At 72.0% G+C, this 55653-nt stretch carries 55 protein-coding genes (2 of these 55 running past the window's edge); 20 read left to right on the top strand and 35 right to left on the bottom strand.

The genetic code is table 11. The features are described from left to right. Positions 1–654 carry the 5' end (the start) of a bifunctional 3'-5' exonuclease/DNA polymerase gene (locus LRP67_RS17315; protein ID WP_231271413.1) on the bottom strand. Its footprint begins 996 nt before the window's first position, so only the first 654 of its 1650 coding nucleotides appear in the window; the start codon lies at positions 652–654; its stop codon lies beyond the left edge, outside the window. A gap of 52 nt (positions 655–706) precedes the next feature. Beyond that, positions 707–2389 (bottom strand): CHAP domain-containing protein, encoded by a 1683-nt coding sequence (locus LRP67_RS17310; RefSeq protein ID WP_231271412.1) that lies wholly within the window; start codon positions 2387–2389, stop codon positions 707–709. A 182-nt stretch (positions 2390–2571) separates the two neighbouring features. Between LRP67_RS17310 and pepN the strand changes: the two genes are divergently transcribed. Next, on the top strand, positions 2572–5124 hold the full coding sequence (pepN, locus tag LRP67_RS17305; RefSeq protein ID WP_231271411.1) for an aminopeptidase N: 2553 nt from the start codon (positions 2572–2574) through the stop codon (positions 5122–5124). Positions 5125–5127: 3 nt separating this feature from the next. Here pepN and LRP67_RS17300 read toward each other — a convergent pair whose 3' ends face one another. The 4 genes from LRP67_RS17300 to LRP67_RS17285 all read right to left on the bottom strand — a co-directional run bounded on the left by LRP67_RS17300 (position 5128) and on the right by LRP67_RS17285 (position 9151). Next, complete coding sequence (locus tag LRP67_RS17300; RefSeq protein WP_231271410.1) at positions 5128–7683, bottom strand: signal peptidase I; 2556 nt, start codon at positions 7681–7683, stop codon at positions 5128–5130. A gap of 63 nt (positions 7684–7746) precedes the next feature. Beyond that, complete coding sequence (locus tag LRP67_RS17295) at positions 7747–8196, bottom strand: hypothetical protein (RefSeq protein ID WP_231271409.1); 450 nt, start codon at positions 8194–8196, stop codon at positions 7747–7749. Positions 8197–8415: 219 nt separating this feature from the next. Continuing rightward, positions 8416–8799 carry a DUF5130 family protein gene (locus tag LRP67_RS17290; protein ID WP_231271408.1) on the bottom strand — a complete coding sequence of 128 codons (384 nt, stop codon included), beginning with the start codon at positions 8797–8799 and terminating at the stop codon, positions 8416–8418. Beyond that, positions 8786–9151 (bottom strand): hypothetical protein, encoded by a 366-nt coding sequence (locus LRP67_RS17285; protein WP_231271407.1) that lies wholly within the window; start codon positions 9149–9151, stop codon positions 8786–8788. The genes LRP67_RS17290 and LRP67_RS17285 overlap by 14 nt, the downstream gene beginning before the upstream one ends. Positions 9152–9210: 59 nt before the next feature. On the opposite strand from LRP67_RS17285, the gene LRP67_RS17280 reads away from it, so the two are divergent. After that, on the top strand, positions 9211–10230 hold the full coding sequence (locus LRP67_RS17280) for a mechanosensitive ion channel family protein (RefSeq protein ID WP_231271406.1): 1020 nt from the start codon (positions 9211–9213) through the stop codon (positions 10228–10230). Positions 10231–10235: 5 nt separating this feature from the next. Here the strand turns inward: LRP67_RS17280 and LRP67_RS17275 are convergent, their stop codons facing one another. Next, positions 10236–10661: an OsmC family protein gene (locus LRP67_RS17275; protein WP_231271405.1), complete on the bottom strand. Its 426-nt coding sequence runs from the start codon at positions 10659–10661 to the stop codon at positions 10236–10238. A gap of 128 nt (positions 10662–10789) precedes the next feature. Between LRP67_RS17275 and LRP67_RS17270 the strand changes: the two genes are divergently transcribed. After that, positions 10790–11173 carry a globin gene (locus LRP67_RS17270; RefSeq protein ID WP_231271404.1) on the top strand — a complete coding sequence of 128 codons (384 nt, stop codon included), beginning with the start codon at positions 10790–10792 and terminating at the stop codon, positions 11171–11173. A gap of 338 nt (positions 11174–11511) precedes the next feature. Here LRP67_RS17270 and LRP67_RS17265 read toward each other — a convergent pair whose 3' ends face one another. After that, positions 11512–11841, bottom strand: a complete 330-nt coding sequence (locus tag LRP67_RS17265) for a hypothetical protein (RefSeq protein WP_231271403.1) — start codon at positions 11839–11841, stop codon at positions 11512–11514. A gap of 305 nt (positions 11842–12146) precedes the next feature. Between LRP67_RS17265 and LRP67_RS17260 the strand changes: the two genes are divergently transcribed. Continuing rightward, complete coding sequence (locus LRP67_RS17260) at positions 12147–12707, top strand: RNA polymerase sigma factor (protein ID WP_231271402.1); 561 nt, start codon at positions 12147–12149, stop codon at positions 12705–12707. A gap of 10 nt (positions 12708–12717) precedes the next feature. Here the strand turns inward: LRP67_RS17260 and LRP67_RS17255 are convergent, their stop codons facing one another. Continuing rightward, positions 12718–13584 (bottom strand): thioesterase family protein, encoded by an 867-nt coding sequence (locus tag LRP67_RS17255; RefSeq protein WP_231271401.1) that lies wholly within the window; start codon positions 13582–13584, stop codon positions 12718–12720. A 138-nt stretch (positions 13585–13722) separates the two neighbouring features. Here LRP67_RS17255 and LRP67_RS17250 point away from each other — a divergent pair, with 138 nt between their 5' ends. Both LRP67_RS17250 and LRP67_RS17245 read left to right on the top strand, forming a co-directional pair. Continuing rightward, positions 13723–14937, top strand: coding sequence for an acetyl-CoA C-acetyltransferase (locus LRP67_RS17250; protein ID WP_231271400.1), 1215 nt, complete (start codon positions 13723–13725; stop codon positions 14935–14937). 55 nt (positions 14938–14992) lie between these two features. After that, the gene (locus LRP67_RS17245; protein WP_231271399.1) at positions 14993–15505 is read left to right on the top strand and encodes a MarR family winged helix-turn-helix transcriptional regulator; all 513 of its coding nucleotides are present in this window, start codon (positions 14993–14995) and stop codon (positions 15503–15505) included. A 5-nt stretch (positions 15506–15510) separates the two neighbouring features. Here the strand turns inward: LRP67_RS17245 and LRP67_RS17240 are convergent, their stop codons facing one another. From LRP67_RS17240 to ligD (LRP67_RS17220), 5 genes are all read right to left on the bottom strand, one after another. Further along, positions 15511–16701: a histidine kinase dimerization/phospho-acceptor domain-containing protein gene (locus tag LRP67_RS17240; RefSeq protein WP_231271398.1), complete on the bottom strand. Its 1191-nt coding sequence runs from the start codon at positions 16699–16701 to the stop codon at positions 15511–15513. After that, positions 16694–17383 (bottom strand): response regulator transcription factor, encoded by a 690-nt coding sequence (locus tag LRP67_RS21955; protein ID WP_231271397.1) that lies wholly within the window; start codon positions 17381–17383, stop codon positions 16694–16696. The genes LRP67_RS17240 and LRP67_RS21955 overlap by 8 nt, the downstream gene beginning before the upstream one ends. A gap of 9 nt (positions 17384–17392) precedes the next feature. Further along, complete coding sequence (locus LRP67_RS17230) at positions 17393–17971, bottom strand: signal peptidase I (RefSeq protein WP_231271396.1); 579 nt, start codon at positions 17969–17971, stop codon at positions 17393–17395. Between the two features lie 103 nt (positions 17972–18074). Beyond that, positions 18075–18995: a non-homologous end-joining DNA ligase gene (gene ligD / locus LRP67_RS17225; protein WP_231271395.1), complete on the bottom strand. Its 921-nt coding sequence runs from the start codon at positions 18993–18995 to the stop codon at positions 18075–18077. Between the two features lie 19 nt (positions 18996–19014). Next, the gene (ligD, locus tag LRP67_RS17220) at positions 19015–19947 is read right to left on the bottom strand and encodes a non-homologous end-joining DNA ligase (RefSeq protein WP_231271394.1); all 933 of its coding nucleotides are present in this window, start codon (positions 19945–19947) and stop codon (positions 19015–19017) included. Between the two features lie 18 nt (positions 19948–19965). Here ligD (LRP67_RS17220) and LRP67_RS17215 point away from each other — a divergent pair, with 18 nt between their 5' ends. From LRP67_RS17215 to LRP67_RS17200, 4 genes are read left to right on the top strand one after another with little or no spacing between them, the layout of a single operon-like run. Next, entirely contained in the window at positions 19966–21282 is a 1317-nt protein-coding gene (locus tag LRP67_RS17215; protein WP_231271393.1) for an NAD(P)/FAD-dependent oxidoreductase, read from the top strand. Next, complete coding sequence (locus tag LRP67_RS17210) at positions 21279–22220, top strand: bile acid:sodium symporter family protein (protein WP_231271392.1); 942 nt, start codon at positions 21279–21281, stop codon at positions 22218–22220. The genes LRP67_RS17215 and LRP67_RS17210 overlap by 4 nt, the downstream gene beginning before the upstream one ends. Continuing rightward, complete coding sequence (locus LRP67_RS17205; RefSeq protein ID WP_231271391.1) at positions 22217–23170, top strand: SDR family oxidoreductase; 954 nt, start codon at positions 22217–22219, stop codon at positions 23168–23170. The genes LRP67_RS17210 and LRP67_RS17205 overlap by 4 nt, the downstream gene beginning before the upstream one ends. 43 nt (positions 23171–23213) lie before the next feature. Beyond that, a complete protein-coding gene (locus LRP67_RS17200) occupies positions 23214–24146 on the top strand; it encodes a Ku protein (RefSeq protein WP_231271390.1) in 933 nt (310 codons plus the stop codon). 19 nt (positions 24147–24165) lie between these two features. Here the strand turns inward: LRP67_RS17200 and LRP67_RS17195 are convergent, their stop codons facing one another. From LRP67_RS17195 to LRP67_RS17185, 3 genes are read right to left on the bottom strand one after another with little or no spacing between them, the layout of a single operon-like run. After that, on the bottom strand, positions 24166–25617 hold the full coding sequence (locus tag LRP67_RS17195; protein WP_231271389.1) for an acetyl-CoA carboxylase carboxyltransferase subunit alpha/beta: 1452 nt from the start codon (positions 25615–25617) through the stop codon (positions 24166–24168). Continuing rightward, positions 25614–26786 carry a CaiB/BaiF CoA-transferase family protein gene (locus LRP67_RS17190; protein WP_231271388.1) on the bottom strand — a complete coding sequence of 391 codons (1173 nt, stop codon included), beginning with the start codon at positions 26784–26786 and terminating at the stop codon, positions 25614–25616. Before LRP67_RS17190 ends, LRP67_RS17195 begins: the two co-directional genes overlap by 4 nt. Before the next feature lie 32 nt (positions 26787–26818). Further along, on the bottom strand, positions 26819–28138 hold the full coding sequence (locus LRP67_RS17185) for an SLC13 family permease (RefSeq protein WP_231271387.1): 1320 nt from the start codon (positions 28136–28138) through the stop codon (positions 26819–26821). 108 nt (positions 28139–28246) lie between these two features. On the opposite strand from LRP67_RS17185, the gene LRP67_RS17180 reads away from it, so the two are divergent. Then, positions 28247–28948 (top strand): FadR/GntR family transcriptional regulator, encoded by a 702-nt coding sequence (locus LRP67_RS17180; RefSeq protein WP_231271386.1) that lies wholly within the window; start codon positions 28247–28249, stop codon positions 28946–28948. Then, on the top strand, positions 28945–29712 hold the full coding sequence (locus tag LRP67_RS17175) for a sulfite exporter TauE/SafE family protein (RefSeq protein WP_231271385.1): 768 nt from the start codon (positions 28945–28947) through the stop codon (positions 29710–29712). The genes LRP67_RS17180 and LRP67_RS17175 overlap by 4 nt, the downstream gene beginning before the upstream one ends. Positions 29713–29726: 14 nt before the next feature. On the opposite strand, the gene LRP67_RS17170 is transcribed toward LRP67_RS17175, so the two are convergent. Together LRP67_RS17170 and LRP67_RS17165 are read right to left on the bottom strand one after the other, a co-directional pair. Next, entirely contained in the window at positions 29727–31289 is a 1563-nt protein-coding gene (locus LRP67_RS17170; protein WP_231271384.1) for an FHA domain-containing protein, read from the bottom strand. 1 nt (position 31290) lies between these two features. Further along, on the bottom strand, positions 31291–32499 hold the full coding sequence (locus tag LRP67_RS17165) for a hypothetical protein (protein ID WP_231271383.1): 1209 nt from the start codon (positions 32497–32499) through the stop codon (positions 31291–31293). 154 nt (positions 32500–32653) lie between these two features. Between LRP67_RS17165 and LRP67_RS17160 the strand changes: the two genes are divergently transcribed. Beyond that, complete coding sequence (locus LRP67_RS17160; RefSeq protein ID WP_231271382.1) at positions 32654–33355, top strand: VWA domain-containing protein; 702 nt, start codon at positions 32654–32656, stop codon at positions 33353–33355. Then, positions 33352–34215, top strand: coding sequence for a PP2C family serine/threonine-protein phosphatase (locus LRP67_RS17155; protein WP_231271381.1), 864 nt, complete (start codon positions 33352–33354; stop codon positions 34213–34215). The genes LRP67_RS17160 and LRP67_RS17155 overlap by 4 nt, the downstream gene beginning before the upstream one ends. Here the strand turns inward: LRP67_RS17155 and LRP67_RS17150 are convergent. Further along, the gene (locus tag LRP67_RS17150; protein ID WP_231271380.1) at positions 34172–35248 is read right to left on the bottom strand and encodes an ABC transporter permease; all 1077 of its coding nucleotides are present in this window, start codon (positions 35246–35248) and stop codon (positions 34172–34174) included. The genes LRP67_RS17155 and LRP67_RS17150 overlap by 44 nt on opposite strands. Continuing rightward, on the bottom strand, positions 35245–36144 hold the full coding sequence (locus LRP67_RS17145) for an ABC transporter ATP-binding protein (protein WP_231271379.1): 900 nt from the start codon (positions 36142–36144) through the stop codon (positions 35245–35247). Before LRP67_RS17145 ends, LRP67_RS17150 begins: the two co-directional genes overlap by 4 nt. Positions 36145–36202: 58 nt before the next feature. Between LRP67_RS17145 and LRP67_RS17140 the strand changes: the two genes are divergently transcribed. Both LRP67_RS17140 and LRP67_RS17135 read left to right on the top strand, forming a co-directional pair. Further along, on the top strand, positions 36203–36814 hold the full coding sequence (locus tag LRP67_RS17140) for an ATP-binding protein (protein ID WP_231271378.1): 612 nt from the start codon (positions 36203–36205) through the stop codon (positions 36812–36814). Beyond that, positions 36811–37377, top strand: a complete 567-nt coding sequence (locus LRP67_RS17135; protein ID WP_231271377.1) for a hypothetical protein — start codon at positions 36811–36813, stop codon at positions 37375–37377. The genes LRP67_RS17140 and LRP67_RS17135 overlap by 4 nt, the downstream gene beginning before the upstream one ends. 9 nt (positions 37378–37386) lie before the next feature. Here LRP67_RS17135 and LRP67_RS17130 read toward each other — a convergent pair whose 3' ends face one another. Together LRP67_RS17130 and LRP67_RS17125 are read right to left on the bottom strand one after the other, a co-directional pair. Then, on the bottom strand, positions 37387–37962 hold the full coding sequence (locus LRP67_RS17130; protein ID WP_231271376.1) for a hypothetical protein: 576 nt from the start codon (positions 37960–37962) through the stop codon (positions 37387–37389). 59 nt (positions 37963–38021) lie between these two features. Beyond that, positions 38022–39134: an adenosine deaminase gene (locus LRP67_RS17125; RefSeq protein WP_231271375.1), complete on the bottom strand. Its 1113-nt coding sequence runs from the start codon at positions 39132–39134 to the stop codon at positions 38022–38024. 52 nt (positions 39135–39186) lie between these two features. On the opposite strand from LRP67_RS17125, the gene LRP67_RS17120 reads away from it, so the two are divergent. After that, positions 39187–39639, top strand: a complete 453-nt coding sequence (locus LRP67_RS17120; RefSeq protein ID WP_231271374.1) for a MaoC family dehydratase — start codon at positions 39187–39189, stop codon at positions 39637–39639. On the opposite strand, the gene LRP67_RS17115 is transcribed toward LRP67_RS17120, so the two are convergent. The 7 genes from LRP67_RS17115 to LRP67_RS17085 form a co-directional block, all read right to left on the bottom strand. Continuing rightward, on the bottom strand, positions 39632–40915 hold the full coding sequence (locus LRP67_RS17115) for a thymidine phosphorylase (RefSeq protein WP_231271373.1): 1284 nt from the start codon (positions 40913–40915) through the stop codon (positions 39632–39634). The two genes, LRP67_RS17120 and LRP67_RS17115, sit on opposite strands and share 8 nt — an antisense overlap. Positions 40916–40952: 37 nt before the next feature. Further along, positions 40953–41339, bottom strand: coding sequence for a cytidine deaminase (locus tag LRP67_RS17110; protein WP_231271372.1), 387 nt, complete (start codon positions 41337–41339; stop codon positions 40953–40955). A 1-nt stretch (position 41340) separates the two neighbouring features. Then, positions 41341–42663, bottom strand: a complete 1323-nt coding sequence (locus tag LRP67_RS17105) for an ABC transporter permease (protein WP_231271371.1) — start codon at positions 42661–42663, stop codon at positions 41341–41343. Then, complete coding sequence (locus LRP67_RS17100; RefSeq protein WP_231271370.1) at positions 42660–43880, bottom strand: ABC transporter permease; 1221 nt, start codon at positions 43878–43880, stop codon at positions 42660–42662. The genes LRP67_RS17105 and LRP67_RS17100 overlap by 4 nt, the downstream gene beginning before the upstream one ends. Beyond that, entirely contained in the window at positions 43877–45394 is a 1518-nt protein-coding gene (locus LRP67_RS17095) for an ABC transporter ATP-binding protein (RefSeq protein ID WP_231271369.1), read from the bottom strand. Before LRP67_RS17095 ends, LRP67_RS17100 begins: the two co-directional genes overlap by 4 nt. A gap of 109 nt (positions 45395–45503) precedes the next feature. Beyond that, a complete protein-coding gene (locus LRP67_RS17090) occupies positions 45504–46559 on the bottom strand; it encodes a BMP family protein (RefSeq protein WP_374107430.1) in 1056 nt (351 codons plus the stop codon). Positions 46560–46667: 108 nt separating this feature from the next. Next, positions 46668–47852: an amidohydrolase gene (locus LRP67_RS17085; RefSeq protein ID WP_231271367.1), complete on the bottom strand. Its 1185-nt coding sequence runs from the start codon at positions 47850–47852 to the stop codon at positions 46668–46670. Positions 47853–47960: 108 nt separating this feature from the next. Between LRP67_RS17085 and LRP67_RS17080 the strand changes: the two genes are divergently transcribed. Beyond that, on the top strand, positions 47961–48398 hold the full coding sequence (locus tag LRP67_RS17080; protein ID WP_231271366.1) for a helix-turn-helix domain-containing protein: 438 nt from the start codon (positions 47961–47963) through the stop codon (positions 48396–48398). Positions 48399–48438: 40 nt separating this feature from the next. Beyond that, positions 48439–48846 (top strand): VOC family protein, encoded by a 408-nt coding sequence (locus LRP67_RS17075; RefSeq protein ID WP_231271365.1) that lies wholly within the window; start codon positions 48439–48441, stop codon positions 48844–48846. Between the two features lie 29 nt (positions 48847–48875). On the opposite strand, the gene meaB is transcribed toward LRP67_RS17075, so the two are convergent. The 3 genes from meaB to LRP67_RS17060 are packed head-to-tail and all read right to left on the bottom strand — an operon-like array spanning position 48876 to position 53870. Further along, the gene (meaB, locus tag LRP67_RS17070; protein WP_231271364.1) at positions 48876–49871 is read right to left on the bottom strand and encodes a methylmalonyl Co-A mutase-associated GTPase MeaB; all 996 of its coding nucleotides are present in this window, start codon (positions 49869–49871) and stop codon (positions 48876–48878) included. Beyond that, positions 49871–52069 carry a methylmalonyl-CoA mutase gene (gene scpA / locus LRP67_RS17065; protein WP_231271363.1) on the bottom strand — a complete coding sequence of 733 codons (2199 nt, stop codon included), beginning with the start codon at positions 52067–52069 and terminating at the stop codon, positions 49871–49873. Before scpA ends, meaB begins: the two co-directional genes overlap by 1 nt. 55 nt (positions 52070–52124) lie before the next feature. Then, positions 52125–53870, bottom strand: coding sequence for a methylmalonyl-CoA mutase family protein (locus LRP67_RS17060; protein WP_231271362.1), 1746 nt, complete (start codon positions 53868–53870; stop codon positions 52125–52127). A 100-nt stretch (positions 53871–53970) separates the two neighbouring features. Between LRP67_RS17060 and LRP67_RS17055 the strand changes: the two genes are divergently transcribed. Then, positions 53971–54381: a hypothetical protein gene (locus LRP67_RS17055; RefSeq protein WP_231271361.1), complete on the top strand. Its 411-nt coding sequence runs from the start codon at positions 53971–53973 to the stop codon at positions 54379–54381. Positions 54382–54426: 45 nt separating this feature from the next. Here LRP67_RS17055 and LRP67_RS17050 read toward each other — a convergent pair whose 3' ends face one another. Both LRP67_RS17050 and LRP67_RS17045 read right to left on the bottom strand, forming a co-directional pair. Beyond that, the gene (locus LRP67_RS17050) at positions 54427–55377 is read right to left on the bottom strand and encodes a hypothetical protein (protein WP_231271360.1); all 951 of its coding nucleotides are present in this window, start codon (positions 55375–55377) and stop codon (positions 54427–54429) included. Beyond that, positions 55370–55653, bottom strand: the 3' portion of a protein-coding gene (locus LRP67_RS17045) for a hypothetical protein (RefSeq protein ID WP_231271359.1). The gene runs 220 nt beyond the window's last position; the window shows 284 of its 504 coding nt (coding positions 221–504); its start codon lies beyond the right edge, outside the window — the gene reads right to left on this strand; its stop codon occupies positions 55370–55372. The genes LRP67_RS17050 and LRP67_RS17045 overlap by 8 nt, the downstream gene beginning before the upstream one ends.

The raw sequence follows: 55653 nt of genomic DNA, 5'->3' as shown, positions 1-55653 counted from the left end.
CAGCGCCGCGAGGAGCTCGGGGCGCGAGTCCGGGTTGAGGCCAGGCGCGTCGAACGCCGCACGCACCTCCCCGGCCAGCGCCTCGAGCAGCTGCGGGCGGGCGCCGCGAGGCGGGCGCGGCCCCAGCAGATCGGTGAGCAGCCGCTCGTGCACGTCGGTGCGCCACGGCACCCCGGCGTACGTCATCTCCGCGGCGGCCAGCGCGCCCGAGGACTCGGCCGCCAGCAGCAGCCCGAGCCGGACGGACTCCGCGGAGGCCTCGACGGCGGCCCGCTGGCGGGCGTCCTCGAGGTCGGCACGCAGGTGCTCGGCGGTGTCGTCGACCGAGAACAGCGCCGGGTGCGAGGGCGCGCTGGGCCCCAGCCCGTCCCAGTGCTCCGACTCCTCCCCCTCCAGCAGGCGCCCGTCGACCGCGGGCGCCCGGCGCAGCAGGTGATGTCCGAGGCGCAGGTCGTGGCAGCGCCCGATGCGCACGCCCGCCGCGAGCATGGGCGGGTACCACCGCGCCGTGTCGTCCCAGACCCATCTCGGCGACTCCGCCTCGCGCTCGCGCACGTAGGCCGGCAGCTCGTTCAGCGCCAGGTCGAGCCCGCCGTCGGGGTCGACCACGCGCACGCGCTCCCCCGGCAGGCGCGACAGCGAGACCCGGGTCATGGCTCCACCCTGGCATCGGCCGGGGACGCCGGCACGGAGCGGGTGGTGCCCGCTACCAGGCGCGGTTGACGTAGACCCGGTCGGCGCCCGTGGCGGGCAGCGCGAAGCGCTGACCGCCGTACCGCACCCGGACCTTCTTCCAGCCGGGCACCAGCCCCCGGACGACCACGCGCACGCGACCGTCGACGAGCTTGCCGACCACCTTCTTCGCGCCGATCCGGACCGTGGCCCAGCCCCCGAGGTCGTCGACGCCCGGTGCGGTCACCCGGACGACCACGACGGCCTTGCCCACCGCTCCGGTCGGCCGGACGCCCACGGACGACGGGGCGAACACCCGGGTCGGCGTCTGGATCTCGTGAGCGGCGCTGCGGTAGCTCGCGCGGTCGAGCCGCACGACGGCCGACATCCGGGCCCCGACGTCCGCGTGCTGCAGGACGTACGTCGAGCCGACGGCGCCGGGGATCGTCACCCCGTCACGGCGCCAGGAGTAGCTGACGGTGGCGTCCGCAGGAGTGAAGGTGCCGGGCGTCACGGAGAGGGTCCGGCCGGCACGGGTCGCCCCGCTCACGCCGAACGGTCGAGTGAACTCCATGGTGCCCGCGAGGATCGCGGGCGTGGGCCGCGCCTGCACGCGCTTCTGGACGTAGCCCGGCGCCGTGGCGGTGACGACGGCGGTGACCGGCTGGTCGATCTGCGCCTGACCCAGCCGGAGCCGCCATCCGGTGGCTCCCGCGATGGGTGTCGGGCCGGCGTACCACTGGACGGTGGTCGCGCTCGGGTTGGGCGCCCACGAGCCGCGGGTCGCGGTGAGGACCTGGTCGACCTCCGGGACACCGTTGATCACCGGCGGCTGGGGGTTCTGCAGGTCGCCGGGCACCACCTTGGCCGCGATCACGTTCGATCCGACCGTGGTCGCCGGGTAGCCGGCCCTCGTGGCCGTGACCTTGACCGAGATCTTGCGGTCCAGCTGCCGGGCGGTCGGTACGAACCTCGTGGCCGTGGCGCCCGGGATCGCGACCCCATGGGCGTACCACTGGAAGTGGTAGCTGCCTGCGGGCTTCCACGTCCCCGCGGAAGCCGCGAGAGGGACCCCGACCTTCGGGGTGCCGGTGACCGACGGACGCGCGAGGTTGGTGAGCACCTTGTCGTTGAAGTGGATGAACCCCGAAGGCCAGCGGCCGTCCGCCTTCTTCACCCTTCGCCAGTGGAAGTCGCCTCCCCAGCTGTCCTCGCTGATGATGATCTCGGTGCTGGAGACCACCTGCTCGACGTAGGCCACGTGGCCGCTCGAGCCGGTGCCGGGTGCGTTGGCGCGCCACCAGGCCACCGAGCCGACGACGGGCGTGGTGTCGGTGATCTTGGACATCTGCAGGCCCCACTCGCTGGCGTTGCCGCCGCCGGACCAAGGGCGCGTGTTGGGCAGGCCGCTCTTCACCATCCGGTAGGCCGCATAGTTGGTGCAGTTGTGCCCGCTGTACATCCGCCAGAACATCTGGCCGGCGACCGCGCGGTAGCCGGCGTGCGGGTAGCCGGCCTCGGCGCACGCCGCGTAGCCGGTGCAGAGGTAGGCGCTCGCCCGCTGCTCGACGGCCCCGTAGCGGGTCAACGACGGGGCGGGCAGCTGGTCCTTGTCGCCGTCGTTGTCGGCGGTCGCCGGAGCCGCGCCGAGGGGCGCCAGCAACGCCAGCAGGGCCCCCAGCGCCCAGGCACGGCGCAGCCGACGGGTCCGAGTCACGCAGCGGAGATTACGCACGTGTCAAGCACCTTGTCAGCGTGTCGGCGAGAATTTCACATCTGTAACTCGCATCCCACCGCTCACGCCAGCCCCAACTGTCCCACTCTGTGGACGAGCCGGACCCGCGTCGCGCACCAGGGCCCAGCACCCCTGTGCGCCACCCCGGTGACATGATGAACGACATGCCTGGAACCAACCTCACTCGGGACGAGGCCGCGACCCGCGCCTCCCTCCTGGCCGTCGAGTCCTACACCGTCGACCTCGACCTCACCGTGTCCGACAAGGTCTTCGAGAGCACCACCGTCCTGCGGTTCAGCTGCTCCGAGCCCGGCGCCTCCACCTTCGCCGACCTCGTCGACGCGACCGTCCACGAGGTGACCCTCAACGGACGGACCCTGGACCCCGCCGAGGTCTACCACGACTCGCGCCTGGCGCTCGAGGGCCTCGAAGCCGACAACGAGCTGCGGGTCCTCTGCGAGCTCCCCTACAGCCACACCGGCGAGGGCCTGCACCGCTTCGTCGACCCCGTCGACGACCGGGTCTACCTCTACTCCCAGTTCGAGGTGCCGGACGCCCGCCGGGTCTACACCACCTTCGAGCAGCCCGACCTCAAGTCGACGTTCACGTTCAACGTCACCGCCCCCGACCACTGGAAGGTCGTCTCCAACTCCCCCTCCCCCACACCCGAGCCGCTGGCGGGAGCCGAGGGCAAGGCCGTATGGCGCTTCGCGCCGACCAAGCCGATGTCGACCTACATCACGGCCCTCGTCGCCGGCGAGTACCACGAGGTCCAGCACACCTACGCAGGCAAGCACGGCGACATCCCGCTGGGCCACTACTGCCGCCAGTCGCTGGTGGAGTTCCTCGACGTCGACGAGCTGGTCGACATCACCGAGCGCGGCTTCGCGTTCTTCGAGGAGGCCTTCGACTTCCCCTACCCGTTCGGCAAGTACGACCAGCTCTACGTGCCGGAGTACAACATGGGCGCGATGGAGAACGCCGGCTGCGTGACCCTGCGCGACGAGTACCTGCCGCGCAGCCGCCAGCCGCGGTCGTTCTACGAGTTCCGCTGCAGCGTGATCCTGCACGAGATGGCGCACATGTGGTTCGGCGACCTGGTGACCATGAAGTGGTGGGACGACCTGTGGCTCAACGAGTCCTTTGCCGAGTGGGCCTGCTACCACGCCGAGGTCGAGGCCACCGAGTACACCGACGCCTGGACCGGGTTCGCCAACGCCCGCAAGCAGACCGGCTACCGCCAGGACCAGCTGCCCAGCACCCACCCGATCGCCGCGGACAACCACGACCTGCAGGCGGTCGAGGTCAACTTCGACATGATCACCTACGCCAAGGGCGCCTCGGTGCTCAAGCAGCTGGTCGCGTGGGTCGGGCTGGAGGACTTCCAGGCCGGGCTGCGCCAGTACTTCAAGGACTTCGCCTACGGCAACTCCGAGTTCAAGGACCTGCTGGCGGCCCTCGAGCGGGCGTCCGGGCGCGAGTTGGGCGGGTGGGCCCAGGAGTGGCTCCAGACCGCGGGCGTCAACACGCTGACGCCGGAGTTCGAGGTCGACGACGAGGGTCGCTACCGCGCCCTGGCCGTCCGCCAGACCGCGCACCCGGACTGGCCGACCCTGCGCCGTCACCGCATCGGCATCGGCCTCTACGACGAGGTCGAGGGGCGCCTGGTGAGGCGCGAGTACCTCGAGACCGACGTCGAGGGCGAGCTCACCGAGGTCCCCGAGCTCGTCGGTCAGGCGCAGCCCGACCTGCTCCTGCTCAACGACAGCGACCTCACTTACGCCAAGATCCGCCTGGACGAGCGCTCCCTCGCCACGGTGGTCGACGGGCTGTCCAAGCTCGACGACTCCCTCGCGCGCGCCCTGGCCTGGGGCGCGGCCTGGGACATGACCCGCGACGCCGAGATGCGCGCGTCCGACTTCGTCGCGCTCGTGCTGCGCAACATCGGCGCCGAGACCGACTCGTGGGGGGTCAGCCGGATCCCGACGTACGCCGCCCAGGCGGTCAACCACTTCTCGGCCAAGGAGCACCGCCCGCAGCTGCGCGCGGAGTGGGAGCGCGGTCTGCGCGAGCTGCTCGGTGCGGCCGCGCCCGGCAGCGACCACCAGCTCACCTTCGCCCGCTCCTACGCCGCCATCGCCCACAGCGACGCGGCGATCGCCGACCTGGAGGCCCTGCTCGACGGGTCGCTGACCTTCGAGGGCCTGGCGGTCGACCAGGACCTGCGCTGGGTGCTGCTGACCTCGCTCGCGGCGGCCGGCGCCGCCGGCGACGAGCGCATCGACGAGGAGCTGTCGCGCGACGGCACCATCGCCGGCCAGGAGCACGCGGCCGCGGCGCGCGCCGCGCGCCCGGACCCCGACGCGAAGGCGGCGGCGTGGGAGGCGGCCATCACCAAGACCGACACTCCCAACGAGACCCAGCGCTCGATCATCCTGTCGTTCCAGCGCACCGGCCAGGACGAGGTGCTGGCGCCGTACGTCGACGCCTACCTCGCGGCCGCCGACGACATCTGGGAGCGGCTCGGCACGCAGCGGGCCTCCACCGCGCTGGAGTTCATCTTCCCGCGCCAGCTCGCCAGCCCGGAGCTGCTGCAGCAGGTCGACGCCTGGCTGGAGTCCTCCCCGGCCAACCCCGCCGCCAAGCGCTACGTGCGCGAGGGCCGCGCCGACGTGGCCCGCGCGCTGGCGGCCCAGGAGAGGGACGCGCAGGCCTGAGCGTCAGTAGGGCGTGCAGAAGCCGAAGGTGGTGGGCGAGCTCGCCGAGACGGTGGCGTTGTGGCTCGCCCCCACCAGGACCCACACCCCCGTGGGTGCGTGGAACGACTGGGACTGGGCGTTCCAGAAGTTCGTGGGCTGGGCGGTGAGCCAGCGGTTCGTGGCCGTCAGCCCGGGCGTGCTGTGGTCGATCTTCGCTCGCCAGGGCACGGGTGTCGGCGAGGTGGTCGTGACGGTCACGGTGGCGCAGTAGCTGCTGGTGTTCCACGCGTTGTCCACGACGGCGCTCACCGTGGCGTCGACCAGCGCGCTGCCGCCGGTCTGGAGCGGGGCGCAGTAGGTCCAGGTCACCGGGGAGCCGGCCTTGATGTAGGCGTTGTGCGTGACCCCCTTGGCCACCCACGTCCCGGTGGGCGCCGCGAAGTCGTGCGACGCGACGTTGGTCAGCGTCGTCGGGACCGCGGTCAGCCAGTAGCCGGCAGCGCTCACGCCCGGGGTGGTGCGGCTGATCGTGCTCTTCCACGCGATCCAGTCGGAGGAGGCCGTCGAGACCGTGACGTTGGCGCAGAACTGCCCGTTACCGGTGCTCGTGACCGTCACCGCGGACGTCGCCTCGGTCAGGACCCCCTGGGAGGGTGGCGCGCAGAAGCTCCAGGTCTGGGGACTGCCGGCCTTGATGTAGGCGTTGTGGCTCACGCCCCGCAGGACCCAGGTCCCGGTGCCGGCGTCGAAGGAGACGGTGGTGGCGTTGCTCGGCGAGCCGGCCGCCGCGAGCCAGTACGGCGTGGCCGTCAGGCCGGGGGTGGCGTGGTCGATGGTCGCCTGCCACCGGACCCAGTCGGTCGCCGTGGTCGCCACCGTCACGCTGGCGCAGTAGGTCGTGCCGCTGAAGCTGGTCACCGTGGCCGTCGCGGTCGCGGTGGCCACGTCGGGCGCCGCCGTCGGCGCGCAGTAGCTCCACGTCGCGGGGCTGCCGGCCTTGACCACGGCGTTGTTGCCGGTGATCCCCTCGACCACCCACGTCCCGGTGCCCGCGTCGAACGACGCGGTCTGTGCGTTGCTGGGCGAGGGTGCGGCCGCGAGCCAGTAGGCCTGGGAGGTCAGGCCGGGGGTCGTGTGCGAGATCGTCGTCTGCCACCGGACCCAGTCCGTGGCCGTCGTCGTGACGGTGACCTGGACGCAGTACTGCTCCTGGCCGAAGCTGACCGCCACCGACGACGTGGTCTGCCCCGGCGTCGCCGAGCCGTTGTAGGGCGCGCACCAGCCGAACGTCCGGCTGCTGCCCGCCCGGACGAAGCCGTTGTCACCCTCCGGGCCGCGGACGAGCCAGGCTCCCGTGCTCGCGTTGAAGTCGACCGTGGTCGCCCCCCAGCTGCTCGTCGGAGGGGCGGCGAGCCAGTAGGCCTGAGCTGAGAGCCCGGGAGTCGCCCGGGTGATCGTCGCGCTCCACCGGACCCACTCCGCCGACGTGCTCGAGACGGTCGCGGTGACGCAGTACTGACTCGTCTGGGCGTCGACCACGAGCGAGACGGTCCCCGGCGTCAGGCCGGGGACCCCCCGCGCGGCGCAGTACTCGAACTCGGTCGACGCACCGGGCGACAGCACCGCGTTGCCCGGCTCCCCCCTCACCTTCCACGCCGTCGGCGTGAAGGAGACCGTGACGACGCCCGACGACGACGTGATCGAGGTGCCGCCCTGCGCCGCCACGTCGAGGGTGGTGCCCCAGGTCACCGACTCCGTGGACGTGTTGGCGACGGTGACCGTGGCGCAGTACTCCACCGGGTCGTCGGAGTCGATGACCTGGACGACCTGGACGGGGTTGCCCGACAGGGCCGCGGCCTGCGCCGTGGAGTAGAGGTCGTCGGCCAGCAGCCCGCCCAGGGTGGCAGCCGTCCCGACCGGGGCCACCACGAGCACGACGACGCCGGCGATGGCGACCGCACCGGTGCGGGAGGTGAGCACGCGCTGGCGCACCGGCCGGTTCGGCACCGCCCGGCGCCGGCCCGGCAGACCCCCGGACCCACCGGGCGGTCCGCGTCGTCGGCCTCCGCCGCGCCCGGAGGCCAGGACCGCGAACATCGTGAACATGCCGCAGGCCGCCGCCATCGACAGCGGCGAGGTCACCCACCTCAGCAGGAACGCGCCGTACGGCACCCGGGCGAGGACCGCGCCCTGCACGTTGCGGTCGGTGGGCCGCCACTCGTCGTCGCCGTCGTTGTTGTCCCCGCGGGTGACGTAGGCGTCGCCGTCGCGCTCCACGACGCGGTGCACGACGAAGACGCCGGCGCCCACCTCGCCGTCCGGGACCGCGTAGACGATCGGCTCCCCGACCTCGTAGTCGCCGGTGCGCCAGGTGACGACGGCGTCCCCGGTCTCGTAGGTCGGCAGCATCGAGTTGCCCGACACCACCGTCACCCCGAGCTTCGCCCCGAACGGGGCGGGCAGCGCGAAGTAGAGGAACCCGAGGGTGAGGAGCCAGGCGAGCACGCCGACCAGGCGGCGGGCCCGGCGCCACCAGCGCCGGCCCCGCCGCCGAACGATGAGGACCTCGGGGCTCATGTCGTGGCGTGCCTCTCAGCCCGCCCTCAGGGGCGGGCTGAGCAGGACATCGTCAGTTCTGGCTCAGGCGCCGCTGATCACGACGGCGATGTTCTCCACGGCCTCGGCGTCGACGCCGTCGACGGGTCCGGTCGTGCTGCTCGTGTCGATGGGCAGGGTCAGCTCGTCGTTCCACGTCGCCGGTGCCACCGGGCCAGCCGGGAGCGTGCCCGGCTTCTCCAGGAGCGATGTGGTGCTGGAGGCGCCTCCCGCGAGCGTGACCTTGTAGGACTGGCCCGCACAGCCTTGGTCGATCCCCGTGAGGGTGACCTCGTCGACCTCGTAGACGCCGGTCATCTCGACGTAGGTGGTCGAGTATTCGACGGCGATGCCGTCGGTGTCGCAGCTGGCGACGACGGAGGTGTCCGCGCCGAGGTCGTCGGAGGTGATGCCTCCGAGGGTCGCTGCCGACCCTACGACGGCGGCGAATGCGGTGGTGCCGGCTGCGAGTGCCAGCACGAGCTGCTTGCTCATGATCTTGTTTCCCCCTGTGATTCACGCTTGTCCCTAGTTGGACGTGGGAGGAAACATCCCCGCACGCGGCGCGCGCGGTCCGAGACGACGTCTCCCACAGTCGACGGCGGGCCCCATCCCACGTCGACTGAGCAGAGTGGACCACGCGCCCAGGGCACGCGCCAGGGATGTAGCGGGATCGTGGAGGTCCTGTTGACGAACCGTTCCCAAATGGAAGGGCTACGCGCGGTGCAGGGTCTCCGGGGAGCGCGCGTGGTCGGCCAGCAGGTGGATGCCCCGGCGCAGACCGCCGACCAGGTCGCCGGCCGCGAAGTCGGTCTGCATCGCCAGCACGGCGAGCTCGACCTCGGCGTCGGTGAGGGTGCGTCGGACATAGCCGCCGGTCACGACCTCGAGCGCGTGCGCCTCCGGGTCCACCATGATCAGGATGCTGCGAGCGGGCGCGACCAACGAGTTGTGCAAGCTGGTCGCGAAGCGGCGCGGCTCGGGGCCAGCCGACCCGACGAACACCGAGATCTCCGCACGGCAGAGCTGCTCGGCCTTGCGGATGGCCTCGTCGAGAGCGGCGCGGTCGGCGCTGCTGAAGAGGTCACCAGCGGCCACTTGCGCCACCAGCCTCCGAGGTCTCGCCGTCCGGCGCCGCGAGCTCGCCGGCGCTGCGCCGCGGCCCGCCGAGCCACTGGTTCTCGACCACCGGCCGGCCCGGCGTGAGCCGCTCTCCGCGGACCATCGCCGGGAGCAGGACGGCGAGCGTGACGACGAGGAACAGCAGCACCGGGAGCCCGACGAAGACCAGCAGCGCGTGCGTCGCACTGGCCGGCTCGCTGTCGGGCCAGCCCTCGGACGGCTCGGCCATGGCAGGGGCGGCGAGCACGACGGACAGCCCGAGCGAGGTGAGGCCGGTCACGAGGACCACGACGCTGCGGCGGAGGACGAGCGGGAGCTGGGAGATCACGCGCCACAGCCTATCGGCTCGGTTCGATCGGCCCGCGCCGAGATGCTATGCATGGGCGCATGTTGGCTCTCGAGACCACGGATCCCTGCGCGGCCGGTGAGCAGGTCTGCGACGCCGCCTTCGAGTGGACGGGCAGCTCGACCGCCGCCGACGTCGCCGATGTCCTGATCGGCAAGCCCCTCGCGCTCACCGGCCTGCTGCTCCTGGGCCTGGTGCTGAGGTGGGCGCTGCACCGCGTCGTCGACCGCGTCGTACGGCGCGCGGAGGCGGGCGTACTGCCCGACAAGGTGGGCCGCTTCTCCATGGTCCGCAAGGGCGCCAGCCACGCGGCCTCCTCGGACGTCGTGACCGCGACCCGCCGGGTGCAGCGGGCCAAGACCATCGGCAGCCTGCTGAAGAGCATCATCACCGGGGTCCTGGTGGCGATGTTCGGCACCATGATGCTCAGCGAGCTCGGCGTCAACATCGCCCCGATCATCGCCAGCGCCGGCATCATCGGCCTCGCCCTCGGCTTCGGCGCCCAGTCGCTGGTGAAGGACTTCCTGTCGGGGGTCTTCATGATCCTGGAGGACCAGTACGGCGTCGGCGACGTCGTCGACGTCGGCGAGGCCAGCGGCACCGTCGAGGCGGTCAGCCTGCGGATCACGCGGCTGCGCGACGTCAACGGCACCGTCTGGTACGTGCCCAACGGCGAGATCATGCGCGTGGGCAACATGAGCCAGAACTGGGCGCGCTCGGTGTTGGACATCAACGTCGCCTACGACGAGGACCTCGCGCGCGTGCGCCGGGTGCTGCAGGAGGTCGCCCACGACCTGTGGGAGGACGACGACTACAAGTCCGTGGTGATCGAGGAGCCCGAGGTCTGGGGCGTCGAGCAGCTCGGCATCGACGGCGTGACGGTGCGGGTGACGCTCAAGACCGCTCCCCTGGAGCAGTGGGCGGTGGCCCGCGAGATGCGGCAGCGGATCAAGGCCCGCTTCGACCACGAGGGGATCGAGATGCCGTTCCCCCAGCGCGTCGTCTGGAACCGCACCGAGCCGGCCGCCCCCGCCGCCGAGGCCGGGGACGACCAGCCCTAGCGGCCTCAGGCCAGCGCGGCGTCGAGCGTGATGGTGGTGCCGGCCAGCGCCTGGCTGACGGGGCAGCCGGTCTTGGCGGCCTCCGCGGCAGCGACGAAGTCGTCGTTGCTCATGCCCTCGACGACGCCACGGACGGTGATCTTGATGCCGGTGATGCCGGTGCCCGGGGTGAGCTCCACGTCGGCGGTGGTGTCGAGCGAGGTCGGCGGGGTGCCGGCCTTGGCCAGGCCGTTGGACAGCGCCATCGAGAAGCAGGACGAGTGGGCGGCGGCGATGAGCTCCTCCGGGCTGGTCTTGCCCTGGGGCTCCTCGGCGCGCGCGGGCCACGAGACGTCGTATGTGCCGAGCCCGGAGGACTCGAGCATCACCTTGCCGGCGCCCTCGAAGAGGCTGCCTTCCCAGTGCGTCGTTGCGGTGCGGGTGGTTGCCATGTGCGGATCACTCCCAGTTGTTCGGATGGGCCATTGGTCGGGCGGGCCCTGCTCAGGCTGGGCCGTCCCGAGTCTGGCACGCCCCACGGCGATGCCGGGTGCGTGCCCACCGGAGAGCGACAAGCACAATGGGGCGCGTGACCACGTTCTACGACGAGATCGGCGGCTTCGAGACGCTGCGACGCATCGTCGCCACGTTCTACGAGGGCGTGGCCGGCGACGAGGTGCTGCGCCCGCTCTACCCCGAGGAGGACCTCGGCCCCGCGGAGGAGCGCTTCCTGCTCTTCCTCGTGCAGTACTGGGGCGGTCCGACCACCTACTCCGACCAGCGCGGACACCCCCGGCTGCGGATGCGGCACGCACCCTTCGTGGTCAACCCGGAGGCCAAGGACCGCTGGCTGCTGCACTTCCGCGAGGGGCTGGACGCGGTCGACCTCACCCCCGAGCAGGACGCCCGGTTCTGGGACTACGTCACCCACGCCGCTCAGTTCATGGTCAACACGCTCGACTGAGCAAGATCGGCGGAGCCGAGGTAACGCCACGGGCGGCCCGCGACAGGTACCAGGTGTCCGACCACCCGTCGGCCCGCGCACCGGGCCCGGACCGAGGAGCGAGATGACCACCGCGACACCGCGCCGCCCTCGTCGTCGCGGCTCTCCTCCGCCATGGTGGCGGATGCTCCTCGGGCCTCGTCTGCGCACGGCCGGCCTCCGCCGCCGCGCGGACCGGGCGCCGGCGGCCCGGGAGTCCCCGTGACCGCCACCCGCCACCCCGAGCTCGGGCTGAGCGCCCCGACACTCGAGCCGCAGGACGACCTCGTCCACCGGCTCGCGGCGCTCGCGGCCGCCTCTCAGGCGACCCCGCGCGCCCGACGCTTCCTGCGGTGGCGGGTGGCACTGGCCACCGCCGGACTGGTCGGCATGGGCATCGGTGGCGCGTGGGCGGCCGGGACGATCTCCGTCCCCGGCCTCCCCGATCGGGACCGTCCCCCCGCGGTCCGGCCGTCCACGCCGCCCCCGAGCCCGTCGGACAGCTCCTCTGGCAGTCCCTCGAGCGGCACGTCGGGCAGCCCCTCGAGCACCCAGTCGGGCAGCCCTTCGAGCACCCTGTCGAGCAGCCCTTCGAGCACCCTGTCGAGCAGCCCGACGCGCGGCGCCTCCACGCCGGCGCCGTCGGGCACGCTCGACGTTCCCCCCGAGTCGCCCGGTCCGGCGAGTGGTACCGCGCCTCTTCCCGAGGACGGTACGCAACCTGGAGCCGCCGGACCGGGCTCGGGGAACGGCCACGGCCACGGCTCGAGCAACGGCCCGAAGACCGGCCAGAGCCAGGGCCACCAGGGGCAGCACCACCCGGGTCCTCACCAGGGACATCAGGGACATCAGGGACACCAGGGACACGACGGTCGACCGGGCCATCAGGGCCAGCCGGGCGACCGGGGCGGTCGCGGCGACCGTCCGACCGAGGATGGGAGCGGCTGACCCCAGGGTGCATCGCGACGACGACCAGATCTCCCGGGCGAAGACTGGTGACCCGGACGCCTGGCGGGAGCTCTACCGAGCTCACGCCGGGCGACTCGTCGTGTGGTTGGGCACCCGGCCCAGCGGCGACTCGGCGGTCTCGCCGGAGGACCTGGCCGGCGAGGCCTGGCTGGTCGCGGCGCGCCGGGTGTCCGACTTCACCGGCACGTCCGAGCAGTTCGCGGGCTGGCTGTTCGGCATCGCCCGCAATCTGGCCGCCACCACCGACCGCCGCAGTCGGCGCCGGCGGACCGACCCCGGCCTCTCGGAGACGCTGGAGCTGCCGGCCGACGACGTGATCGGCGAGGCCGAGGGCCGCGACTGGGTGCGGTCCGCCCTGGCGACCCTGCCACCGCGCGAGCGCGACGTCGTCGCCTGCATCGACGGGGTCGGCCTGGACGTGGCCGCGACCGCGGAGGCCCTGGGAATCAGCGCCGTGGCCGTCCGGGTGGCGCACCACCGTGGCTTGAAGCGGCTCCGCGCGGCCGTGACCCCGAAGCAGCCGGTGACCCCGGCCGGACTCGGCTGAGCTCAGCCCCTCAGCCGGACGCCGCCTCCAGCACGGCGCGCAGGTCCGCCGGCGGGTCGGTCGACCGGCCGGTCTCCGGGTCGTAGAAGACCGTCGTCACCTGGGCGCGGGCCATCAGCAGCTCGCCGTCGCGGATCTCGGAGTCGATCGTCATCGAGCGCCGGCCCACGCGGACGATGCGCGACCAGCAGTCGTACGGCTCGGGCCGGAACACCAGCGGCATCCGATAGTCGACGTCGGTCTGCGCCACCACCACGGGTGCCCTGGGCGAAGCCAGGTCGCTGCTCAGGCCGGCGACCATCCGGATGCGCGCCTCCTGCAGGTACTCGAAGTACTTCACGTTGTTGACGTGGCCGTAGACGTCCACGTCGGAGAAGCGCACGTGCACCGGGTAGTGCGTCGTGCGTGAGAGGGGCTCCCGCCTCGGTGGCCGTGCGCGCGGCGCCGGCTCCAGGTAGGCGCCCAGTGCCTGCTGCTCGGTCGGGCTGAGGCGCCGTGGCCGCTCGGTCTCGAAGACGTACGGCGTCAGCACCGTGGCCGCGCGCAGGTAGACGCGCCGGCCGCCCTCCGTCTCGGGGTCCTCGTGGAAGATCTCGTAGGCCATGGTGAACGTGGCCGCGCGGATCTCGGTCACCCAGCACTCGATGCGCACCGGTCGGAACCGGAACTCCAGCGCGCCGACGTAGGTCACCTCGTGGCGCACGACGACCAGGCCCTCGCCCACGGTGCCGGCGAGCTGGCCCGTCGCCGAGGGGCCGTGCGTCCGCAGGAGGTCGACGCGCGCCTCCTGGAGGTAGTCGACGTAGACCACGTTGTTGACGTGCCCCAGCAGATCCAGGTCGGCCCAGCGCATGGGGCAGTCGTAGACGTGTCGCACCCCCTGATGCTCTCAGAGACGCGGGCGCCGCCTCGGGAGTCACCGCCCGCGTGGCACTGTGTGCTGTGCGACACAGTCGGGCGCGCGCGAACTGTCCTACTCTGGCGACGCATCACTCACGAGATCGGAGATCCGCCCATGCCCGAGGCAGTCATCGTTTCCGCCACCCGCTCGCCGATCGGCCGCGCCAACAAGGGGTCGCTGGTGGACCTGCGACCGGACGACCTGACGGCGACCATCGTGAAGGCGGCGCTGGACAAGATCCCCGCGCTGGACCGCACCACCGTCGACGACCTGTACCTCGGCTGTGGGCTGCCCGGCGGCGAGTCCGGCAACAACATGGCTCGCGTGGTCAACGTGCTCAACGACATGGACGGCGTCCCCGGCGCCACGACCACCCGCTACTGCGCCTCGTCCGTGCAGACCACGCGCATGGCCTTCCACGCGATCAAGGCCGGCGAGGGCGACGTCTTCATCTCCGCCGGCGTCGAGACCGTGTCGCGCTTCGCCAAGGGCACCTCGGACCACTGGCCCGACACCCACAACCACGCCTTCGACGACGCCAAGGCCCGCACCGAGAAGACCGCCGAGGGCGGGGTCGGCTGGCACGACCCGCGCGAGGACGGCCAGCTGCCGGACATCTACATCGCCATGGGGCAGACGGCCGAGAACGTCGCCAAGCTGCGCGGCCTTTCGCGCCAGGAGCTCGACGAGTTCGGCGTGCGCTCGCAGAACCTCGCCGAGAAGGCGATCAACGACGGCTTCTGGGCCCGCGAGATCACCCCCGTCACCCTGCCCGACGGCACCGTCGTCAGCACCGACGACGGCCCCCGCGCAGGCGTGACCTACGACGGCATCAAGGACCTCAAGCCGGTCTTCCGCCCCGACGGCGTGGTCACCGCGGCCAACTGCTGCGCGCTCAACGACGGCGCGGCCGCCGTGGTGATCATGTCCGACACCAGGGCCGCCGAGCTCGGCCTCACCCCGCTGGCGCGCATCGTCTCCACCGGCGTCAGCGGCCTCTCCCCCGAGATCATGGGCCTGGGCCCGGTCGAGGCCACCAAGAACGCCCTGCGGTACGCCGGCATGAGCATCGGCGACATCGACCTGGTCGAGATCAACGAGGCCTTCGCGGCGCAGGTCGTGCCGTCCTACCAGGACCTCGGCATCGACATCGACCGGCTCAACGTCAACGGCGGCGCCATCGCGGTGGGCCACCCCTTCGGGATGACCGGCGCCCGTCTGCAGAACACCATGCTCAACTCGCTCGACTGGCACGACAAGACCACCGGCCTCATCACCATGTGCGTCGGCGGCGGGCAGGGCATGGCGCTGATCCTCGAGCGCCTCTGACTGCACGGGTCTCACGGCCGCCTCACGGCCCGGTCCGCCGTCCTAGACTGCTCGGGTGAGCGACATCGGCGGACCGGCCCGCGAGACCCACTGGCTAGACGAGTCGCAGCAGCGCTCGTGGCGCGCGCTGGTGCTGGGCTCCACGCTGCTGATGGACCGGCTCGACGACGACCTGCGTCGTCGCCACGACCTGTCGCTCGCCGAGTACGAGATCCTGGTGCGCCTGTCCGAGAACGGCGGCCAGCTGCGCATGGCCCAGCTGGCCGCGGCCCTCGCGCACAGCCGGAGTCGGGTGACCCACACCATCAAGCGGATGGAGCGGGCCGACCTCGTCGAGCGGTACAGCTCGCCGGAGGACGGGCGAGGCGTCGTCGCCCGCCTGACCGACCGCGGCATGCTGCTCCTGGAGAACAGCGCCCCCACGCACGTCAACGGGGTCCGCGACCACCTCGTCGACCTGGTCGACGCCGACGACTTCGCCGCCCTCGGCCGGGTCATGAACGCCGTGACCGACCACCTGATCGCGGGTCACCCCGAGATGGAGATACGTCAGCCCGCCCAGGACTGACCGGGTCAGCGTCGCGGCAGGAGCACGACCTGGTCGGAGTGGCCCTCTCCGCGGACCGCCTCCAGGCGCCCACCCAGAGCCTCGATCACCGCGCGCGCCTCGTCGAGCAGCTCGTCGTCGGCGTCGGGCCGCCGGGCACCGCGGACCAGGAGGCGCAGGTGACCCCGAGGGTCGCCCTCGAGGACCAGCCGGGTGTCGCCCAGCCCGTGGGCGACGCGATCGCGCAGGAGCAGGTCGAGGACCTGCTCCACGGGCCCGGGGGTGAACGTGAGGTCGAGGTCGCCCTCGACCGCCGCCGTGAGGCGCCGGTCGTACTCGTCCAGCTCGTCCGACCAGTGCTGCGCACAGGACGTGGCGAGCTCGCGCAGGGGGACCTGGGCACCCCCGATGAGGCCGCGGCGGGACAGGTCGACCAGGTCCGAGGCGACGAGCGTGACGTCGTCGACGGCCGTCATGCAGCGCTGCGCGGCGGCCCGCGCCTTGGCAGGCAGGTCCTCGTCGAGGGTCATCTCCTCGAGCTCCAGGCGCAGGGTCGTGAGCGGGGTGCGCAGCACGTGGGAGGCGTGCAGCGCGAACTGCTGCTCACGCTTCAGCCGCTCGCGCAGCGCGGTCGCGCTGGAGCGCAGGGCCTCGGTGATCGCCCGGGCCTCGGGCACCCGGCTGGGCGGCAGGTCGAGGTCGAAGCGGCCACGGCCGAGGGCGCTGGCGGCGACCGCCAGCTTCTGGAACGGCGCGGCGAGTGAGCCGGAGATGACGAACCCGATCAGCGCCGAGCCCAGCCCGGTGACCGCGAACAGCGCGACGACCGACCACGAGTCGCGCCCCCAGAGGTTCTGGATGGCCCCGGCCGACTGGCGCACGGTGACCTTGCCGCCGTCGAGGCTGATCGTGGACGTGATGCCGTCGTCACCGTCGCGGAAGTCCGGCCCGGTGACCACGGCCCTCGGTCCGTTGGCCGGGGCATAGACGATCTCGGTATCCGGGCCGACGAAGTCCTCGAGGAACGCTCGGTCGACCGGGCGCGCGAGCTCGTCGTTGGCCTCGATGACCGACGCGAGGGTGGTGGCCTCGCGGAAGAGGTGCTCGCCCTCGCGCTCGCGCAGCATGCCGTCCAGCGTGACCGCGCGCACGATCCCCGCGAGCAGGATCATCGACAGGGTGACGAGCAGGAACGCGAGGGTCAGTCGCCTACGCATCGGGGGTGCTGCCCTCGAGGCGGAAACCCACGCCCCGAACAGCGACCACCCGCTCCGAGACCCCGACGCCCTCGAGCTTCTGGCGCAGTCGGCCGATCGTCACGTCGAGCGTCTTGGTCGAGCCGTACCAGTTCTCGTCCCACACGTCGGCCATGAGCCGCCCGCGCGAGACCACCTTGTCGCGGTGGGCGGCCAGGATGTTGAGGACGTCGAACTCCTTGCCGGTCAGCGGCACCTCGTCGTCGCCCGCGTAGACCCGCCGAGCCGCGACGTCGATGCGCAGCCCGCCCTCGTCGGCGGGGTCACCAGTGACGCCCGCCGTGCGACGGATCAGTGCCCGGACCCGGGCCTGCAGCTCGGCCAGGCCGAAAGGCTTGGCGAGGTAGTCGTCGGCGCCGTAGTCGAGCCCCACGACCCGGTCCAGCTCGCCGGCTCGCGCGGTCACGATCATGATCGCCCCCGCGTAGCCGCCGTCGCGGGCGGCGCGGCAGACCTCGAGGCCGTCCATGTCGGGCAGCCCGAGGTCCAAGATGACCACGTCAGCCGGGCGCGAGCGCAGCTCATCGAGCGCCTTCTGCCCGCTGTCGACCCACAGGACGTCGTACCCCTCGCGCTCCAGCGTGCGGACCAGGGGGATGGCGATGTCCTCCTCGTCCTCGACGACAAGCACTCGGTGGGCCACAGTCGTGCATCATAGGGGCTGAGAGGCTGTTGGTCCCCTGGACGGAAGAATGCCGTGGGACGCAGGCGGGTGGGGGCGGCGGTGGCGCCACGCGCCGCGGAGGGCGAGCAGGGCGAGGACGCCCGTCGGCGCGAGCAGCACCGCCAGCCACGTCTCCCTCGCGACGGTGCCGACGAACGGGTAGCCGACGAACGGGATCGCGAGCACGACGTGCGGCAGCGACGCGTCCTCGATCGGCACCAGCCAGGGGTCGGGCGCCTCGCGGGCGTCGCCCTTGGTCCGCAGGTGGGAGCCGTCGATGTGGACGATCCGGTGGGTCACGAGACCCTTCTCACCCGCGGTGGCGGGCGGTCGGTAGGTGATGACGTCGCCGACCTCCAGGTCGCTGACCGGAACCACGCGCTCGAGCACCACGGATCCGCGCGAGATGCCGCCGGACATGGAGTCCTGCACCACCACGTAGCGCTGCAGGCCCAGCATCGTGGGGATCAGCGCCAGCAAGGTCACGGGCGCGAGGACCGCCAGCAGGAGCCACGCCCGGGCGCGCGACTTGCGCCGGCGTCGCGCGGGCGTCGGAGCGATCTCCATCGGGTCCTCCCGTCCCCGCGTGGCTGACCACGAGGACCCTCGGACGCTACGGCGTCGCCCACCACGTGCGGGGAACGCGGTGTCCACCGTTCGGTAACAGCACTCAGGAGGAGAACAGGTCGCCGCGCTCCGCGACTCGCGCCAGCACCTCGTCGAACCGGAACTGGCCCAGGCTCTCCGGGTCCTCGGCGCCGGCCTCGACCTCGTCCCACGACACGGGGGTGGCGACGTAGGGCCGCTCCTTCCCCCGCAGCGAGTACGGCGAGATCGTGGTCTTGGAGCCGGCGTTCTGGGACCAGTCGAGGAACACCTTGCCGCTGCGCTTGGACTTGGTCATCGTCGCGGTCACCAGCTGGGGGTGCTCGCGCTGGAGCTCCTCGGCGACCTCCTTGGCGAGCGCCGTCGAGTCATCGCTCGGCAGCCGCTTGGGCAGGTCGGCGTACAGGTGCAGGCCCTTGCTGCCGCTGGTGACGGGCCTGCCGTGCAGGCCGCGCTCGGCCAGGATCTCGCGCACCATCAGCGCGACCTGGCAGCACTCGTGCAGCCCCGCCGGCTCCCCCGGGTCCAGGTCGATCACGAGGCGGTCGGCGTTGCGGGGCCGGCCGTTGCGACCGACGGTCCACTGGTGGACGTGCAGCTCGAGCGCGGCCAGGTTGACCAGCCAGGTGAGCGTGGCCAGGTCCTCCACGATGGGAAAGGTGATGACCCCGTCTCCCTTGCCCGAGCGGCTCCCGGTCGTCGGCACCGTGACCGTGCGCACCCACGACGGGGTGCCGGGAGGGGTGTTCTTCTCGAAGAAGCTCATGTCCTCGACGCCGTGCGGCCACCGGATCCGGGTCACCGCCCGGTCGGCCAGGTGCGGCAGGAGCACCGGCGCGACCTGGGCGTAGTAGTTGAGCACCTCGCCCTTGGTCGTACCGGTGCGGGGGTAGAGGACCTTGTCCAGGCTGCTGATCTTGAGGGTGCGGCCCTCGACGTCCACCAGCACCTGCTGCTTGTCGTAGGTCTCCTTCTTGGGACTCATCGGCCCACCTCGATCCGTCTCACGGGTTCGCTCCCAGGGTCTCGGCGTCGAGGTCGTGGCGCACGCCCTGGTAGGACGGCTGCCGGAGGCGGTCGTAGCCGGTGCCGTGGGTGTCGACGTCCACGACGATGCGCGGCTCGACCCAGTGGGTGCCGCGCGCGTCGACCCGCGGGACCTCGTCGGCGAACGGGCTGTCGGGGCGCTCCATCGGCTTCAGCAGCTCGCCCAGCATCGAGCCCACCTTGCCGCCGATGCCGCTGCCCACGCGGCCGCGGTAGAGCAGGCCTTCGGGCGTCGGCTCGCCCACCAGCAGCGCGGCGAGCCGGTCGGTCGTGCCCTCCTGGGGCCGCCACCCGCCCACGACGTACGACAGCCGGTGCCGGTGGGCGAACTTGAGCCAGTGCGGGGAGCGGGCGCCGAAGGTGTAGCGCGAGGACCGGCGCTTGCTGACGATGCCCTCGAGGCCCTGCTGCAGGGTGGCGTCGAAGAGCATCGCGCCGTCGTCGTACGCCGCCGGCACCTGCCACGTCGAGTCGGCCAGGTCTAGACCGGCGAGGAGCTCGCGCCGGCGGTCCAGCGGTTGGTCGGTGAGGTCGTTGCCGTCGAGGCGCAGCAGGTCGAAGACCATGAACGTCGCGGGCACCTCGTGGCTCAGGCGCCGGGCGGTCGTGGCGTTGCGGTTGTGCATGCGGTCCTGCAGGACCCGGAAGTCGGGGAGCCCACGCGCGTTCAGGGCGATCACCTCGCCGTCGACGAGCAGGTCGCGTCCGCCCAGCGGCGAGTCGCTCAGCTCCGGCCAGGCCACGGTGACGTCGTTCTCGTTGCGGCTCCACATGCGGGTGCGCCCGTCGGCGGTGTCGGCGAGGATGCGCACGCCGTCCCACTTCACCTCGTGGGACCACTCGTCTCCGGACGGCACGTGGACACCCTTGGTGGCGAGCATGGGACGCATAGCGACATCATGCCTCCCGTGGATCCCACAATCTCGACTGACCAACGTACCTATGCCGTGATCGGCGCCGGCCCGTCCGGACTCGCCGCGGCCCGCAACCTGCAGCGCGCCGGCATCCCCTGGAGCGGCTACGAGCTGGCGCAGGGCGTCGGCGGACTGTGGGACATCGACGGTCCACGCAGCACCGTGTACGAGTCGGCCCACCTCATCTCCTCGAAGCGGACCACGGAGTTCGCCGAGTTCCCGATGAGCGAGGACGTCGCCGACTACCCCTCCCACCGTGAGCTGCTGGCCTACTTCCGCGCCTTCGCCGACACCTACGACCTGACGTCCGGCTTCCGCTTCGGCGCGGAGGTCGTGGCCGCCGCCCCGCACCCCGACGGCGGCTGGACGGTCACCGTCGAGCAGGACGGTCGGCGCACCGAGCACCGGCACGCCGGCGTCCTGGTCGCCAACGGCACGCTCAGCGAGCCGTCGGTGCCCGACCTCGCGGGCAAGTTCGACGGCGAGGTGCTGCACACCAGCGCCTACAAGAGCCCCACGATCTTCGCCGGCAAGCGGGTGCTGATCATCGGCGCCGGCAACTCCGGCTGCGATATCGCAGTCGACGCCGTCCACCACGCCGCGTCGGTCGACCTGTCGGTGCGGCGCGGCTACTACTTCGTGCCGAAGTACCTCTTCGGCAAGCCGGCCGACACCCTCAACCAGGGCCGGCCGCTACCGCCTCGGATCAAGCAGGCCGTGGACACCCGGGTGCTGCGGATGTTCACCGGCGACCCGACCCGGTTCGGCTTCCCGAAGCCGGACTACCGGATCTATGAGTCCCATCCCATCGTGAACACGCTGGTCCTGCACCACCTCGGTCACGGGGACCTGCGCGTACGGCCCGACGTCGAGCGGCTCGACGGCGACGGCGTCGCATTCCGCGACGGCACCCGCTCCCCGTACGACCTGGTCGTGCTGGCCACGGGCTACCACTTGCACTACCCGTTCCTCGACCCCGCACTGCTGCGCTGGCGCGGCCGCGGCAGCGCTCCGGACCTGTACCTGAACATCTTCACCCAGGCCGACCCCGACCTGTTCGTGCTGGGCATGATCGAGGCGTCCGGCATCGGCTGGCAGGGCCGCTACGAGCAGGCCGAGCTCGTGGCGTCGTACCTGCGCGCACGCCGCGACGCCCCCGACGCCGCTCGCGCGCTCGAGGAACGCGTGGCCGGGCCCCGACCGGACCTGTCGGGCGGCTACCGCTACCTCGGGTTGGAACGCATGTCCTACTACGTCAACAAGGACGCCTACCGCTCCGCGGTGCGCGCCGAGATCGAGGGGCTGTCATGACCGACGTCGACAACGTACGGATCGTCTTCGAGGAGAGCTCGCTGACGACGCTGAAGATCGTGATCGGACTGATCCTCTTCGGCATCGCGCTCGACACCAAGGCGCAGGACTTCGCCGCGGCGCTGCGGCGTCCGGGCGTGATCGCCATCGGCGTCCTCGCGCAGTTCCTGCTGCTGCCCGCGATCACGTTCGTGCTGACGCTGGTGCTGGACCTGCGCGGCTCGGTGGCGCTCGGGCTGATCCTCGTGGCCTGCTGCCCGCCCGGCAACGTCTCCAACATCCTGACCCACCGCGCCGGCGGCGACGTCGCGCTCTCGGTGTCGATGACCGCGGTCAGCAACCTGCTCGCGATCTTCCTGATGCCCCTCAACATGGCGTTCTGGGGCGGCCTGCACCCCACCGGCGAGAAGCTGCTCGCGGAGATCGACCTCAGCGCCGTGGACATGCTGCTCGAGATCGGCCTGGTCATCGGCGTGCCGTTCATCGCCGGCATCGCGATCGCGCGACTGTGGCCGCGGGTCGCCGCCGCCGGTCACCGGGTCATCGGCCCGATCTCCTACGTCGGTCTCGCCGCGATCATCGTCATCGGGGTCGCGCGCAACTGGGACATCTTCGTGGACTACATCGGCATCGTCCTGCTGGCGGTGTTCCTCCACGACGCACTGTCGCTGCTCCTCGGCTACGGCATCGGCCGCGCCACCCGGCTGCCCGACGCCAGCGTCCGCGCCATGACGTTCGAGGTCGGCATCCGCAACGCGGGGCTCGGCCTGCTGCTCGTCTTCACCTACTTCGACGGCCTCGGCGGCATGGCGCTGGTCGCGGCGTGGTGGGGCATCTGGGACATCATCGCCGGGCTCGCGGTCGCCGTCACCTGGCGCCGGGTGCGTGGCGTGGCGCCGACACCCTCCGGCTCGTCCGGCAAGCCGGTGGCCGCATGACAGCGGTGCTGGTCACCGGCGGCAGCGGCTTCCTCGGCTCCTCGGTCGTGCGCGGGCTGAGCGCCGCCGGCCACGCGGTCACGAGCGCCGACCTCCGGCTCCCGGCCACCGCCGTGCCAGGGGTGAAGCACATCGTGATGGACGTGACCGACCGCGACGCGGTCGACGCGGGCATCGCCGCGGCGGCCCCCGAGGTCGTGGTCCACCTGGCCTCCATCGTCACGCCGGGCAAGGGCTCCACCCGCGCGCTGGAGTACGCCGTGGACGTCGACGGCTCGCGGCACGTGATCGACGCGTGCGTGGCCCACGGGGTGAGCCGGCTCGTGGTCTCCTCCAGCGGCGCCGCCTACGGCTACCACGCCGACAACGGCGCGGCCCACGGCGGCTGGCTCACGGAGGACGACCCCGTGCGGGGCAACGAGCAGTTCGCCTACAGCCACCACAAGCGGCTGGTCGAGGAGCTGCTGGCCAACGCCCGGGCGGAGCACCCCGCGCTCGAGCAGGTGGTGCTCCGGATCGGGACGATCCTGGGCGTCTCGGTGGACAACCAGATCACGGCGCTCTTCGAGCGGCCGCGGCTGCTCAAGATCCGCGGCGCGGACTCCCCGTTCGTCTTCATCTGGGACACCGACGTGGTCGCGGTCATCGAGCGCGCCGTCACCGGCGAGGCGACCGGGATCTTCAACGTCGCCGGCGACGGGGCGCTCACCATCGACGAGATCGCCGCACTGCTGGGCAAGCCCACGCTGGTCATGCCCGAGCCCGTGCTGCGGGCCGCCCTCGCCGTGGGCAGCCGGCTGGGCCTCACGCCGTACGGACCGGAGCAGACGCTCTTCCTGCAGTACCGCCCGGTGCTGGACAACAGTCGCCTGAAGGAGCGGTTCGGGTACCGGCCGACGCGGACGAGTCGCGAGGCCTTCGATGAGTGGCGGATGCGTCGGGAGTCGTAACCGCGGATACTGATGGGACGTCAGCGACGAGAGAGGCTTGAGCATGCGCGCGATCTGGAAGGGTGCGGTGTCCTTCGGACTGGTCAACGTGCCGGTCAAGCTCTACTCCGCCACCGAGTCGCATGACGTGTCGTTCCGTCAGGTCCACGCGAAGGACGGCGGGCGGATCAAGTACCAGCGGGTCTGCTCGATCGACGGCGAGGAGGTGGCCTACGCCGACATCGCCAAGGGCTACGAGACCGAGGACGGCGAGATGGTCATCCTCAGCGACGACGACCTCGCCGAGCTGCCGCTGACCTCCTCGCGCGAGATCGCGGTCGAGAAGTTCGTCCCGACCGAGCAGATCGACCCGATGATGTTCGAGAAGTCCTACTACCTCGAGCCGGAGAAGTCCGGCGCCAAGCCCTACGCCCTGCTGCGCCAGGCGCTGCTCGACGCCGACCGGATGGCCGTGGTGACCGTCGCCCTGCGGCAGCGCACGTCGGTCGCGGTACTGCGGGTGCGCGACGACGTGATCGTGCTCCAGACGATGATGTGGCCCGACGAGATCCGCACGCCGGACTTCAACATCGACGGCGGCGAGGTCAAGGCCAACGAGGTGAAGATGGCCAACATGCTGGTCGAGACGCTGGCCGGCGACTTCGACCCGGCGGAGTTCGAGGACGACTACGCCGAGGCGGTCGAGGCGCTCGTGAAGGCCAAGATCGAGGGCGGCGAGGTGAAGCGGACCGCCACCTCGACCAAGTCCTCCGGCGAGGTGGTCGACCTACTCGCGGCACTCCAGCGCTCGGTCGACGCCGCCAAGACCTCCCGCGGCGAGGACGAGGCCCCCACGAAGAAGCCCGCCCCCGCGAAGAAGGCCGGCACCAAGAAGACCGCCGCGAAGAAGACCCCGGCCAAGAAGGCGGCCGCCAAGAAGAGCGCCACCACGAAGAAGACCGCCGCCAAGAAGACCCCGGCCAAGAAGGCCAGCTGAACGCCGACCCGTCAGCAACTCAGCGGGCGGGGTGATCGTCCGGTGGGCTGGTCATCCGGCGGAGCTGGGCGCTGATCTCGGCGGCGACGGCGATGGCGAGGTCCTCGGCGGGCTCGCCGTCGTGCTCGGGGATGACCCGTTGGACCGTGCCGTCGGCCAGCAGCTCGGCGGCGCCCACCCGCTGCGTCTGCGCCATCTCGTCGGCGTGGTCGGCGTCGCCGTGCACGATCACGCTCGCGCCCTCGGGCGGGAGGGGCGAGAGCCAGGCGTGCTCGGCGGCGATGACGGTGTCGGCGGGGAGCAGCGCGAGCGCGCCGCCGCCACACCCCTGACCGAGGAGCACCGACAGGGTCGGCACGGTCATCGTCGCGAGGGTGCCGATGCAGCGGGCGATCTCGCCGGCGATGGCGCCCTCCTCGGCGCGCTGCGACAGCTCGGCTCCGGGGGTGTCGATGATCGTCACGAGCGGCAGCCGCAGCTCCTCGGCCAGGCTCATCGCGCGTCGCGCCTCGCGCAGGGCGCCAGGTCCCATCGCCTGCTCGGGAGTCTGGCGGGTGCGGTCCTGGCCGACCAGGACGCAGGGCTGGCCGTCGATGCGGGTCAGCGCGAGGAAGACCGTGTCGTCGAACTCCCCCTCGTCGGTACCGCGCAGCCGCAGCGTTCCGGTCGCGCCGTGGCGCAGCAGGTCGCGTACGCCGGCGCGGTCCTCGGCGCGCGTGCGCGTGATCGACTCCCAGACGGGGTTGCGGCGCTCGGCCGCCCGGTCCTCGCGCCGCGGCAGCGTGGCCGCACCGGGCGGGTCGACCAGGACGGCGAGGGCCAGGTCGACCAGTGCGGGCAGCTCCTCCGGGGACACGACGGCGTCGATGATGCCCTTGGCGGCGAGGTTCTCCGCGGTCTGCACCCCCTCGGGGAAGGGCTCGCCGGTGAGCCCCTCGTAGACGCGCGGGCCGAGGAAGCCCACCAGCGCGCCCGGCTCCGCGACGGTCACGTGTCCCAGGGAGCCCCACGACGCGAAGACCCCTCCGGTGGTGGGGTGCCGCAGCTGCACCAGGTACGGCAGCCCCGCCGCGCGGTGCGCCATCAGCGCGCGCGAGATGTCGACCATCTGCACGAAGGCGGGCGTCCCCTCCTGCATGCGGGTGCCGCCGGAGCTGGTCGTGGCCAGCACCGGGAGGCCCTGCGCCGTCGCCCGTCGTACGGCGGACGCGATCCGGCGGGCGGTGGCCTGCCCGATGGATCCGCCGAGGAACCGGAACTCGTTGGCGACCACGGCCACCGGCCGTCCGCGGACCAATCCCCGGCCGGTGAGGACCGCCTCGTCCGCGCCGGACCTCTCCGCCGCCGCCTCGAGCTCGCGGCGGTAGGCCGCTGGGTGCTGCGAGATGTCGATCGGGCCGTCCCAGGACTCGAACGAGCCGTCGTCGAGGACCAGGTCGAGCAGGTCCTGGGCCCCCCAGCGGCGGCTCACTCGCCGCCCTCGAGCCAGGCCCGGATGGAGCCGGCGTGCTCGTCGAGCACCGGCGGGGAGGCGTGGTCGCGGCGGGTCACCTCGGCGCCGGCGGCGTCGAAGAACCGCAGGGGCGGGCCGGGCAGCGTGACCCGGCCCAGGGTGGGGTGCTCGACGTCGACCAGCAGGCCCTGGCTGGCGGTCTGGTCCCAGGAGTAGACCTCGTCGAGCGTGCGGACCTTGCCGGCCGGCACCCCGACCTCGGCCAGGCGGGCGAGCAGCGGCTCGGCGTCCCAGTCGGCGAAGACGCCCTCGACGACCTCGATGACCCGCGCCCGCGCGGCCACCCGGTCCTGGTTGGTGGCCAGACCGTCGGCCGCCGGGTCCAGCCCGAAGCCCTCGCAGAAGCGCCGCCACAGGCCCTCGCTGCCGAGCGCGATCTGGACCGCTCCGTCGCGGCAGTGGAAGAGCCCGTAGGGCGCGATGGAGGGGTGGTGGTTGCCCTGGGCGCGGCCGACCTCGCCGGCCACGGTCCAGCGCGTGCCCTGGAAGGCGTGCACGCCGATGACCGAGGCGAGCAGCGAGGTGCGCACGACGGTCCCCCGGCCGGTGCGGTCGCGCTCGTGGAGCGCGGCGAGGACGCCGTAGGCGCCGTACATCCCCGAGAGCAGGTCGGCGATCGGTACGCCGACGCGCTGCGGGTCGTCTGGCCCCGAGCCGGTCAGGGACATCAGCCCCGCCTCGCCCTGAGCGATCTGGTCGTAGCCGGCGCGGCCGCCCTCGGGGCCGTCGTGGCCGAAGCCGGTGATCGACAGGACGACCAGGCGCGGGTTACGCGCCTGCAGCTCCGCGATGCCGAGGCCGAGCCGCTCGAGCACGCCGGTGCGGAAGTTCTCCACCAGCACGTCCGCGCGGTCGACGAGCCGCAGCAGCAGGTCCCGGTCGCCCGGATCCTTGAGGTCGAGCGCGATCGACTCCTTGTTGCGGTTGGCCGAGAGGAAGTACGTCGACTCGCGCGCCTCCGGGTCGCCGACGAAGGGCGGCCCCCAGCCGCGCGTGTCGTCACCGGTGCCGGGCGCCTCCACCTTGATCACACGGGCGCCCAGGTCGCCCATCATCATGGTGGCGTGAGGGCCCGCCAGCGCGCGGGTGAGGTCGACGACGAGGACGTCGTCCAGTGGTCCGCTCATGTGCTCGCTCAGCTCTTCCGTCATCGGTTCGGTCACCAGCTCGGCAGCACGAGCGCGGCCCAGACCAGCACCGGTCCGACGATCACCACGATCACGCTGTAGGTCAGGATCTGCTTGTAGTACACCGGCTCCTCGATCGTGTCCGGCCGGTTGGCCAGCATCAGCGCACCGTTGGTGGAGAACGGGCTCACGTCCACGATCGTCGAGGAGATCGCCAGGGCCGCCACGAACATCGCCGCGGAGATGCCGCCCTCGGCGATCAGCGGCACCGAGATCGGGATGATGATCGGCAGCAGCGCCGTCGACGACGCGAACGCGGACACGACGCCGCCCACGTAGCAGAGGATCAGGGCGCCGATGATCGCCGCGCTGAACCCGGCGGCCCACTCCCCCACGAACTCCGGGGATCCGGCGGCCGTGAGGATGGCGGCGTACGTGCTCACGCCCGCCACCAGCAGCACGGTGGGCCACGCTATCTGCTTGACCGCGTCCTTGTGCTGGTCGGGTGAGAGCATCGCCAGGATGACCGCGGCCGTGATGGCCACGAAGCCGATGTTCTTGTCGAAGGCCAGCGCGACCGTGGCCACGCCCACGAACGCGACGAGGGTCAGCACCTGGTCGCGGCGTACGCCGACGGCCTTGGTGCCGGTCGGGGCGTACGTGCCCGTGCCGCGGGCGGGCACGTGGGCGCCGCCGCGGTGCAGGTCCTCGTCGAGGGTGTCGGGCTCGTCGGGGTCGATCCGGCGGGCCATCAGCTCGCGACCCCCGAGCAGCACGAACAGGACCGCCGCCATGATCGTGTTGACCACGAGACTGGCGAGGAAGACCGTGACCTCGCTCGTGGGCAGGCCGGCGTCCTCCATCACCGAGTTGGTGATCGTGCCGTAGATGCTGATCGGCGAGAACCCGCCGCCCTGGGCCCCGTGGACCACGAACATGCCCATCATCAGCGGGTTGATCCGGTAGCGACCGGCGAAGCCGAGCGCGATCGGGCCGATGATCGCGCAGGCGGCGGGGCTGGCCGCGCCGATGGCGGTCAGCAGCGCGGTGACACCGAACATCACCCACGGGATGAGCGCCACCCTGCCGCCGACGCTGCGCACCGCGGATCTGACGATCAGGTCCACCGTCCCGTTGTTGCGCGCGATGGCGAACAGGTAGGTGACGCCGATCAGCGTGAGGATGAGGTCACCGCTGACCCCGGCGAGGATCTCCTTCTCGTCGAGGTCGAGGGAGTACATCCCGACCAGCCAGGCGGCGACGTAGGCCAGCGCCCCCATGTTGATCGGCAGGAGCGTACCGACCACGAACAGTGCAACCAGGGCGAGGATCGCCACCCATTCCGGACCCATGTCTTCCCTCCGAGGTGCCGGCGTCGTGGTCGTGGGTGACCGGGCTCACACGCTGGCTCAGTGGCCTAGCCAATAGGTCAATGGTCCGGATGTCAATAGAATCGGGTCATGTCCCACTCCGTCTTCCCGCAACGGCTGATGCGGACCCGGCTCTACGAGCAGGTCGCGGAGCAGATCACGGCGTGGATCGCCGACAACAACCTGCGTGAGGGAGACCGGCTCCCGCCGGAGCGTGAGCTCGCCACTCGGCTGGGGGTCAGCCGGGCGACGCTCAGCCAGGCGCTGGTCGCGCTGGAGGTGATCGGCGTGGTCGCCGTCCGCCACGGCGACGGCACGGTCCTGCGCGGCTCCCCCGGCTCGACGCGCATCGTCGAGGCGATCCGCTCCCACGCCGACCGGCTCCCGGAGATCATCGAGACCCGTGACGCGCTGGAGACCAAGATCGCCTCGCTGGCCGCCGTCCGGCGCACCGACGAGGACCTCGCCCGCATCGACGACGCCCTGGCCGCGATGGCCGATGACATCGCGGCGGGGGGGCGCGGCGTCGAGGGCGACGAGCGCTTCCACGGCGCGGTGACCGCGGCCGCACACTCGCTGCTGCTGGCGCGGCTGATGGACGAGATCGGCGACCTCATCAAGGAGACCCGCATCGAGTCCCTCTCCCAGCCCGGACGGCCCCGGGACTCGCTCGCCGGCCACCGTGCGGTCGCCGCCGCCATCCGCGCCGGCGACCCGGTGGGCGCCGCCGAGGCGATGCACGAGCACGTCGCGATGGTCAGCGACGTCGCCCTGCTGCGCCCTCCCCCGTGACCGGCCTGGAGCAGCTCGCCGTCCTCGTCACCGGGCTCGGCGCGGGGGTGCTCACCTCGACCGTCGGCGTCGCGTCACTGCTCAGCTTCCCGGTCCTGGTCGCGGTGGGTCTGCCGCCCGTGGTGGCCAACGTCAGCAACACCCTGGGCATGACGCCCGCGAGCCTGAGCGGCTCCTTCGGCTACCGCCGCGAGCTGCGCGAGCACCCGGGGGTGACCGCGACGGTGATCGTCACCTGCACCGCCGGCTCGGCAGTGGGGGCGGTGCTGCTGCTAGCGCTGCCCTCGTCGGTCTTCGAGACCGTGGTCCCGTGGCTGATCCTCTTCACCTGCCTCCTCGTCGGCGCGCAGCCGGCGATCTCAAGGCGGCTGCGCCGCCGCCACCCGGACGGCGAGGCCCTTCCGGACCGCACCCGGATGTCGCCGGTCACCACGGTCTTCTCGACGCTGGTGGGCGCCTACGGTGGCTACTTCGGGGCCGGGTCCGGCGTGATGATGGTGGCCGTCCTGGGGTTCGGGCTCGACCTCGAGCTGCGCATCGTCAACGGGCTCAAGACGCTGGCCATCCTGTGCGGCAACCTGCTGGCCGCGCTGATCTTCATCTTCGTCGCCGAGGTCGACTGGCGGGCGGTCGGGCTGCTCGCCGCCGGCTCGGTGGTCGGCGGGTACGTCGGCGCGCGGGTCGGACGGCGGCTCCCGCCGACCCTCTTCCGGGCGCTGATCGTCACGGCCGGCGTGACCGCCGCCGTCACGATGCTGCGCTGAGCGCCCGCCCGAGGTCAGCCGCGGGCGCGCGCGATGAGCGGCTTGACCGCGTTGATGGAGCGGACCCGGCCCGAGACGACGTTCGAGCCCTCCTGACCGAACGTCGCGGACGGGATGCCCATGATGGCGGCGTCGTTGTCGATGGCCGCGCCACCGGAGTTGCCGGGCGCGATCCGGGCGTCGGTGTCGATCTCCGAGCGCTCGCCCAGCACCGGGTCGTCGAGGAAGGTCGAGATCACGCCGCGGGTCACCGACACCCCGGACGAGCCGGAGATCCCCGGGAAGCCGAGCACCGTCACGTCGTCGCCGGTGCGCAGCTCGTCGGAGTCACCGATCGGGATCGTCGGCAGGTGCAGGGGTCCGTCGAGCTCACGACCGTCGATGGTGGCGTAGATGCGGATCACCGACGCGTCGAGCAGGCCGTCGCTCACCACGACCCGGGCGCGGTACGCCGGCGCCGCGGGCGAGTCGTCGGCGTCCTCGATCAGGGCCACCTTGAGGTAGTCGGGGTTGGTGTCCCGAATAGGTCCGTACTGCTGCGCCAGCCCCTCGGCCTCCGGATCCGCGACGTGCGCGTTGGTGAGGATCAACCCGTCGGAGCCGATGATGGAGCCGGATCCCGACCAGGTGACGGGGTCGCCGTCGACGTCCACCGAGTCGGCCGTGATGAGCACCGTGGCCACCTTGGCCCGGGCGAGCTCGTCGGCGGTCAGGACCTCCGCGGTGACCGCCGTACCCCCGTTGGCCCCGGGCCGGTCCGCCTCGTCGACCACGAGGACCGCGGTGGCGGCGCCGCCCGCCACGAGCAGGGCGACCACCAGCGCGGCGGCACCCACCCGTAGCCGACGGGCCCAGCGGCTACGGTTGATCCGGCGCTCCTCCTCCTGGGCGGACAGGAGCGGCACTACGACCACCTCCGGGCCCGCGATCGGGTGCCCCAGGCGCAGCGCGACCCGGTCTCTGAGGTCCACGCGCTCCACGCGGCGGCCGTCACGGTAGGTGCCTTCGCGGGAATCGTTGGTGTAGGTCCACCCGCCGGGGGCGGCGGCCAGGCGTCCGTGCAGCCGGGAGGCCGTCCGGTCGGTGAGGACGACGGTGCAGTCGGGTCGACGGCCGATGCTCACCTCCGCAGGGTGGGCGAACCGGTGCTCGCGGCCCTCCGCGACGACCATGAGGTCCGGGCCGCTTCGCCCGCCGTCCCCGTCCGGCCCCCCGTCCAGGCGCTGGGCGGCGAGCACGACCGTATGCTCGAAGCCCGCCCGCTCGTCCGGCTCGTCGGTCTCGTCCAGGGGGGTGACGATGAACGTGGCGTCGTCGCCGCCGAACCCGCAGCGCACGGTGGCCGTGCGGGTCAGTCGCAGCTCGCTCACCCGGTCGCCGTCGACGAAGGTGCCGTGGGCGCTCCCGACGTCCACCAGCACCCAGCCGGCACCGTCGGGTCGCAGCTCGGCGTGGGCGCGGGAGACCCCGACGCCGCTCAGCTGGACGTCGGCGCCGGCGGCGCGCCCGACGCGGAGCACCCGCTCGTCGTCCACCTCGAGGGTGCGCCCCTCGACCTCCACCCGCAGTCGCTGCACCTCAGACCGCCCCGCTCCGCACGGCGGTCACGACGGCGCCGTCGACGCCCACGCGCACCCCGTCGACGATCTCCATGGTGCGGTCGGGCTCCAGCATCACCCGCTGGCCCTGGGCGTAGGTCGCCTCCCATGGCCGGGAGGACACGTTGTGCAGCCCCCAGCGCCCCTCGGCCTGAGGATGGGCGCGGACCCGACCGACCACCGACGACTCGTCGACCCCAGAGGCCAGGTGGTCGGTGCGCAGGGTGGCCAACGGGTTCACCGCCACGGTGCGGCGCCCCACCTGCAGCAGGTACGCGGGCTGCAGCGAGCGCCCGCACGAGCGGCAGGCGCGGTGTGGCTCGGCGACGTCCCAGAAGCAGGTGGTCGCGCAGCCGCGGCAGCGGACCATCCCGTCGCGGAGCCGGTCGACGGCCTTGATCCACTGGCCCTCGGTGACGCGCCGGCCCGGACGCTCGGCGCCCGCGACGAACGCCTGCACGAAGAGGTCCTGGAGGAAGCGCGGGTAGAGGTCCCAGTACTGCTGGACCACGGACGAGGGACGGTTGTCCTCGCGGTCGGGGTGGAGACAGAAGACCGGTTCGGTGCCGAAGTGCTCGAGCATCCAGCCCTCGTCGCGCAGGCCGCCGCCGGTGCGGGCCCCCTCGAAGGGGTGGCCCAGGAAGAGCGTGTAGAAGAGCAGCACCGCCAGGGAGTGCCGGTCGGTGTCGGTGCTCGGCAGGGTGTGGAGGCTCAGGTCGCGCACGACCTCCGGCGCCATGAAGAGGGGGGTGCCGAGGACCCGGCTGGTGCCGTCGTCGACGCCGACGTTGTCGTTGTCGCAGATGAGCACGTCGCCGGTGCTGGGATCGAAGAACACGTTGCCGAAGGAGATGTCGCGGTAGCACATGCCGCGCGCGTGCAGGCGCAGGAAGCTGGACGCGAGCTGGCGGCAGATGTCGATCGTGGCCTCGAAGCTGACCGAGAGCGGCCTGTCCTCGCGGTCGGTGTCGGCCAGCAGGTAGCTGAGCTCGAGGTAGCGCGGGTCGCGCAGTCGCATGACGTAGCCGAACGACGGCTGCCCCTCGACGCGGGCCATGGCGATCGGCCACAGGAAGCGCGCGTGCGGCGAGCCGAGCTCGACCAGCCGCTGCATCTCGTGGAACTGCCCCGCGGAGGCGGACTGGGGCCGGTACCACTTCAGCGCCAGCGCCTCGCCGCTGCCCAGCACGACCTCGTGGACGAAACCCTGGCCCCCTGGCCGAGCAGACGGACGACCCGCGCTCGGCCGAGCGGGCCGAGGTCGACCTCGGCCCCGTCTGGGAGGCTCATGGCGGCCCAGGGTATATCGTCTCCACGGCCAGGACGGCAAGGCAGGGTGGACGATGAGTGATCGCTTGGGCGGAGCCCTGCAGCGCACGCCGCTGCACCTCGTCTTCATCCTCGACGTGTCCGGCTCCATGCTCCGCGGCGGTCGCATCCAGGCCCTCAACAACGCGATGGCCGAGGTCGTCCCGCACCTGCGCGACGAGGCCCGGGCCAACCCTCACGCCCAGCTGCTGGTGCGGGTCCTGGCGTTCGCCACCGAGAGCACCTGGGTGGTCGAGGAGCCGACGCCGATCGAGCGTTTCGAGTGGGAGCGGATCGCGGCCACGCCCAAGGGCTTCACCGAGCTCGGCAGCGCCCTCTCCTTGCTCGCGCGCAGCCTGCACGACCTCGACGACGGCGCCGGCGCCTACCCGCCGGCACTGATCCTGGTCTCGGACGGGCGGCCCACCGACAGCACCGGGATCACCTTCGCCGACGGGCTGCAGCAGGTGCTCGACGAGCGGTGGGGCGCGGCCGCGGTCCGGCTGGCCCTCGGGGTCGGCCGCGACGCCGACATGCACGCGTTGCGCCGCTTCATCGGTGACGAGGACGTCCCACTGCTGCGGGCCGACAACCCCCAGCAGCTCGTCGAGTACGTCGTGTGGGCGTCCAAGGCCGCCAGTCGCGGGGCGTCGCGTCCGGTGCTCGGCTCCTCCGGCGTGACCGTCAGCCCGCCCACCGAGGCCGGTGGCGACCCGATCTGGAGCACCCTCGGATGAGCGCTCGCTGGACGGCGGTGTCCGGCAGCACGATCGGCTCGGTCCACGTCCGTGACGACCTACCCCTGCAGGACGCCCACCTGGTCCGCGTCGAGGACGGCACGACGGTCATCGCCGTCGCCGACGGACACGGTCACCACCTGCACTTCCGCAGCGACGTCGGCTCCCGGATCGCCGTCCGGATCGCCGTCGACCTGCTGGCCGACGCGCTGCCGCGCCTGACCGCCGTACCTGCCGCGGAGGTGGTGCTCGCCGAGGTCGGCGCCGCTCTCGTGGAGCGCTGGACCGCCGCCGTGCTGGACCACCTCGCGGCGCACCCGATCGACGCCGAGAGCGCCGAGCTCGTCGAGGACCACGCTCGACTCACCCAGCCCTACGGGACGACGCTGCTGGCGATGGTCGCCACCGGAGACGTGCTCGGCATCCTGCAGATCGGTGACGGTGACGCGGTCGTCGTCACCACCGACGGGGTGGCCGCGCGGCCCCTCCCCGAGGACCCCGCCCTCGACGGCACCCGCACCACCTCCCTGTGCCAGCCGGACCCTCTCGACGCCCTGCGCCTCGCGGTCCTCGACGCCCAGGGCGACCACATCGCCCTGGGCTATCTCTGCACCGACGGCTTCAGCGCCGCCCGTGTCGACGCGAACGGCTGGTGGCGACAGACCGGGGCCGAGCTGGTGAGCTACGTCCGCGACCGCGGCCTGCCCTGGGTCGAGGACCGGCTGCCCGGCTGGCTCGAGGAGCCGGCGCGCATCGGCGGCGACGACACCACGCTGGCGCTGCTGGTGCGCGAGGACCTCACCACCGACGGCGACCTCAGGTCGTCTCCCACCGGAACAGCTTGGCCGCGGCGAGGGTGACGACGAGCGCGAAGCCGGCGAGGACCGCCATGGGAAGCAGCGCGGAGGAGGGCCCCTCGCCGCGGACCATGACGTCCAGCATCCCCTCGTTGAGGTGCTTGAGCGGGAGCAGGTCGCTGACGACGCGCAGCCACGACGGCGCCCCGTCGAGGGGGAAGAACGAGCCGCTGAGGAAGGCCATCGGGAGCACCAGGAAGTTGGCCATGTTGACGGCCCCCTCGGCCGTCTTGGCGACGGCGCCGGCCAACAGGCCGATCGCCATGAAGCACAGCGTGCCGACGACGAGCAGCGGGATGGCCATCCACCAGGACCCGGTCAGCGAGAGGCCGAACGCCGCCGTGCCGAGGCCGACGAAGATCGCCATCTGCACCAAGGCGATGGCCACGGTGACCGCGACGCGCGCCGCGACGATGGTGCGGGTGGAGAGAGGGGAGAGCTGCAGGCGCCGCAGCAGCTTGCTCTGCCGCCAGCCCTGCAGCGTGGCCGCGGCACCGAAGCTCGCGCTCATCGCGACGGCCCAGCCGAGCAGGCCGGGCGTCATGAACTGGATGGTCGACAGGGAGTCGTCCTCGACCCGCTCGGCCTCGAACGAGTACGGCGGCGGCGTACCGCTCTCCGCGGCGAGCTGCGCGACGTTGGTCGCGTCGATGAACGCGCGCAGGGTGCCCTGGGTGATCGCCGCCTTGACCTGCTCGGTCTGCGTGTAGTGCGCGACCAAGGTGTCGCCGCGCTGCTCGATGACCACGTCGGCATCGCCCTTGCGGACCTCGTCGAGCGCCTCGTCGAGGTCGTCGGACGTCCGGATCTCGAAGGTGTCGTCGAAGGCCGCGCGCACGTCGGCGGGCAGGCTGTCGACCAGCGCCACGTCGCCGACCTGGATCAGCTCGACGCGGGACTGGTCCTGGTCGTTGAAGATGCCCCCGAAGAGCACCAGGAACATCAGCGGGAACACGAGGGCGAAGAAGACCGAGCTCTTGTCGCGCAGGAACCCCAGGAGGATGGCGCGCGAGAGCGCCAGGAAGCCATTGCTCATGCGCGGTACGCCCGTCCTGTCAGCTCCAGGAACACGTCCTCCAGGGTCCCGGTCTGCACGCGGACCCCGTCGAGCCGGTCGCGCTCGGCGAGGTGCGCGAGGACCCGCCCCGGCTCCCGGGTGGTGAGCACGACCCCGTCGGCGGACTCCCGCGCCTGGTCGACGCCCATGATCGTCTGGGCCCCGTCGAGCGCGAGGGCGCCGGGCGCCACCGTGATCCGGGCGGGCGCGTCCAGCGCGCGCACGAGCGCGGCGGGCGAGTCGACGCGGAGCACCCGGCCCGCGTCCATGATCGCCACGCGGTCGCACAGCGCCTCGGCCTCGTCCATGTAGTGCGTGGTCAGGACGACCGTGCGGCCCGAGTCGTTGAGGCCCGACAGCAGGTCCCAGAGGTTGCGGCGCGCCTGGGGGTCGAGCGCGGCCGTCGGCTCGTCGAGGAACACCACCTCGGGGTCGTGCACCAGGGCGCACGCGATCGACAGCCGCTGGGCCTGTCCGCCCGAGAGGTCCTCGACGCGGGTGCCGGCCTTGTCGACGAGGCCGACCCGCTCCAGCCAGTCGTCGGCCGCGGCGGTCGGTACGCCGTACAGCGCGGCGAAGGTGTGGATCTGCTCGCGGGCGGTCAGCCGCTCGAAGAAGGAGGAGGCCTGCAGCTGGACGCCGATGCGCGGCAGGAGCGCCGCGTTACGCGGCCAGACCGGGACTCCGAGCACGCGGGCGCTCCCGCGATCGGGGCGGCGCAGCCCCTCGACCATCTCCAGGAGAGTGGTCTTGCCGGCACCGTTGGGTCCCAGGATTCCGAAGAACTCCCCCTCCGCGACCTGGAGACTGACCCCCTCGACTGCGGCGAGCGTGCCGTAGGTCTTCACGAGGTCGTCGATCTCGATGGCGGCCACGGGCGCAGCGTATCGAGGCCGCTGCCCCCGCCGGTGCGGGGTGAGGCAGACTGGGCGCGTGCGCGCGCAGGTGGTCGTCCTCGCCGGCCCTTCGGGGGCCGGCAAGTCCCGCCTCGCCGAGCGTCTCGGGCTCCCGGTCCTGCGCCTCGACGACTTCTACAAGAGCGCTGGCGACCCCACCCTGCCCCGGATCGCCACCGGTGCGAACGCCGGCCTGGTCGACTGGGACCACCCCGACTCCTGGCTGTCCGACGAGGCGCTGGCCGCGATCGAGGCGCTCTGCGAGACCGGCCGCGCCGAGGTGCCGGTGTACGAGATCGCCCAGGACGGCCGGTACGGGTGGCAGAAGCTGGAGCTCGGACCTGAGCCGCTCTTCGTCGCCGAGGGGATCTTCGCCCAGGAGATCGTGCCCCGCTGCCGCGAGCGGGGACACCTGGCCGCGGCGTACTGCGTGCGCCAGCATGCGGCCGTGACCTTCTGGCGCCGGCTGACCCGCGACCTGCGCGAGCACCGCAAGCCGCCGCTCGTGCTGGCGCGCCGCGGTCTCGCCCTGCTGCGGGGCCAGCGCCGCGTGGTCCAGCGCGCGGTCGACTTGGGCTGCACCCCGGTCTCCCCCGACCAGGCCTGGACCGCGCTGCGGGACCTGCGCGCGGGAGTCGCGCGGCGATGAGCGATCCCGCCGCCCTGCTTGGCGGTGGGCTTCGCCAGCCCGACGCGCGCTCGTGCGGTGCCAGTGCACTGGTGGCCGCCCGGATGCTGGTCGACGCGGACTACGCCGCGGCGATCACCCCCGCCGGCTTCGCCCGCGACGCCCTGGCCACCCATCGCCGTGTCACCAGGGCCTCCGGTCCCGGCCTTCAGCTGCCATGGCCGCGCGCGCTGGGCACACCTCCGTGGGCCGTGGCGCGCGAGCTCTCGAGGCTCGCGTCTCCCGGCTCTCCGGCCACGCGCTACGCCAGCCGGCTCGCGCTGCTCCGCCCTGCCACCGCCTTCGACCGGGCCGGTACGGCGGTCCGGTCCGGGCGGGCGGCGGCGCTGTACGTCGGCAGCCGCTGGTGCCCGCGCCACGTGGTCCTCGCGCTGCCCGCCGCGCCGGCCGTGCCGCACCTGCGCGTCTACGAGCCCTCGTCGGGCCGCGTGGTCGAGGTGACCCGTGACGCGGCGGCCGGACACCGGCTCGCACTGGCTGGCTGGGACCGGCTGTGGCTCGTCGTCACCCCGTCGGGCGGCTGAGGCGATCCTTCAGCCGAGGTCGGCGGGGTCGGTCTGCGAGATCGTGCCGCCGATGCCCACGACCTCGGCGCCCACCGAGCCGAACAGCGGCCCGTGGTGCACCATCGTCACCGACGAGATGCCGTTGGCGGCCCGCGCCAGCGAGTACTCCGTGACGGCGCCGCGCTCCCCCTCCGGCTCGGGCGGGCTCTCGACCGCGCACCGGCCGTCCTCCTCGGTGACCTGGCCGGTACCGTCCGACTCGAGCCGCGAGCACCGCTCCTCCAGCGCCTCCTCCATCCGCTCCCGCACCGCGTCGTCGTCGTCCGCGGCGAAGGAGGATAGTGAGAGCTCGAGCGTCACCGGCGCGCCCCGGACGGTGCCGCTCATGGTGCAGGTCGCCTTGTTCTCGTCGGCAGACTCCGTGGTGTCGTGGACGTCCTCGACGAGAGCCCAGCGCTCGACCACCGCGGCCGGCACGGCGGTGCAGAGGTTGGCAGGCAGCGCCTTGGCCTCGACCTGCTCGGGGGCCTCCTCGTCCTCCCCGCAGGCCGCGAGGAGCGGCGGCGCGAGGAGCAGCAAGACGGCAAGGCTCGAGGCACGCATGGGCGCGATCCTTCCCCGGCCGCGGAGGGGAAAACGTGCCGCTTGCCGCCCCCCGCCCCTTACGCCGGCGGGCCCGACCGCGCCGACAGCGCCGCGTAGCCCGGCTTGATGACCTCGTCGATGATCGCGAGCCGCTCGTCGAAGGGCAGGAACGCCGACTTCATCGCGTTGAGAGTGAACCACCGCAGGTCGTCGAGCGTGTAGCCGAACGCGTCCACCAGCGCGGTCATCTCGTCGGTCATCGAGGTCTGGCTCATGAGCCGGTTGTCGGTGTTGACGGTCACCCGGAAGCGCAGATCGGTGAGCAGTCCGATCGGGTGCTCGGCGATCGAGGTGGCGGCTCCGGTCTGCACGTTGGAGGCCGGGCACATCTCGAGGGGGATCCGCTTGTCGCGCACGTACGCCGCTAGGCGGCCGAGCGTCACGGTGCCGTCGTCGGCGACGGTGATGTCGTCGACGATCCGCACGCCGTGGCCCAGCCGGTCGGCGCCGCACCACTGGATCGCCTGCCAGATCGACGGCAGCCCGAACGCCTCGCCGGCATGGATGGTGAAGTGGGAGTTCTCGCGCTGCAGGTACTCGAACGCGTCCAGGTGCCGGGTCGGGGGATAGCCGGCCTCGGCGCCGGCGATGTCGAACCCGGCGACACCTCGGTCGCGCCACGCGATCGACAGTTCGGCGATCTCCATGGACCGTGCCTGGTGGCGCATCGCGGTTAACACCTGGCGTACGACGATGCGCCCGCCGGCCGCCTCGGTGGCCGAGTCGAAGCCCTCCTGCACGGCGGCGACCACCTCGTCCAGGGTCAGCCCCTGGGAGACGTGCTGCTCCGGCGCGTAGCGGATCTCGGCGTAGACGACCCCGTCTGCCACGAGGTCCTCGACGCACTCGCGCGCGACGCGGGTGAGCGAGGGGCCGGTCTGCATCACCGCGACCGTGTGGTCGAAGGTCTCGAGGTAGCGCACCAGCGAGCCGGAGTCGGCGGCCGCGGCGAACCAGCGGCCCAGCTCCTCCGGCTCGTCGGCCGGCAGGTCGTGGTGGACCTCGCGCGCCAGCTCGATGATCGTCGCGGGGCGCAGCCCTCCGTCGAGGTGGTCGTGCAGCAGGACCTTGGGAGCCTGCCGGACCTGCTCTCGGGTCGGAGCGATAGGTTCCGAGAGGGTGGTGGTCATCTCGTCATCCAATCACCACCCCTCCGACGACCCGGACCCCAGGAGGCCCAGGATGCGCGTGTTCGCCAGTCTCGACGAGATCGCCGCCGCCGCAGGCGAGGAGCTCGGCACCAGCGAGTGGGTGAGGATCGAGCAGGAGCGCGTCGACCAGTTCGCGGAGGCGACCGGGGACCACCAGTGGATCCACGTCGACGTGGAGCGCGCGAAGGCGGGTCCGTTCGGCGGCACCGTCGCCCACGGCTACCTCACGCTCTCGCTCATCCCGTTCCTGGGCAGCCAGGTGTTCAGCCTGGAGACGCCCGGCGCCAAGCTCAACTACGGCCTCAACAAGGTCCGCTTCCCCCACCCCGTGCTCGTCGGCCAGCGCCTGCGGTCGACGGTCACGATGGGCGAGGTGGTCGACCTGCCGGCCGGCACGCAGGCCACGATGAAGCACGTCATCGCCATCGAGGGCGTCGACAAGCCCGCCTGCGTGGCCGAGTCGATCGTGCTGCTGCTCAGCTGATCCGGTCGATCACCAGCGGCGAGGCGGCGTACGTCGTCTCGTCGCCGATGTCGTAGCCGCCCTCCAGCGACGCCAGCGCGCGCTCGAAGCGGTCGGGCTCGTCGGTGAGCAGCGTGAACAGCGGCTCCCCCTGCGTGACGCGCTCGCCGGGGCGGGCGTGCCAGACGACACCGGCCCCGGCCTGGACCGGGTCCTCCTTGCGGGCGCGACCGGCGCCCAGGCGCCAGGCGGCCAGCCCGACGGCCATGGCGTCCAGGCGGGTCAGGGTGCCCGACGCCGGAGCCGTCACGACGTGGGACTCGCGGGCCACCGGCAGCGGCGCCTCCGGGTCGCCGCCCTGGGACCGGATCATCGCGTTCCAGGCGTCCATGGCGGACCCGTCCGCGAGCCGGTCCGCCGGGTCGACGTCCTCGCGGCCGGCGCCGGCGAGCATCTCGCGGGCCAGGGCCAGCGTCAGCTCGACGACGTCGGCGGGGCCGCCGCCCGCCAGGACCTCGACCGACTCCGCGACCTCGATCGCGTTGCCGGCGGTGAGGCCCAGCGGGGTGCTCATGTCCGTCAGCAGCGCGACGGTGCGCACGCCGGCGTCGGAGCCGAGGCCGACCATGACCTCGGCGAGCTCGCGCGCCTTGTCGAGGTCCTTCATGAAGGCACCGGTGCCGACCTTGACGTCCAGCACCAGGGCGCCGGTGCCCTCGGCGATCTTCTTGCTCATGATCGAGGAGGCGATCAGCGGGATCGCCTCCACCGTGCCGGTCACGTCGCGCAGGGCGTAGAGCTTCTTGTCGGCGGGGGCCAGGCCGTCACCCGCCGCGCAGATGACCGCACCCACGGACTCGAGCTGGGCGAGCAGCTCCTCGTTGGACAGTGCCGCCCGCCACCCGGGGATGGACTCCAGCTTGTCGAGGGTGCCGCCCGTGTGGCCGAGGCCGCGTCCCGACAGCTGCGGCACGGCCACGCCGCACGCGGCGACGAGAGGCGCCAGCGGGAGGGTGATCTTGTCGCCCACCCCGCCGGTGGAGTGCTTGTCGGCGGTCGGCCGAGACAGGCTGGAGAAGTCCATCCGCTCCCCCGACGCGATCATCGCGGCGGTCCACCGGGCGATCTCGGGGCGGCTCATCCCGTTGAGCAGGATCGCCATCGCCAGCGACGACATCTGCTCGTCGGCGACCCCGCCTCGGGTGTAGGCGTCGATGACCCAGTCGATCTGGCTGTCGCTCAGCTCCCGGCCGTCTCGCTTGGCCGAGATCACCTCGATCGCGTCGTGCTCACTCATGTCGTACCTCCGACCGGCAACCCTAGGGAACGCCGGCTCAGGTCAGGTCGGCGGGACCGAACGCCTGGGGAAGCACCTCGGTCATCGTGCGCACGCCCTCGGGGGTCATGAGCAGCAGCTCCGGCCCACCGTGTTCGGAGAGCAGCTGGCGGCACCGCCCACAGGGCATGATCACCTGGCTCTCGCCGTTGACGCACACGAAGTGCGTCAGCCGGCCGCCCCCGGTGGCCGAGAGCTGCGAGACCAGCCCACACTCCGCGCAGAGCCCCACGCCGTAGGAGGCGTTCTCGACGTTGCAGCCCACGAGCAGCCGCCCGTCGTCGGCCAACGCCGCTGCCCCGACGCGGTAGCCGCTGTAGGGCGCATACGCGCGTCCGGCGATCTCGACGGCGTGGGCGCGCAGAGCCTCCCAGTCGAAGTCCACGTCAGCTCTTGACGTACGGCTCGCCGTCGGCGGCCGGTGGCCGCACGCGGCCCACCAGTCCGGCCACGGCGATGATCGTCGCGAGGTAGGGCAGCGCGACCAGCAGGTCCGTGGGCACCTTCTCGATGAACTTCAGCTGGAACGACAAGGTGGTCATCAGCCCGAAGAACAGCGCGGCGAAGGTGGCGTAGACCGGGTGCCAGCGCCCCATGATCACGGCCGCGAGCGCGATGAAGCCGTTGCCGGCCGACATGTCGGAGGCGAAGGCCCCGTTGGAGCCGACGGTGAAGTAGGCGCCGCCGAGTCCGGCGAAGACACCGCCCAGGAGCACCGCCTGCCACCGGAGCCGGTTGACCTTGAGCCCGACCGTGTCCGCGGCCTTGGGGTGCTCGCCCACCGAGCGCACGCGCAGGCCCCACCGGGTCTGGAAGAGCACGAAGGCGACCACGATGACCGAGACGTACATGAGGTAGGCCAGCAGCGTCTGATTGAAGACCGTGGGGCCGAGCACCGGGATACCGGTGAGGGAGTCGGCGACCGACGACAGGAACGGGATCCCGGCGTCCGGAAGCGGGCCGAGCGTCTGAGGGTTGTTGAGCTTGTCGCGCACGTCCGGGTCGCTGGGGATCTGGCTGAGCAGGAAGTCGGTCAAGCCCGTCGCCAGCGCGATCAGCACGACCCCGAGCACCACCTGGTTGACGCGGTAGCGCATGGCGAAGACCGCGAGCAGCGCCGCCATCGCGACGCCCGCTGCGATCCCACCGACTAGGCCGTACTCGGCTCGCCCAGCGAAGCTGGCCACCACCGCTGCGAAGAACGCCGCCATGAGGAACTGACCCTCGATCGCGATGTTGATGACGCCAGCCCGCTCGCACAGAGTGCCCGCGAGAGCTCCGAAGACCAGCGGCACGGCGTACTTCACCGTGCCCGGCAGCGGGTTGGTGATGGTCAGCAGGCCAGGGCCGCTCTGGTCGGCGTAGTTCCAGACGATGAAGCCCACCAGGAACGCCAGACCGACGAGGACGGCGGCGGCGACCGTGAGCGCTCCGGGGGGCAGCTTGTTGAGGGCCGCCAGCACCAGTGCGACCAGGCTGAGCGCGAACGCGACCGCGACGACGACCTTGGCATTGGCCTCCTGCGGCTCCTCGCCGGGGGTGTTGTCGAGGAGGTAGCGGACCGTGGGGTCCTGGATGTCGAGGTAGAAGATCGCCAGCGCCAGCGTGACCAGGGCGAAGAGGACGACCATCTTCACCTGCCGACGGACGTCGGCCGGCCCGCGGACCTTGGCCACCTCGCCGGTCTGGGTCTCGAGCGTGACGGTCATGAGCCCCATCCCTTCGCCATGACGGTGGTAGCCCCGCCTTGTCCTCGCATGCGCAGCGCACCGCGCACGAGTGCGGGTGCGGCGACGAACAGCACGATCAGCGCCTGGAGCACGTAGGCCAGCTCGTCCGGCGTTCCGGCGCTGGCCTGCATGGCCACGCCACCGACGCTGAGGGCCCCGAACAGCAGACCGGCAAGCACGGTGCCGAGCGGCGTCGCGCGTCCGAGCAGGGCGACGGTGATGGCGTCGAAGCCGATCGTGCCGGCCATGCCGCCGCTCAGCGCGTCGCCCTTGCCGAGGATGTTCATGGTCGCGGCCAGGCCCGCGAGGAGTCCGGCGAGGAGCATGGCCATCGTGTAGACGCGCGCCACGTTCATGCCCGCCGTGCGGGCGGCGTCCGCGTTGGCCCCGACGGCCCGGAGCTGGAAGCCGAACGTGCTGCGCTCGATGAGCCACCACACCGCCACCGCGGCCAGGAACGCGAGCGCGACGCCGGCGTGCACCGTGCCGAGCGACGGCAGGATCGCGGAGTCCAGCGGCGCCGGCGACTGCGCGTTGTCGCTGCCGGGACGCTGGAAGGCGTCCTTGCTGAGCAGGTAGTTGAGCAGGAACTTCGTCGCCAGGTAGTTGAGCATGATCGTGGTGATGACCTCGTGCGCGCCGGTGCGCGCCTTGAGGATGCCCGCGGTGGCCCCCCAGAGGGCGCCTCCGATCATGCCGGCGAGCACCGCCGCCACGATGTGGATCGGTGCCGGCAGGTCCCACGTGAACCCGACGTACCCCGCGAACAGGGCTCCCACCACCAGCTGGCCCTGGGCGCCGATGTTGAACAGCCCCGCGCGGAACGCCAAGGTCACACCGAGGCCGGCGCAGATCAGCGGCGCGCTGCGCACGAGGGTGGTGCCGATCGAGTCCAGGTCACCGACCGAGCCGCTCACCAACGCGGAGTAGGAGTCCCAGATCGCCCGTCCCGCAGCGCTGAAGAAGTCCTGCGGGTAGGAGAAGAGGTAGGGCAGCGCCTCGACGGCCTCCTCGTCGCTCAGCCCGATCAGCAGCGCGCCGATGACCAGCGCCAGGCCGATTGCCGCCAGCGTCGTGGTCACGTCCGGGAGCCAGGCTGCGCCGGCGCGCTCGGGGCGCCGGGGCTGCTCGGGGCTCGCCGCGGGCGGGGCGGCTTCGCCCTCCGGGGGCGGGCCGGTCGTCGTCGCGTCGGTCACGCCGACACCTCCTCGGGGTCGTGGGCCCCGGCCATCATCAGGCCGATGTCCTCGCGCTTGATGTCCGGCGACACGGTGCCGACGATGCGGCCGTCGAACATGACCGCGATGCGGTCGGACAGCGCGAAGATCTCGTCCAGCTCGGTGGAGACGATGATCACCGCGGTCCCGTGGTCGCGCTCCTGGATGATGCGCTGGTGGATGAACTCGATCGAGCCCACGTCGACGCCGCGGGTCGGCTGGGCGGCGATGAGGACCTTGAGCGGGCGGGAGAACTCCCGGGCCACGACCACCTTCTGCTGGTTGCCGCCCGACAGCGAGCTGACCGGCGCCTCCATGGTCTCGGTGCGGATGTCGAACTCCTCGATCCGGTGCGCGGCATTGCGGGCCATGGCGTCGAGGTCGAGGCGCATCCCGTGTGAGAACTCGTCGTTGCGGTAGAGGTCCAACACGAGGTTCTCGCGGACGCTGAAAGCTCCGACGTAGCCGTCGTGGGAGCGGTCCTCGGGAATGTAGCCGATGCCGTCGTCGAGGCTCTCCCTCGGGCCGTGGCGACTGATGTTCTGCCCCTCGAGGAGGATCTCGCCCGCCGACGGCTTGAGCAGCCCGAGCAGCGACTTGATGAGCTCTGTCTGGCCGTTGCCCTGCACCCCGGCGATGCCCAGCACCTCGCCGGCCCGCGCCTCGAACGAGACGTCCTTGACGACGGCGACGCCGCGGTTGTCGATGACGGTCATGCCCTGGACGTCGAGGACGGTGGCGCCCGGCTCGGCCGGGGCCTTGTCGACCTTGAGCTTGACCGCGCGTCCCACCATCATCTCGGCGAGCTCGGCCTCGCTCGCGGTCGGCTCCGCGGTGCCGACCAGCTTGCCGCGGCGGATCACGCTGATCTTGTCGCCGATCGCCTTGACCTCGCGGAGCTTGTGGGTGATGAAGATGATCGAGGTGCCGCGCTCCTTGAGCGCCCGCATGATCTCCATGAGCTCGTCGATCTCCTGCGGGGTGAGCACCGCAGTCGGCTCGTCGAGGATCAGGACCTTGGCGTCGTTGGCGAGGGCCTTGATGATCTCCACCCGCTGCTGCACGCCCACCGGGATGCTCTCGACGAGGGCCTCGGGGTCGACGGCCAGCCGGTAGCGGTCCGACAGCTCGCGCACCTTCGCGGCGGCCTGCTTGCGGTTGAGGACCCCCAGCGCGTGGGTCTGCTCGCGTCCGAGCATGACGTTCTCCGCGACGGTGAACACCGGGACCAGCATGAAGTGCTGGTGCACCATCCCGATCCCGGCCGCCATAGCGTCGCCCGGTGTCGCGAACGTGACCGGGGTGCCATCCAGCAGGATCTCGCCCTCGGTCGGGTCCAGCAGCCCGTAGAGCATGTTCATGAGCGTGGACTTGCCCGCGCCGTTCTCGCCCAGCAGGCAGTGGATCTCACCGGGCTCGATGGTCAGGTCGATGCCGTCGTTGGCGGTGAACGAACCGAACCTCTTGGTCAGCCCCTTGATCTCGAGCCTCATCGAACTCCTCCTGGCCCCACCGGGGTAGCGAACGGTGCCTCAATATGCCATGAACGAAACCGGCCGGAACGAGGTGTCCCCCGTCCCGGCCGGCTAGCGTCGTGCGGTATCAGTCGAGCGTGATCTCGCCCGAGATCAGCTTCTCCTTGAGGTCCTCGACCTCGGACTGAAGCTCCTCGGAGACGTCGGGGCCGAAGTCGGCCAGGCCGACGCCCCCGTTCTCCAGCGTGCCGGTGTAGACCTCGTTGTTGAAGGTGTCGTCCACGGAGGCCTGGATGGCGTCCTTGACGGCGACGTCCATGGCCTTCACCACCGAGGTGAGGAGGATGTCGCAGTACTCGGCGGCCGACTCGCAGCCGTCGGTGTCGACCCAGATGCCCCAGGCGTTGTTGTCCTTGGCAGCCTTGAGACCACCCAGCCCGGCGGGACCGGCGACCGGGAAGATGATGTCCGCGCCCTGCTGGATCATCTGCTCGGCGACCTGCTGGCCCCTGGCCTGGTCCTCGAAGTCCTCGGTGAAGGAGCCGTCCTTGCCGTCCCAGCCGATGACCTGGACGTCGGTGCCCTTGGCCTCGTTGTAGGCCTCGACGCCCTTGCGGAAGCCCTCCATGAAGATGGTGACGGTCGGGATGTTGAGGCCCCCGAACGTGCCCACCTTGCCGGTCTTGGACGTGCCCGCGGCGAGGTAGCCCGCGAGGTACGACGGCTGGGCGGTGTCGAACATCAGGCCCTTGGCGTTCTCGGGCGGGTTGGGCTCGAAGGTCTTGGCGTCGGTGAACTCGAAGTCCACGATCGCGAAGTCGACGTCGCCGTTCTCCTCGGCCGCGGCACGGGTCGCGTCACCGAGCAGGAAGCCGACCGTCGTGATCTCCTTGCAGCCCTCGTCGACCAGGCTCTGGATGTTGTCGGCGTACTCGGCGTCGCTCGCCGACTCCACCGTCGCGGCCTCCACGCCGATCTCGTCCTCGGCGTCGGTCAGACCCTTCAGCGAGGTCTGGTTGAACGACTTGTCGTCGAAGCCGCCCGAGTCGGACACCATGCACGCCTTGAAGTCGATCGACTTCGCCTTCTCGCCGCCGTCGTTGTCGTCGGACTTCTCGCCGCACGCCGTAAGGCCAGCGACCGCCAGTCCTACGACTGCCGCCATGCGTAACGTCTTCTTCACAGTGCCTCCTGCACCTCAAACCGTGGTGATGCCCACCCCGGGCTCTCGACGCACCCTAGCCGTCGGATTTCCCCCGAGGTGGGGGGAGGTCGGGAAATGTCACGGTTGTTACCAGTCAGTGACCAAAGCGCGCGTGGCCGACCTCGCGAGCAGCCGGGCGCCGATGCCGACGGCCCTCTCGTCGACGCGCAGGTTGCCCTGGTGGAGGTCGTAGGTGGCGCCTCCCGGCGTGCGGGTGCCGAGGCGCATCATCGCGCCGGGCACCCGGTCCAGGTACCAGCCGAAGTCCTCACCGCCGAGGCTCTGATGCACCTCGACCTGGGCACCTGGCCCCAGCACGTCGCGCACCGAGGCGGCGAGGATCTCGTTGGAGCGCGCCTCGTTGACCACGGGCGGGACGCCCTGCTGGTAGTCGAGCGTGGCGGTGACGCCGTAGGGCCGGACGATGTCGATGACGGCCTCGCGGATGATCGTCTCGCAGTCGCTCCAGGCGACGGCGTCGAGGATCCGCACGGTGCCCCCGACGACGCCGCGGTCGGGGATCACGTTGGGCGCGGACCCCGCCTGCACCAGTCCCCACACCACGCTCACACCGGCGCGTGGGTCCATCCGGCGGCTCAGCACCGCGGGGAGCTCGGTGGTGACCTTGGCGAGCGCGAAGGTGAGGTCGCCGGTCAGGTGCGGCCGGGAGGTGTGACCGCCGGTCCCCCGCAGGAGGACCTCGATCCGGTCCGCGGCGCTCGTGAGCGGCCCGGAGCGCAGCCCCACCCGGCCCACGTCGACAGCGGGGTCGCAGTGCAGTGCGAAGACGCGCTCGACCCCCGCGATGGCCCCCTGGGCGATCAGGTCCAAGGCCCCGCCGGGCATGACCTCCTCGGCCGGCTGGAACAGCAGCCGCACGCGCCCCGGCAGGAGGCCCGTGTCGGCCACCGCACCGAGCGCCTGCGCGGCCCCGATGAGGGCGGTCGTGTGGACGTCGTGGCCGCAGGCGTGGGCCACCCCGGGCACGGTGCTGGCCCACGGGTCGCCGGTCACGTCCTTGACCGGCAGCGCGTCCATGTCCGCGCGCAGGGCGACCACGCGCTCGCCGTGGCCGATCTCCGCCACGATCCCGGTGCGCGTCAGCCGGCTCACGCGCCACCCGGCCGCCTCGACCTTCGCGGCGACGATGTCGGTGGTGCGGGTCTCTTCCCAGGACAGCTCGGGGTGCGCGTGCAGATCGCGGCGTAGCTCGATCAGCTCGGCGTCGTACTTGTCGACGGCGTCGGAGATCACAGCGGTGATGTCGGTCATGTCCCATCCAGGCTAGTTGACGCAGCGTGCGGCGCGCGCACGTACCCGGAAGCCTCACCGGCACCGGACGTAGGATGGCGCACCGACCTGCCCCGAAGGTGGCGCCGCATGTCCGAGTCCCGCGAGAGCACCAACCGGCGGCTGCTCCGGGCCCGGGACCTGATGGACCGCACCTACGCCGAGCCCCTCGACGTAGGTCGGCTGGCGGCCGCTGCGCTGATGTCCCCGGCTCACTTCGCGCGCGAGTTCAAGCGGGTCTTCGGGGAGCCGCCGCATCGCTACCTGCTGCGCCGGCGGATCGAGCGGGCGATGTTCCTGCTCCGCACCCGCGACCGGCCCGTCGGCGAGATCTGCCATCGCGTGGGCTTCACCAGCATCGGCACGTTCGGGCGCGTCTTCCGCCGCCTGGTCGGCTGCTCGCCCTCGGCGTTCCGCGAGCGGAGCCAGGACCGTGCACAGCGCGCCCCGACCTCGTTCGCCATGCGCTGGCAGCGGCCGGGCGGATCGAGCAGTTTCGGAGAAGCGCTCACGCGCCGCGGTTCCTAGGCTCGGGACACCCATCCGATCCGCACCACCAGGAGGCACCATGCTGGTCCGCAACAACCTCTCCTCCATCTACGTCCTCGACCAGGACCAGGCGGTCGACTTCTACGTCGGGGTGCTCGGCCTCGAGGTCGCCGCGGACCAGGACTTCGGGGTGATGCGCTGGCTCACCGTCCGGGTGCCGGGCGACCGCAAGGAGATCCTGCTGGAGCGGCCGGGGCCGCCGGCGCACGACGAGGCCACCGCCCAGCAGGTGCGTGACCTTCTCACCAAGGGCGCCGGAGGTGGCTGGGTGGCGTTCACGACCGACGACGTGGCGGGGACGTTCGAGCGACTGAGGGCGGCGGGCGTCGACATCACCCAGGAGCCGACCCAGCAGCCGTACGGCACGGACTTCGGGATCCGGGACCCCTTCGGCAACCCGATCCGGATCGGCAACATCCACGAGTGAGGTCGCCGAAGGGCCCGCCTGGCGATGCACTAGGAGTGGCGGTCGTACGCCGCCAGCAGCCGGTCGGCCGCGACGGTGGCCGGCAGCTCCCCTGCGAGGACCGCCGCGCCGACCTCGTCGCGGATCGCCCGCACGCCCGGCGAGTGCCGCAGCCGCTGGTCGAGCTCGTCGCGGACCAGCGCCCAGGTGAAGTCGAGCTGCTGGTGCGCGCGCTTGGCCGCCAGCCCGTCGGTGCCGAGGTGCTCGCGGTGGGCGAGGACGCGCTGCCACAGGTCGTCCACCCCGACGTCGGTGAGACCGGAGACGGTGACGACGGGAGGAGCCCACTCGTCCTTGCCGCGCACCAGCCGCAGGGCACCGGCCAGCTCGCGGGCGGCGGAGCGGGCCTCCTGCTCGCGATCGCCGTCGGCCTTGTTGACGGCGATGACGTCGGCGATCTCGAGGATGCCCTTCTTGATCCCCTGCAGCTGGTCGCCGGTGCGGGCCAGCGTGAGGAAGAGGAACGTGTCCACCATGCCCGCGACGGTGACCTCGGACTGGCCGACGCCGACGGTCTCGACCAGCACCACGTCGTACGCCGCCGCCTCGAGCACCGCCATGGCCTGGACCGTGGCCCGGGCGACGCCCCCGAGCGTGCCGGCCGACGGTGAGGGCCGGATGAAGGCCTGCTGGTCGGCGGAGAGCCGCGCCATGCGGGTCTTGTCCCCGAGCACGGAGCCGCCGGTGCGCACCGAGCTCGGGTCGACCGCCAGGACCCCGACCCGGTGACCGGCCGCCGTCAGGCGGGTGCCGAGCGACTCGATGAACGTCGACTTGCCGACGCCGGGCACGCCGGAGACCCCGACCCGCGTCGTGGGTCGGGGTGGCGCGGACGCCAGGTCGGTCAGCAGCGCTCGGGCCTGGAGCCGGTGCTCGCGCTTAGCGGACTCCACCAGCGTGATCGCCTGCGACACCGACGCCCGATGGCCGTCGCGGATGCCCGCGACGAGCCGGGCGACGCGCTCCTCGGCCGACTCGCGCGTCACTAGTGGCCCAGCTGGTCCCGCAGCTTCGCGAGCAGGTCGAGGGCCGACTCCGCGATGACGGTGCCGGGCAGGAACACCGCCGCCGCACCCATCTCCCGCAGCGTGACCACGTCGTCGGGCGGGATCACCCCGCCGATCGTGACCATGATGTCGGGACGCCCCTGCTCGGCCAGCGCCGCCTTCAGCGCCGGCAGCAGCGCGAGATGGCCGGCCGCCAGGGAGGAGACGCCCACGACGTGCACGTCCGCGTCGATCGCCTGTTGGGCGACCTCCTCCGGAGTGGAGAACAGTGGGCCCACGTCGACGTCGAAGCCCATGTCGGCGAAGGCGGAGACGATCACCTTCTGGCCGCGGTCGTGGCCGTCCTGGCCCATCTTGGCCACCAGGATGCGGGGGCGACGACCCTCGGCCTCCTCGAACTCCTCGGTGGCGTCCACGACCTGCTGCACGAGCGTGCCGCCCGCGCCGCCGGACTCGTCCCTGAACACGCCGCTGATGGTACGGATCACCGCCTGGTGGCGGCCGTAGACCTTCTCGAGCGCGTCGGAGATCTCGCCGACCGTCGCCTTGGCGCGCGCGGCATCGACCGCGAGGGCGAGCAGGTTGCCGTCCAGCGAGCCTCCGGCCCCGCGATCGGCCCCCCGCTCGGCCCCCCGCTCGGCACTGTTGGTGAGCGCCTCGAGCGTGCGCCGTACCTCGTCGCCGTCACGCTCGGCACGCAGCCGCTCCAGCTTGGCGACCTGCTGGCGGTAGACGTCGTCGTTGTCCACCCGGAGCACGTCGAGCCGGTCCTCCGCGGCGAGGCGGTAGGTGTTGACGCCGATCACCTTCTGAGTGCCCGAGTCGATGCGCGCCTGCGTGCGGGCAGCCGCCTCCTCGATGCGCATCTTGGGGATGCCCTGCTCGATGGCCTTGGCCATCCCGCCCGCGGCCTCCGCCTCGAGGATGTGCGCCCACGCGCGCTCGGCGAGGTCGTGGGTGAGCCGCTCGACGTAGTAGCTGCCGGCCCACGGGTCGATGGTGCCGGTGGTGCCGCTCTCCTGCTGTAGCAGCAACTGGGTGTTGCGGGCGATCCGGGCCGAGAAGTCGGTCGGCAGCGCGATCGCCTCGTCGAGGGCGTTGGTGTGCAGCGACTGGGTGTGGCCCTGGGTGGCGGCCATCGCCTCGATGGCGGTGCGCCCCACGTTGTTGAAGACGTCCTGCGCCGTCAGCGACCAGCCGCTGGTCTGGCTGTGCGTGCGCAGGCTGAGCGACTTGGGGTTCTTGGGGTCGAAGTCACGCACCAGCCGGGCCCAGAGCGCGCGGGCCGCGCGCATCTTGGCGACCTCCATGTAGAAGTTCATACCGATCGCCCAGAAGAAGGAGAGCCGCGGCGCGAACTGGTCGATGGTCATGCCGGTGTCGAGGCCGGCGCGGATGTACTCCACGCCGTCGGCGAGCGTGTACGCCAGCTCCAGGTCGGCGGTCGCCCCGGCCTCCTGGATGTGGTAGCCAGAGATCGAGATCGAGTTGAAGCGGGGCATCTTCGCGGCGGTGTAGCTGAAGATGTCGGAGATGATCCGCATCGACGGCGCCGGCGGGTAAATATAGGTGTTGCGGACCATGAACTCCTTGAGGATGTCGTTCTGGATGGTCCCCGCGAGCTGCTCCGGCTTCACCCCCTGCTCCTCGGCCGCCGCGATGTAGAGCGCCAGCACGGGCAGGACGGCGCCGTTCATCGTCATCGAGACCGACATCTCGTCGAGCGGGATGCCGTCGAAGAGGGTGCGGGTGTCGTAGATCGAGTCGATGGCCACGCCGGCCATGCCGACGTCGCCGCGCACCCGCGGGTGGTCGGAGTCGTAGCCGCGGTGGGTCGCCAGGTCGAAGGCGACGCTCAGCCCCTTCTGCCCGGCCGCGAGGTTGCGCCGGTAGAACGCGTTCGACTCCTCGGCGGTGGAGAAGCCGGCGTACTGGCGGATCGTCCACGGCTGCGTGGTGTACATGGTCGGGTAGGGCCCGCGCAGGAACGGGCTGAGGCCCGGGAAGGTGTCCAGCGCGTCGAGGCCCTCGAGGTGCTCGGGCCCGTAGACCGGCAGGATGTCGATGCCCTCGGGGCTCGACCACGCGCTCTCGGTGGTCGAGGAAGGCGCGCCGGGGTCTCTCCCGACACCCTCGGAGGTCAGCGGCAGCCCTGCGAAGCTCTTCGGAACGCTCATCTCGTGGCCCCCGCGAAGTCGTGGAGCGCCAGCGGAGCGGCTTTGTGGGGTGAGTTCATGCCAGCTTCTCCCTCGTCCGGGTCAGGAAGTCCAGGGCGTCGACGCCCATCGCGCAGCTGTCGTCGGCGTACTCGGTCGGCTTCCCGGCGATGATCACATGCGAGGCGCCGGCCTCGCGCAGCGCTCGGGCCGCGGCCGCGCCCCAGTCGCCGTACGTCGGGTCGCTGCCGGCGAGGCACACGACGCGCTGCCCGCCGTACGCCACCAGCAGGTCGTCCACGCCGTCCGTGGCGCCCGCGACCTCGCTCGCGATGCCGCCGGCCGCGAGGAGGTTGGCGGCGAAGGTCGCGCGGGCGGTATGGGAGGCCACCGTGCCCAGGGTGGCGAGGAAGACCGGCGTCGCGGCCGGCTCGTCGCGCATCGCCTCGAAGGCGTGGCCGTAGCTGCGCACCCCGCCGAAGAACCCGTCCGGCTCGCGCTCGGGCAGGGTCTCGGCGAGGTTGGGGAACTCGGTGAGGCCGGTGATCGGGCGCCTGCGCCTCGCGACCTCGGAGTCGCGGCGCGCCGCCGTCTGCGCGACCCGCTGCTCGAGCGCGGCGAATCCGTCCTCCTCGATGCGTCCGAGCTCCGCCCAGCCGGCCAGCGCGAGGTCGTCGGTGAGCTTCTCGACCGCGTAGGCGCCGCCGGCGGGGTCCGCGACGCGCGCGACGTGGGACTCCCACATGAGCAGAGCCGAGGTGTTGCGGGCGATCCGCCGCCCGAGGGTGTCCGGGCGGCCCAGGGGCGCGTCGAACGGCAGCACGGTGACGGCGTCGGCTCCTCCGACCCCCGCGGCGAAGGCCGCGACCGTCGTACGCAGCATGTTCACGTAGGGGTCGTAGCGACTCATCATGGGCTTGCTGGTGACCACGTGCTGGCGCTGCGGCACGGAGGCGTCACCACCGCTCAGCTCCAGCACCCGGGCCCAGAGCCGGCGCGCCGCGCGCAGCTTGGCGATCGTGGGGAACTGCTCGTCGGTGGCCGCGTAGCGGAACTCGAACAGCCCGGCCGCCTCGTCGACCCCGAGGCCGGCCTCGGTGAGGCGGCGCAGGTAGGACGCGGCCAGCGCCATCGAGTGACCGAGCTCCTGCGCGTCGGAGGCCCCGCGGTCGTGCACGGTGGTCGCGTCGACGACCACGCCGAGGACGCCCCGCCCGAGGGCCAGCCGTGCGACCTCCTCGAGGTCGTCGCCGGAGCCGCCCAGGTTCGTGCCGGGGGCGGGCGTGGTGTCGCCGAGGACGTCGAGAAAGGCCCGGGCGAGTGCGGCCTGCTCCCCCGCCGGAGCCTCCAGGACCACGGGGGCCAGGTCGAGCAGCACCCCCTGCAGGGCGGCGGCGAGGTCGGTGTCGCTTCCGGTCTGGAGCCACAGCGAGGTCACGCCTCCGTCCAGGTCGACGAGTGCCGTCTCGCTCAGCCACGTCGCGTCGGCGCCGGCGAGGTGGGCGCGCACGTCCCAGTCGCCGGCGCGCGCCGGGCGACCCTCGGTGTGCAGGTCGTCGAGGAGGCTCGGCGTACCGAGCGGGGTGAGGGTGAGGTCGTCGAGCGTCCGGCGCGAGAGCTTCTCCCAGACCAGCGAGTCGGGGTCGTCGTCGGTGAGCCGGCGTGACTTGCGGAGCACGGCCGCCGCGGCCGCCTCCCAGTCGGCGATCGTGTGCCGGTCGTCGTCCGCGGCCAGCGCCAGCGTGCCCTGCTCCGGCTCGAGCTCCTCCGGCTCGTCCAGGCCCCCGGAAACAGCGCCGGGCGCACTCCCCTCAACAGTCATGATGCGAACCATAGGAGCGCTCCGGAGCCGGTGCCACTGAGTGTGACCTTTCCGTCGCCTCATGCGGCCGGTCGACGAGGCGGATGCCTACCCTGTGCCCATGAAGGTGAAGGACCCTACGGGCCAGACCTGGCGGGTGACCCGGCGCTGGGTGCCGTGGCGCCGCCGACTCAAGGGCGCCCTGTCCGACATGCCCTCGGGACCGGGGCTGGGCGACGACCCGGTGAGCATGGTCATCGGGCTGGTCTTCCTGGTCGTCATGATCCCGTTCCTCATCCTGGCCCTGGTGGCGGCGCTGGAGCTGCTGCTGCTCCTGCTGTTCGTCCCCTTCGCTCTCCTGGGCCGCGCCCTCTTCGGCCAGCACTGGACCGTCGAGGCCCGCCACGGCTTCCACATCTGGTACGAGGAGCCGGGCGGTGACTGGCAGTCCAGCGGGATCCGCATCCACGCCCTCGCCGACGACCTGCGCCGCGGTGAGATCCCCGTCTCCAACGTCGTGAACGACGCCTGAGACCCGGAGCTGCGACCGGATCTCGCCTAGACCGCCTGACCGCCCTCAGGCGGCAGGGAGGACGACCTCGCCGATCGCCTTGGCGACGTCCGGCCTCTGCGACGAGCTCAGGCTCCGCGTGAAGCTCAGCCGGTGCTCGGCGCCGGGCTCCCCGGCGTAGACGGACTGGGTCCGCTGGGCCGCGCCGCTCGCCTCGTCCAGCAGCACCGAGGCGGGCTCGACACCGTCGAGGGTCGCGGTCTCGGTCTGCTCGACGATCGGCTGGTCCTGACCGGCGACGGACACCCCGGTCGCGGTGACCGAGAGGTCGGCCACGATCCAGGTCGTGCCGTTCGCAGCCCAGCCGAGCCCGGTGACGTACGGCAGCTCCACGAAGGCGGCGGTGCAATTCGCCTCACCGGCCACGCCCTGCGGCTGCAGCGCGACCGGGCACTCGGGCTCGACAGGCTCACCCGTGAGCTCGTACATCGGAGCCGCGGCGCCCGCCTCGAGCCCCGAGCCGTCCCCCTGGACGGTCTGCTCGACCCCGTCGAAGTCCACGGCGAGCGTGACGTCGGCGGCGGTGACGTCGTCGCCGGCCGGGACGAAGAAGGCGGTGCCCGCGGCCCCTCCCTCCGCGGTGTCGTAGGCCGGTCCGAGGTCGTGCCACGTGCCTTCGACCTGGACGCGGACGGCCGCGTCGACGTCGTCGGCGAGGAGGAAGCCCGACACCAGGGGCGGCACTCCCCCACCCGGCTCCCAGGTCCAGTCCACGCCGACGAAGCGACCGGAGGTCCCGGCGTCGGGCGCGTCGCCCTCGCTGACCTCCTCGGCGTCAGTGACCTCGAAGGTGAGCCGCCCATGCGGCAGCTGGACCTCGCTCTGCTCGCCGTCGATGCTCGCACCGGTCGCGGCGGGGACGGCCCCGGTCGCCGCCTCCTCGTCACCGCACGACACCAGCGTCAGCCCGGCGACGCACACGAGGAGCGCCGCTGCGACGCGGCGGGCGTCAGTCATGGTTGTGATAGACGCGGATGTTGAGCTTGCGCACCTCATCGGCGAGCCGCAGCGCGACGGCGTTGGCGACCTCCGTGGCGTTGGCGGCCACGCCGTCGCTGCCCCGGCGGTCGACGGTGCCGGACGCGATGTCCCAGGTCCAGTTGGAGAGCCCGACGACGGTGAGGGTCATGGTGCCGTCCGAGGACGTCTCACTCACCGTGAGCTCCTCGTAGCGGCGCTGGAACTCCAGGTCCTTCGCGCTCGGAGGCTCCGGCGGCCCGGGCTGCATCGTCT

Source organism: Nocardioides sp. cx-169 (assembly GCF_021083605.1).
Taxonomy (GTDB): domain Bacteria; phylum Actinomycetota; class Actinomycetes; order Propionibacteriales; family Nocardioidaceae; genus Nocardioides.
The sequence above is the reverse complement of the archived record's forward strand: the minus strand, read 5'-3'. Positions and strand labels throughout refer to the sequence as shown.

Excerpts from the sequence above, each read along its gene's own strand:
- pepN (WP_231271411.1), top strand. The coding sequence starts at position 2,572 with ATGCCTGGAACCAACCTCACTCGGGACGAGGCCGCGACCCGCGCCTCC.
- LRP67_RS17300 (WP_231271410.1), bottom strand. The coding sequence starts at position 7,683 with ATGAGCCCCGAGGTCCTCATCGTTCGGCGGCGGGGCCGGCGCTGGTGG.
- LRP67_RS17295 (WP_231271409.1), bottom strand. The coding sequence starts at position 8,196 with ATGAGCAAGCAGCTCGTGCTGGCACTCGCAGCCGGCACCACCGCATTC.
- LRP67_RS17280 (WP_231271406.1), top strand. The coding sequence starts at position 9,211 with ATGTTGGCTCTCGAGACCACGGATCCCTGCGCGGCCGGTGAGCAGGTC.
- LRP67_RS17275 (WP_231271405.1), bottom strand. The coding sequence starts at position 10,661 with ATGGCAACCACCCGCACCGCAACGACGCACTGGGAAGGCAGCCTCTTC.
- LRP67_RS17270 (WP_231271404.1), top strand. The coding sequence starts at position 10,790 with ATGGGGCGCGTGACCACGTTCTACGACGAGATCGGCGGCTTCGAGACG.
- LRP67_RS17250 (WP_231271400.1), top strand. The coding sequence starts at position 13,723 with ATGCCCGAGGCAGTCATCGTTTCCGCCACCCGCTCGCCGATCGGCCGC.
- LRP67_RS17240 (WP_231271398.1), bottom strand. The coding sequence starts at position 16,701 with ATGCGTAGGCGACTGACCCTCGCGTTCCTGCTCGTCACCCTGTCGATG.
- LRP67_RS17230 (WP_231271396.1), bottom strand. The coding sequence starts at position 17,971 with ATGGAGATCGCTCCGACGCCCGCGCGACGCCGGCGCAAGTCGCGCGCC.
- ligD (WP_231271395.1), bottom strand. The coding sequence starts at position 18,995 with ATGAGTCCCAAGAAGGAGACCTACGACAAGCAGCAGGTGCTGGTGGAC.
- ligD (WP_231271394.1), bottom strand. The coding sequence starts at position 19,947 with ATGCGTCCCATGCTCGCCACCAAGGGTGTCCACGTGCCGTCCGGAGAC.
- LRP67_RS17210 (WP_231271392.1), top strand. The coding sequence starts at position 21,279 with ATGACCGACGTCGACAACGTACGGATCGTCTTCGAGGAGAGCTCGCTG.
- LRP67_RS17205 (WP_231271391.1), top strand. The coding sequence starts at position 22,217 with ATGACAGCGGTGCTGGTCACCGGCGGCAGCGGCTTCCTCGGCTCCTCG.
- LRP67_RS17200 (WP_231271390.1), top strand. The coding sequence starts at position 23,214 with ATGCGCGCGATCTGGAAGGGTGCGGTGTCCTTCGGACTGGTCAACGTG.
- LRP67_RS17190 (WP_231271388.1), bottom strand. The coding sequence starts at position 26,786 with ATGAGCGGACCACTGGACGACGTCCTCGTCGTCGACCTCACCCGCGCG.
- LRP67_RS17185 (WP_231271387.1), bottom strand. The coding sequence starts at position 28,138 with ATGGGTCCGGAATGGGTGGCGATCCTCGCCCTGGTTGCACTGTTCGTG.
- LRP67_RS17180 (WP_231271386.1), top strand. The coding sequence starts at position 28,247 with ATGTCCCACTCCGTCTTCCCGCAACGGCTGATGCGGACCCGGCTCTAC.
- LRP67_RS17160 (WP_231271382.1), top strand. The coding sequence starts at position 32,654 with ATGAGTGATCGCTTGGGCGGAGCCCTGCAGCGCACGCCGCTGCACCTC.
- LRP67_RS17155 (WP_231271381.1), top strand. The coding sequence starts at position 33,352 with ATGAGCGCTCGCTGGACGGCGGTGTCCGGCAGCACGATCGGCTCGGTC.
- LRP67_RS17150 (WP_231271380.1), bottom strand. The coding sequence starts at position 35,248 with ATGAGCAATGGCTTCCTGGCGCTCTCGCGCGCCATCCTCCTGGGGTTC.
- LRP67_RS17135 (WP_231271377.1), top strand. The coding sequence starts at position 36,811 with ATGAGCGATCCCGCCGCCCTGCTTGGCGGTGGGCTTCGCCAGCCCGAC.
- LRP67_RS17130 (WP_231271376.1), bottom strand. The coding sequence starts at position 37,962 with ATGCGTGCCTCGAGCCTTGCCGTCTTGCTGCTCCTCGCGCCGCCGCTC.
- LRP67_RS17125 (WP_231271375.1), bottom strand. The coding sequence starts at position 39,134 with ATGACCACCACCCTCTCGGAACCTATCGCTCCGACCCGAGAGCAGGTC.
- LRP67_RS17120 (WP_231271374.1), top strand. The coding sequence starts at position 39,187 with ATGCGCGTGTTCGCCAGTCTCGACGAGATCGCCGCCGCCGCAGGCGAG.
- LRP67_RS17115 (WP_231271373.1), bottom strand. The coding sequence starts at position 40,915 with ATGAGTGAGCACGACGCGATCGAGGTGATCTCGGCCAAGCGAGACGGC.
- LRP67_RS17105 (WP_231271371.1), bottom strand. The coding sequence starts at position 42,663 with ATGACCGTCACGCTCGAGACCCAGACCGGCGAGGTGGCCAAGGTCCGC.
- LRP67_RS17095 (WP_231271369.1), bottom strand. The coding sequence starts at position 45,394 with ATGAGGCTCGAGATCAAGGGGCTGACCAAGAGGTTCGGTTCGTTCACC.
- LRP67_RS17085 (WP_231271367.1), bottom strand. The coding sequence starts at position 47,852 with ATGACCGACATCACCGCTGTGATCTCCGACGCCGTCGACAAGTACGAC.
- LRP67_RS17080 (WP_231271366.1), top strand. The coding sequence starts at position 47,961 with ATGTCCGAGTCCCGCGAGAGCACCAACCGGCGGCTGCTCCGGGCCCGG.
- LRP67_RS17075 (WP_231271365.1), top strand. The coding sequence starts at position 48,439 with ATGCTGGTCCGCAACAACCTCTCCTCCATCTACGTCCTCGACCAGGAC.
- scpA (WP_231271363.1), bottom strand. The coding sequence starts at position 52,069 with ATGAGCGTTCCGAAGAGCTTCGCAGGGCTGCCGCTGACCTCCGAGGGT.
- LRP67_RS17060 (WP_231271362.1), bottom strand. The coding sequence starts at position 53,870 with ATGACTGTTGAGGGGAGTGCGCCCGGCGCTGTTTCCGGGGGCCTGGAC.
- LRP67_RS17055 (WP_231271361.1), top strand. The coding sequence starts at position 53,971 with ATGAAGGTGAAGGACCCTACGGGCCAGACCTGGCGGGTGACCCGGCGC.
- LRP67_RS17050 (WP_231271360.1), bottom strand. The coding sequence starts at position 55,377 with ATGACTGACGCCCGCCGCGTCGCAGCGGCGCTCCTCGTGTGCGTCGCC.